The sequence below is a fragment of the Microcoleus sp. S28C3 genome, from assembly GCF_036700785.1.
GTDB classification, from domain to species: Bacteria; Cyanobacteriota; Cyanobacteriia; order Cyanobacteriales; family Microcoleaceae; genus Microcoleus; species Microcoleus asticus.
The window spans coordinates 1-57,671 of sequence record NZ_JAUBPO010000024.1; the positions used below are offsets into that span (position 1 = coordinate 1).

Annotated in this window: 33 protein-coding genes (1 of these 33 running past the window's edge); 17 read left to right on the forward strand and 16 right to left on the reverse strand. The window is 47.3% G+C overall.

The annotated features are described in order from the left end of the window. Window positions 1-146: 146 nt before the first annotated feature. Window positions 147-1,481 carry a tetratricopeptide repeat protein gene (locus QUA13_RS09550; protein ID WP_333198109.1) on the reverse strand — a complete coding sequence of 445 codons (1,335 nt, stop codon included), beginning with the start codon at window positions 1,479-1,481 and terminating at the stop codon, window positions 147-149. A 21-nt stretch (window positions 1,482-1,502) separates the two neighbouring features. On the opposite strand from QUA13_RS09550, the gene QUA13_RS09555 reads away from it, so the two are divergent. From QUA13_RS09555 to hisC, 4 genes are all read left to right on the forward strand, one after another. After that, on the forward strand, window positions 1,503-2,765 hold the full coding sequence (locus QUA13_RS09555; protein ID WP_333198110.1) for an esterase-like activity of phytase family protein: 1,263 nt from the start codon (window positions 1,503-1,505) through the stop codon (window positions 2,763-2,765). 185 nt (window positions 2,766-2,950) lie between these two features. Further along, entirely contained in the window at window positions 2,951-3,805 is an 855-nt protein-coding gene (locus QUA13_RS09560; RefSeq protein ID WP_333198111.1) for an alpha/beta hydrolase, read from the forward strand. Next, on the forward strand, window positions 3,802-4,515 hold the full coding sequence (locus tag QUA13_RS09565) for a glycerophosphodiester phosphodiesterase family protein (RefSeq protein WP_333198112.1): 714 nt from the start codon (window positions 3,802-3,804) through the stop codon (window positions 4,513-4,515). The genes QUA13_RS09560 and QUA13_RS09565 overlap by 4 nt, the downstream gene beginning before the upstream one ends. 41 nt (window positions 4,516-4,556) lie before the next feature. Then, window positions 4,557-5,603 (forward strand): histidinol-phosphate transaminase, encoded by a 1,047-nt coding sequence (hisC, locus tag QUA13_RS09570; protein WP_333198113.1) that lies wholly within the window; start codon window positions 4,557-4,559, stop codon window positions 5,601-5,603. 89 nt (window positions 5,604-5,692) lie between these two features. On the opposite strand, the gene QUA13_RS09575 is transcribed toward hisC, so the two are convergent. From QUA13_RS09575 to QUA13_RS09605, 7 genes are all read right to left on the reverse strand, one after another. Further along, on the reverse strand, window positions 5,693-6,160 hold the full coding sequence (locus QUA13_RS09575) for a type II toxin-antitoxin system VapC family toxin (protein WP_333198114.1): 468 nt from the start codon (window positions 6,158-6,160) through the stop codon (window positions 5,693-5,695). Then, on the reverse strand, window positions 6,154-6,471 hold the full coding sequence (locus QUA13_RS09580; RefSeq protein WP_333198115.1) for an antitoxin family protein: 318 nt from the start codon (window positions 6,469-6,471) through the stop codon (window positions 6,154-6,156). The genes QUA13_RS09575 and QUA13_RS09580 overlap by 7 nt, the downstream gene beginning before the upstream one ends. Before the next feature lie 46 nt (window positions 6,472-6,517). Further along, window positions 6,518-7,318: a class I SAM-dependent methyltransferase gene (locus tag QUA13_RS09585; RefSeq protein ID WP_333198116.1), complete on the reverse strand. Its 801-nt coding sequence runs from the start codon at window positions 7,316-7,318 to the stop codon at window positions 6,518-6,520. Between the two features lie 143 nt (window positions 7,319-7,461). Further along, window positions 7,462-9,102 carry a 2-isopropylmalate synthase gene (locus QUA13_RS09590; protein ID WP_333198117.1) on the reverse strand — a complete coding sequence of 547 codons (1,641 nt, stop codon included), beginning with the start codon at window positions 9,100-9,102 and terminating at the stop codon, window positions 7,462-7,464. A 322-nt stretch (window positions 9,103-9,424) separates the two neighbouring features. After that, on the reverse strand, window positions 9,425-9,946 hold the full coding sequence (locus QUA13_RS09595; protein WP_006633075.1) for a LabA-like NYN domain-containing protein: 522 nt from the start codon (window positions 9,944-9,946) through the stop codon (window positions 9,425-9,427). A 332-nt stretch (window positions 9,947-10,278) separates the two neighbouring features. Beyond that, window positions 10,279-10,929, reverse strand: coding sequence for a response regulator transcription factor (locus QUA13_RS09600; RefSeq protein ID WP_172184679.1), 651 nt, complete (start codon window positions 10,927-10,929; stop codon window positions 10,279-10,281). A gap of 720 nt (window positions 10,930-11,649) precedes the next feature. Then, complete coding sequence (locus QUA13_RS09605) at window positions 11,650-12,075, reverse strand: ferredoxin (protein ID WP_333198142.1); 426 nt, start codon at window positions 12,073-12,075, stop codon at window positions 11,650-11,652. A gap of 263 nt (window positions 12,076-12,338) precedes the next feature. Here QUA13_RS09605 and groES point away from each other — a divergent pair, with 263 nt between their 5' ends. The 6 genes from groES to QUA13_RS09635 all read left to right on the forward strand — a co-directional run bounded on the left by groES (window position 12,339) and on the right by QUA13_RS09635 (window position 19,416). After that, window positions 12,339-12,650, forward strand: a complete 312-nt coding sequence (groES, locus tag QUA13_RS09610; protein WP_006633072.1) for a co-chaperone GroES — start codon at window positions 12,339-12,341, stop codon at window positions 12,648-12,650. Between the two features lie 138 nt (window positions 12,651-12,788). Beyond that, window positions 12,789-14,432, forward strand: coding sequence for a chaperonin GroEL (gene groL / locus QUA13_RS09615; RefSeq protein WP_172184675.1), 1,644 nt, complete (start codon window positions 12,789-12,791; stop codon window positions 14,430-14,432). A 122-nt stretch (window positions 14,433-14,554) separates the two neighbouring features. Beyond that, complete coding sequence (locus QUA13_RS09620) at window positions 14,555-15,556, forward strand: ATP-binding protein (protein ID WP_333198118.1); 1,002 nt, start codon at window positions 14,555-14,557, stop codon at window positions 15,554-15,556. A gap of 28 nt (window positions 15,557-15,584) precedes the next feature. After that, window positions 15,585-18,167, forward strand: coding sequence for a S8 family peptidase (locus QUA13_RS09625; protein WP_333198119.1), 2,583 nt, complete (start codon window positions 15,585-15,587; stop codon window positions 18,165-18,167). Between the two features lie 161 nt (window positions 18,168-18,328). After that, window positions 18,329-18,991: a glutathione S-transferase family protein gene (locus QUA13_RS09630; RefSeq protein WP_333198120.1), complete on the forward strand. Its 663-nt coding sequence runs from the start codon at window positions 18,329-18,331 to the stop codon at window positions 18,989-18,991. Continuing rightward, a complete protein-coding gene (locus QUA13_RS09635) occupies window positions 18,988-19,416 on the forward strand; it encodes a hypothetical protein (RefSeq protein ID WP_333198121.1) in 429 nt (142 codons plus the stop codon). The genes QUA13_RS09630 and QUA13_RS09635 overlap by 4 nt, the downstream gene beginning before the upstream one ends. A 259-nt stretch (window positions 19,417-19,675) precedes the next feature. Here QUA13_RS09635 and QUA13_RS09640 read toward each other — a convergent pair whose 3' ends face one another. After that, complete coding sequence (locus QUA13_RS09640; RefSeq protein WP_333198122.1) at window positions 19,676-20,620, reverse strand: SH3 domain-containing protein; 945 nt, start codon at window positions 20,618-20,620, stop codon at window positions 19,676-19,678. Between the two features lie 337 nt (window positions 20,621-20,957). Then, window positions 20,958-21,149: a hypothetical protein gene (locus QUA13_RS09645; RefSeq protein ID WP_333198123.1), complete on the reverse strand. Its 192-nt coding sequence runs from the start codon at window positions 21,147-21,149 to the stop codon at window positions 20,958-20,960. A gap of 726 nt (window positions 21,150-21,875) precedes the next feature. Here QUA13_RS09645 and QUA13_RS09650 point away from each other — a divergent pair. After that, the gene (locus QUA13_RS09650; RefSeq protein WP_333192401.1) at window positions 21,876-22,757 is read left to right on the forward strand and encodes a lysophospholipid acyltransferase family protein; all 882 of its coding nucleotides are present in this window, start codon (window positions 21,876-21,878) and stop codon (window positions 22,755-22,757) included. 385 nt (window positions 22,758-23,142) lie between these two features. Here QUA13_RS09650 and QUA13_RS09655 read toward each other — a convergent pair whose 3' ends face one another. Continuing rightward, window positions 23,143-24,528, reverse strand: a complete 1,386-nt coding sequence (locus QUA13_RS09655; RefSeq protein WP_333198124.1) for a 2-polyprenyl-6-methoxyphenol hydroxylase-like oxidoreductase — start codon at window positions 24,526-24,528, stop codon at window positions 23,143-23,145. 399 nt (window positions 24,529-24,927) lie between these two features. Here QUA13_RS09655 and QUA13_RS09660 point away from each other — a divergent pair, with 399 nt between their 5' ends. Both QUA13_RS09660 and QUA13_RS09665 read left to right on the forward strand, forming a co-directional pair. Beyond that, complete coding sequence (locus QUA13_RS09660; RefSeq protein WP_333198125.1) at window positions 24,928-28,026, forward strand: MFS transporter; 3,099 nt, start codon at window positions 24,928-24,930, stop codon at window positions 28,024-28,026. Between the two features lie 884 nt (window positions 28,027-28,910). Further along, entirely contained in the window at window positions 28,911-33,452 is a 4,542-nt protein-coding gene (locus tag QUA13_RS09665; RefSeq protein ID WP_333198126.1) for a response regulator, read from the forward strand. Between the two features lie 130 nt (window positions 33,453-33,582). Here the strand turns inward: QUA13_RS09665 and QUA13_RS09670 are convergent, their stop codons facing one another. Then, entirely contained in the window at window positions 33,583-35,244 is a 1,662-nt protein-coding gene (locus tag QUA13_RS09670) for a glycosyltransferase family 39 protein (protein WP_333198127.1), read from the reverse strand. Window positions 35,245-35,318: 74 nt separating this feature from the next. Here QUA13_RS09670 and QUA13_RS09675 point away from each other — a divergent pair, with 74 nt between their 5' ends. The 4 genes from QUA13_RS09675 (at window position 35,319) to QUA13_RS09690 (ending at window position 45,967) form a co-directional block, all read left to right on the forward strand. Then, on the forward strand, window positions 35,319-36,806 hold the full coding sequence (locus QUA13_RS09675) for a hypothetical protein (protein WP_333198128.1): 1,488 nt from the start codon (window positions 35,319-35,321) through the stop codon (window positions 36,804-36,806). Between the two features lie 359 nt (window positions 36,807-37,165). Beyond that, window positions 37,166-37,573 (forward strand): hypothetical protein, encoded by a 408-nt coding sequence (locus QUA13_RS09680; protein WP_333198129.1) that lies wholly within the window; start codon window positions 37,166-37,168, stop codon window positions 37,571-37,573. Between the two features lie 764 nt (window positions 37,574-38,337). Next, window positions 38,338-41,970, forward strand: a complete 3,633-nt coding sequence (locus tag QUA13_RS09685; RefSeq protein WP_333198130.1) for a DUF4347 domain-containing protein — start codon at window positions 38,338-38,340, stop codon at window positions 41,968-41,970. Between the two features lie 706 nt (window positions 41,971-42,676). Further along, on the forward strand, window positions 42,677-45,967 hold the full coding sequence (locus QUA13_RS09690) for a DUF4347 domain-containing protein (RefSeq protein ID WP_333198131.1): 3,291 nt from the start codon (window positions 42,677-42,679) through the stop codon (window positions 45,965-45,967). 236 nt (window positions 45,968-46,203) lie between these two features. On the opposite strand, the gene QUA13_RS09695 is transcribed toward QUA13_RS09690, so the two are convergent. The 4 genes in view from QUA13_RS09695 to QUA13_RS09710 are tightly spaced (at most 27 nt apart) and all read right to left on the reverse strand, a layout consistent with a single transcriptional unit that may run on beyond the window. Beyond that, entirely contained in the window at window positions 46,204-49,725 is a 3,522-nt protein-coding gene (locus QUA13_RS09695; protein ID WP_445242694.1) for an AAA-like domain-containing protein, read from the reverse strand. 27 nt (window positions 49,726-49,752) lie between these two features. Then, complete coding sequence (locus QUA13_RS09700) at window positions 49,753-53,322, reverse strand: AAA-like domain-containing protein (RefSeq protein WP_333198133.1); 3,570 nt, start codon at window positions 53,320-53,322, stop codon at window positions 49,753-49,755. Window positions 53,323-53,346: 24 nt separating this feature from the next. Then, entirely contained in the window at window positions 53,347-56,889 is a 3,543-nt protein-coding gene (locus QUA13_RS09705) for an AAA-like domain-containing protein (RefSeq protein ID WP_445242695.1), read from the reverse strand. A 27-nt stretch (window positions 56,890-56,916) separates the two neighbouring features. Beyond that, a protein-coding gene (locus tag QUA13_RS09710) for a WD40 domain-containing protein (protein ID WP_333198135.1) crosses the window boundary here: on the reverse strand, window positions 56,917-57,671 show its 3' portion. 2,827 nt of this gene lie beyond the right edge of the window; the window shows 755 of its 3,582 coding nt (coding positions 2,828-3,582); its start codon lies off the right edge, out of view; it ends in the stop codon at window positions 56,917-56,919.

The following is a 57,671-nucleotide window of genomic DNA, read 5'->3' on the forward strand; positions in this document are numbered from 1 at the left end:
CAAGCTTGTCGCCAGCGACCGTTGCCGTTCAAGACTCACGAACAATGCCTAAATAAGGAACACCTTGACAGGGCTGGGTGTGCATGGCACACCTTACTGCATTTAAATTACTCACATTGCAATTTGTCATTATTGCCTGCAGACAACTACGAAGTTCTTTGCAATTGCTTGTTCACCTTGAGAATCTTCTTATCAAAATACTCTTGTCTGTGTCCTAACTTTTTAGCCACTTCTAACCCTTTTTGATACGATTCCAAAGCCTTATCGTAAGCCTTCATCTCTTGATAAACTTGACCGATATTGTCGTAAGCATTCATCAATCCGTAGAAATTGTAAGCCCGCTCTTCTAACAGCAACTGCATTTGATAAATCCGCAAAGTCGGCTCCCATTGCTTTTGCGCTCGGTAAAGCAATGCTAATTTATCCAAAGCTTCGCTAGCCTGAGCATATTGTTGAATGGGGACGGCTAAATTGTAGGCTTCCTGATAGTATTGAGCTGCTAAATTGATTTGACCGATGGCTTGGTAATCGCTGGCGATCGCAATTTTGAGCGGTGGTATAGCGCTCGGGTTTTGCAGGTTCAAATACACCGATGCTAGTTTTTCCCGGGCTGCGATCGCCTTTAGGGGTTGTTTCGACTGCTGGTAAACGTAAGCCAACTGTCTCAGAGTATCTACCTCAGTTGGAGGAGTTACAGGCTGCGGCGGCGCGCCGTTTCCCGCAACTACAGCAGCATTTGGCACTGCAGAATTAGCAGCAAATAAAGCGCGGTTTTCCTGAATTAAAGTTGCCAATTCCTCATACACGGGAGCAGCTTTATCGTAACTCAACCAATTGATGTGAATTAGCCCGATCGCCTTCAAAATCTGACCTTGAGCCAATATATCTTCGTTTTGGCGCGCATTTTCGAGAATTTCTTGGTAAACTTCTACAGTCGGGCCTTTAGCGCGCACCTGCTGAAAAGCCGCAACCAAGGTGGGGAGCAACTCAGTATTAAGTGGTACTTGGGATTTGACTTGTTTTTGAATTGCTTGCAACCGTTTGGTAATAAGCTGTAGTTCCAGGTTTTTACCGTTACTCCAAGCAACACTTCCAACCCGACTCAAAGCAGCAATTTCCGCCGCCGGGCCCAGATACCTCCGCAGCCGCAATTCTCGGAACCAAATTTCAAAAGCACCCGCGCCGTCTCCAGCTTGCAGTTTAGCCGCTGCTTCTAAGTTTAACTCTTCCAAAGCCGCTGTCAGTTCCTCCCGCTGAGTGCTGCTCAAAGATTCGTTAGCGGGAGCTAGGGGATCGGGTGTGGTAATTTCTAGAGGATTAGGAGAAAATTGATCGAGGCCTGGTGGATTAGTTTGGGCGCTAGCAATCGAACCAGCACACAGCCACAAGAAAAGCAAGCACCCAATTGGCACAGAACTTCTCATTCTCAAAATTTGGTTGCCGCGATTCGGCATCTTTTCTGGAAACATCAAGTTTTGCATATCTACAAAACGGTATAAATTATGTCACAAAGATGGCACAAAAGCAAACAGTTCAACAAGAGCAACAAAATAAATGTCACCGCACTGAGCAATTCTTGGGATTTAAAGACGCTGGGCGATCGTATTTTACGCTTATTTAGTCTAGCCCTTATTATCTTAACTGTTTGCACAGCTTGCGCCCCCCCTCCCGCAGTTGCAAAGGACCGCTCTTTTCCAGAAATGTCTCTAGAATTTTTGGGCGAGTACCAATTGCCAAAAATCAATTTTGAAGGAGTACCAGTCGGCGGTTTGTCAGGAATTACCTACGATCCCAAAGGTATTAGTGCAGTCACTTCCAAAGCTTATCGCTTTTACGCTCTTTCCGACGACCCCAGCGAAAACGGAGAAGCGAGATTTTACAGTCTCCGACTCGACCTCACATCAAGTGACCCAGGAAATATTGGCCTGAAAAAAGTTACCGTTGAAGGTGTTACCTCCCTCAAAAAAGCAGACGGTGAAACCTTCTCTTGGGGTTCCATCAATCCCGAAGGCATCGCCCTTTCTCCCCGCAACTCAGTATTTGTCGCCAGCGAAGGCGTTACTCATGTTGGCATCCCTCCTTTTGTAGGAGAGTTTGACCTCAAAACAGGGCAAATGCGGGGACAATTGCCGATACCAAAGCGCTATATTCCCGATGCCAGCGATGAAAAACAGCAGCAAGGAGTGGTGGACAATTTAGGTTTTGAATCTTTAACCATCGACCCAGAAACTTTTAGTCCGGGCGGTCTCGATCCCTTTCGTTTGTTTGCAGCTACGGAAGCGCCGTTAATGCAAGATTTAGACCCAGAACAGGCAAGCAAACTCCGTCTTTTACATTATATCATCGTCGATAAAACGCCGCAATTACTCTCAGAAAATCTTTACAATCTCGACCAAGTTCCCATGACTATTTTGAACGGTTTAACAGAATTAGTAACTGTCGGTGGCGGTCAGATTTTGAGTTTAGAACGTTCTTTTGGTCTGTCGGGATACAGTGCTAGGATTTATCAAGTAGCGCTTGGGGCGGCTACAGATACTTCGAGAATCCAGAGTTTTAAAGGGCGAGTGGCAATGGTCGAACCTGTTAAGAAAAAGTTGCTGCTAGACTTAAGCGAACTCGGAATTCCGCTATATAATTTAGAAGGAATGACCCTCGGCCCGCGCTTGCCCGACGGTAGCCAGAGTCTAGTTTTGGTCAGCGATGACAATTTTGATGAAGCGCAAAAAACGCAGTTTATGTTGTTGAGTTTAAAAAGCAAAAATTAGGTCAGAAGGGCGGGCTAGAAACCCACTCCACAAGAAGACTTATTCTTTGTGAAATAAGCCTGAAAGCCTGTTGAGGAAAACAGTCCAATAAACTTCACTCTTTGTGGAACAGGCATCTTGCCTGTTCATAAAAATAGTATAAATGAGGTTAAATCAAATTTTTCCAACTATAAAACACCCTAATCATGCCAACTCGTAAGACTTTGCACTTACCAGAAATCGAACTTTCATACCTCGAATGGCAGCCAGAAACTGGGAAAGAAAAATCTCCCCGTTTGCTGCTGCTGCACGGTTTAGCAGATAGTGCGTGTGTCTGGACTAGCTTGGGCAATTACTTGTCCAACCGCTATCATATTGTAGCGCCAGATATGCGCGGTCACGGAGAAAGTAGCAAACCGAAAACAGGCTATACTTTTGAAAGTGCGATCGCAGATTTAGAAGCTTTGATGGCACATCTCAACTGGCCCGACGCCCATATTTTAGGACATTCTTGGACGGGCAAACTAGCAGCGATTTGGGCGAGGCAAAATCCCGATCGCTTTTGCAGTATGATTTTAGTAGACCCAATCTTCATCACCAAACTGCCCGCCGCGATGAAACTCACCCTGCCAATTGTTTACCGAAAATTAGACTGTCTCAAATGTGTGGGCCCGTTTGCGACTTTATCCCAAGCAGAAACAGCAGCAAAACAATCGGGAGAATACGCAGATTGGAGTGACGTGCAGCAAATGGTATTCCAACACCAAATCGAACAAAAATCCGACGGAACTTGGGGCAGTAAATTTGCGATTGCAGCCAGAAATCAGATATTTGCAGAAGTGATGAAAGTTGCCGGTTTAACTGACAATATTGAGATACCGACTTTGTTTGTACAGCCGGAAAAAGGCGTAAATCGCATGGCTTGGCAAATGCAGCCATACAATAGATACTTGAAAAATCTTACCGTTGCAAAAGTACCGGGGAATCACTGGTCTTTTTTGACTCAACAGGAAACTTTTAATCAAACTGTGGCAGAGTTTTTAGAGGGCACAAGACAGTGAATTTAGAAATTATCGCACATCGGGGATTTTCGGCGATCGCCCCCGAGAATACTTTAGCAGCTTTTGAACTGGCGATCGCCCGTGGAGCTCATTCGATCGAATTTGACATCCAGCTATCCGCCGACAACGTATCAGTGATTTTTCACGACGCCACATTAGATAGAATCACTGGAGTTTCTGGCAAAGTTAGGGAAAAAACTCTGTCTGAATTGCAAACACTTAATGCGGGAAAATGGTTTAGCGATGAATTTTCACAACAAAAAATTCCTACCTTAAAAGAATCATTAGCTATCCTCAAAAATGTTGACAAATTTCTTTACTTTGATGTCAAACCTCACTGCGAGTGGTCTGATGCAGATGTCGCGGATTTTGTCAATACTTTGAAGGGGGAAAAAATCCAACACAAATGCGTTATTACTTCCTTTAACGATGGATTTCTGGAACAAGTGCGGCGGCTATCTGGCGATTTGGCGATCGGACACATTGTTGCTAATCTAGAAGCATACAAAATTCAATTTGCTCAAGCTGTGGCGCATCAGGATAATTTGATTAGCAGTCTGTATCGCGTGTTGCTGGAAAACCCCGCACTAATTCAAGAAAGCCGGAGTCAGGGAGTTGACATTGTGGCCTGGACGGTGGACGATCGAGCGGATATGCAAAAGTTAATTGATTTGGGTATCACGCGGATAGTCACTAATTGTTTGATATAATTTTTTAACCGAAGATGAAGGCAGATAAACGCAGATAATCGATGAATTACTTTCGCAAAAGCATCCACGAAATGTCTGGCTATGTGCCGGGGGAACAGCCACCGCTAGGCACAAAAATTATTAAATTAAATTCTAATGAAAATCCCTATCCGCCTTCTCCCAAAGCTTTAAAAGTGCTTCAGGAAATAGACGGAGAAATTTTGCGGCGCTATCCAGATCCAACTGGCAAAAGTTTCCGCATTGCTGCTAGTCAAGTTTTGGGAGTGGCTGACGATTGGATTGTTGTAGGTAACGGCAGCGACGATTTATTAAACTTGATAGTTCGCGCTGTGGGCGAATCTGGGAAACAGATTGTTTGTCCCGCGCCAACCTATGTATTGTACCGCACTTTGGCAGCAATTCAAGATGCAGAATTTGTTGAAGTTCCTTATCCCGACGACTACAAGTTACCAGTTGATTTGCTAATAGCAGCCCAGGGTGCTGTGACATTTGTAGCTTCGCCAAACAGTCCATCGGGAACAGCCATATCTGTTGCAGATTTGGAGAAACTGGCTAAAGAGTTATCGGGCATTCTTGTGATCGACGAAGCTTATGTAGATTTCGCCGAAGAAAATGCTTTGGAGTTGACAAAAAAGTACAGTAATGTTATTATTTTGAGAACTCTTTCAAAAGGTTATTCGCTCGCCGGATTGAGGTTGGGTTTTGCCATAGCAAATCCGGCGCTGCTGGCTGAATTAAATAAAGTCAAAGACAGCTATAATGTGGATGCTTTAGCTTATGCGGTGGGGGCGGGTGCGATCGCCGATCGAGACCACAAAACAGCCAACGCCGAAAAGATTAAGGCTTCCAGGGCAAAACTAGCTGTTAGCTTCCAGGAATTAGGTTTTGAAGTTTGGCCCTCGCAAGCCAACTTTTTGTTAGTTAGGCCACCAAACGGCGATGCAGAAAGAATTTATCAAACACTGAAAGTACGGGGAATATTGATTCGATACTTCAATCAGCCGCGATTAGAAGACAAATTGCGGATTAGTGTAGGTACGGAGGAACAGAATCAAATTTTAGTTAAAACTTTGAAAGAAATTCTCTAAATAACGATCGCACTAAAAGTAGTTTCTAGTAATGACTTTAGTCCTCTGATTTTTATGAGGACTTGAATTCCTGACTACACACAGCTTGATTACTGATAATTATTAGGATTATCAATCGCCAACCCTGCCAACTGAGCAATATCCAGCAATCTGTTGTCCGCCGAAACAAAAATTAGTTGAGTTTCTGGTATTGACATGAGCAAAGATTTAACGTACAAACCAGACGCCAACTGCACAGCATCATAAGCGCGCAAAGGGTATTGCACAACCAATTGACCTGCACTTTCAATCAACGCTTGGTCAACTTCAATGATTCGATACTTGGTATCGAATTCATTGCGAAACTTTTGCAAAATTATGTCAAGTTCACCAGCAGACATACTCCCCTCCCGCTGACGACGCGACAAGGCGCTGTGTAACTCCACCCATGTAATCTGGCTAATAGTTAAATCGTTATTTGCATCCACATCAGTAATCGATTGAATCCAATTACTCCCTGTTTCAGGCACGTAACGTTTGACCAAAGCGCTGGTATCTAGAAAATAAGTATTTACCACGGGCCGCGATCCTCTATAACTATTTCAGAGACAGGTGTCCCCGGTCTTCCCTTTAGTTCTTCAAATAATTCGCGCCATTTCTCTTCACGTCGTGCTAATTCAACAGGATCGAGCTTACCCTGCTTATTTGGCAAACGCACCAATCCCCGTACATCCATCAACTTAATCGCCTTTTCGCGATCGCCCTTGAGTTCTTCCGGCGAAACTTCCGCTACAATTGTGATTTGCACAGTTTCCCCATCATTCAATAACAAAGGACTCAGGGGACGAAAAACCCCGTTTTCGTAGATAGCAGTAATAGTTTCTGGCATAATTAGCCTCTTAATTAAATGCTTTGACTTATTGTACTTCTTTTAATTACTTCGTTGCCACCACAGCCAAATTCCAAGCCAAGCGCTTCATCAAAGGCAACTTTTTCAAAAATTCATCCAACTCTTCTAACCGAGAGTATTCCGGTTTCAATCTATCTTGTTCAATGATAATCTTTTTCCAATAACGCTCCTCATTTGGATGCACTTTTTCTATCAAATAAAAGCGCAAAAAAACCCAAAGCGATGTCAGCCAAAACGTATCATAAGCCGTCTCCGAAAACAAAGACTTGACAAAAGTTACAATATTAATATCTAAAGGAGTTTCATCCTCCGTCCGCACCTCAGTTGCCATCCTGCGGTAAACATTAATCACAGGATTGTGCTTCATCGGGTCCCAAAAACAAGCTTTTCCCCCAGGCTTTAAGACGCGGTGCATTTCGCGAATTGCCTTTTCTGGTTCCGGTAAATGGTGCAACAAATTAGAAGCATAAACAATATCAAAACTATTGTCCGGGAAATCCATCGCCATTGCATTTACAGTGCAGCCCTCTATTTTGACGCCGTTTTTCTCAGCCAATTTCAGGGCAACTTCTACCATGCCCTGAGAATAGTCAGCCGCTACACAATTCGCACCTTTTTTAGCAAAATAAACGCTATTTTCTCCCGCGCCGCAGCCTAAATCTAACAGGCGTTTGCCTGTAATATCGCCCATTTGCTGGACGATAAATCTATTTTCTGGGGCGGTACAAGCTTCAAAGTAATCATTGACTCGAATGCCGTCTATATCGATTGTGGATGCCCAAGCATCGTGGAATTGCCGCTCTTTTTTTAAAGTTTCGTCTTGCATTTTTCAAGAGTTTGTTATTGGTAAAATAAATTAATTTTAAACCGCAGATGAACGCGGATTAACGCAGATTTATTGAGATCTATCTGCTGTTATGTGCGTTCGTCTGCGGTTTGTTTCAAGAAAAATGGCTGACAAGAAATTTATCAGCGCTGTGCTTTTGCAACAACTTGATTTCCGCTCTGAGTTGGCTGTTCTGAGGATTTTTCAGGATTAGACTGCAATGCCTGATAGAGGCGATTTAAAGCGCTGATGTATGCTTCTGCGGACGCTACGATAATGTCGGTATTTGCTGAGTGACCGGAAAATACTTTGCCTTCGTGGCGCAAGCGAATTGTTACTTCCCCGATCGCATCAATTCCGGCTGTTACCGATTGTACAGAAAACTCGATCAACTCGTTGGGTACGTTTACCACCCGGTTAATTGCCCTGTAAATCGCATCCACAGGCCCGGTGCCGATCGCAGCATCGGTCAATTCTTCGCCCGCCGGAGTCCGCACGGTTACGGTTGCTGTCGGGCGAGATTTGTCGCCGCAGGAAACCTGCACCAATTCTAACCGGAACAGTTCCGGTGCTTGGTGCACTTCGTTATTGGCGATCGCCTCTAAATCCCAATCAGTAATCTCTTTTTTCTTGTCTGCCAAATCTTTAAACTTGACAAAAGCCTTATTTAGCTCATCGTCTGCCATTTCAAAACCCAACTCTTTCAAGCGAGTATGAAAAGCGTGGCGGCCGGATAATTTGCCCAAGACGATTTGATTTTCCGTCAAGCCGATCGACTCAGCATCCATAATCTCGTATGTCAGCTTATTTTTCAGCACCCCGTCTTGGTGAATTCCCGACTCGTGAGCGAAAGCATTTGCCCCGACAATCGCCTTATTTGGCTGCACCAACATCCCCGTCAAATTGGAAACCAAGCGGGAAGTTTTGTAAATTTGGCGCGAGTCAATATTTGTCAGCGGTTCCTCAGAATCCGCAGCCCGGCCCAAGAACGGATTATAATATTGGCGCCGCACGTAAAGGGCCATTACCAACTCTTCCAGAGCTGCATTTCCCGCCCGTTCGCCAATTCCGTTAATCGTGCATTCTAACTGTCTGGCACCATTTTTTACGGCTTCCAAAAAGTTAGCAACAGCCAATCCTAAGTCATTGTGACCGTGAACCGAAATAATTGCGCGATCGATATTCGGCACATTTTCCTTAATTCCCCGAATCAATGCCCCAAACTCGCTCGGAGTCGTGTAGCCGACTGTATCGGGAATATTAACAGTAGTCGCACCCGCTGCGATCGCCCGTTCCAGAACCTGATACAAAAACTCCGGTTCCGATCGGCAAGCATCTTCCGGAGAAAACTCCACATCATCCACAAAAGACTTAGCGTAAGCCACCATTTCCGGCACAATTTCCAGAATCTCAGCCCGCGTCTTTTTCAACTTATGCTCCAAGTGAATATCAGACGTAGCCAGAAACGTATGAATTCGCGCATTGGCCGCTGGTTTCAGAGCCTCTGCTGCTCTTTTAATATCCGGCTTTCTCGCCCGTGCTAAACCGCAAATTGTCGGCCCATGTTCCGTGCCAACCGATCGGGCTATTTTTTGGACTGCCTCAAAATCTCCCGTGCTGGTGAAAGGGAAACCCGCTTCAATCACATCCACGCCCAATCTTGCTAACTGGCGAGCGATCGTCAGCTTTTCATCCACATTCAGAGATGCACCCGGAGATTGTTCTCCGTCCCGCAAAGTCGTATCGAAAATAATAATCCGGTCTTGACTTGGTTGAGTTTTCATAGCTCTAAAAAAGTGTTTTCCTGATTTTTACTTGTCCGTTTTTCTGGGTTTTTAGCCCCCAGTCAGTCGATTTTAGATTTTAGATTTTAGATTTTAGATTTACTCCACAGATGAATCTGGGAACTTGAACCTTAGTCTAAAATTTTGGGCTACTGGCGGCTCCTATCGGAAAGCAAGTATGCGTTTTTGGGCGGGGGCAGCAGTCCCGTGTTTCGCGCCAATAACGAATAATTAATAACCCATAACCCATAACTACTGACTAATGACTAATAACTACTAACTACTGACTAATGACTAATGACTAATAACTACTAACTACTGACTAATAATCCATTTTCTCGATATGTTCCCTAATTTCATTTAGGTCTATATACCTATCTGTAGCATTTCGTAACTCTCTAGCAATCATTCCTTCGGTTGATACCACAGTAATATGAGTATTTTTAGATCGCAACAGCTCGATCGCCCGCTCAAAATCCCCATCCCCGCTAAACAGCACAACTTGGTCGTACTGATCCACCGTATTAAACATATCAACAACAATCTCAATGTCTAAATTAGCCTTTTGAGAATATCTGCCCGAAGCATCATCGTAATATTCCTTAAGAATCTTAGTGCGAACCGTGTAACCCAGACTGATCAAGGCATCTCGAAATCCCCTTTGATCTTGCGGGTCTTTCAGACCCGTATACCAGAAAGCATTGATCAAGATGACATTCGGCTGCGAAGTTTTGAAATATTCGAGCACCCTGCGAGGATCAAAAAACCAACCGTTCTTTTGTTGAGCGTAGAACATATTGTTCCCGTCCACAAAAATAGAAAGGCGGTTCATTAAGTTTGTCATAGAAACTTAGACCTAATAATTGTAGAAAGAAGTTAATCTAAATATCACATTTTAGCAACATGGAGCTAACTGAGGCAATAGATTAGACTTCAGAAAACTCCATCCCCCCAGTATTTCATATTTTAGGCTCTACCGCCAGAGGGCTCTTTTAACCCTGCTTGGATTCGATCGAGCGGCCCTCACAAACCAGACGCCCAGTAACTCAATACCGGCTGCCCTGTCCAGGTTAATAGGGCTTCAAACTACCGCCCTACCGCCCTACCGCCCAGCAGGCATACCGAAGCGCAGAGCACTCGCTTTTGCTCCCTGATTTGATAGCAGAGTACCTCAGCTCAAGCCTTTTTGCTTTCAAGGGCCCAGCGAGCTAACTCTGTCCGGTTGTGCAGACCTGTTTTGCCCAGCATATTGCTGACGTGGCTCTCTATAGTCCGCTGGCTGACATTCATCACGTCTGCGATTTGTCGGTTTGCCATACCCTGCGCTAGCAACTGTACCACCTTTAACTCAGTGGGAGTCAATTCGACATTGCGGCGCGCCTTAATTTTTGGGCCGCTCTCAATACCTGGATTTGAGTGACGAATCAAGCGGGAGGCTGCTTTCAGAGAAGATTCTACTTGGGCTACCAGTTCTTCTGGTTCAAAAGGCTTGACTATATAAACGTCAGCCCCAGTGCTCAAGCCTTTTACTCGGTCTGAACTTTGACCTTTGGCGGACAAGAAAAGAACCGGAATCCAGCTCGTGCGCGGGTCTTCTCTGATGTATTTGACTAAAGTGTACCCGTCCATTTCCGGCATCATCACATCGCATATGATCAAATCGGGGACTTCTTGTTCGAGCTTTTCTAGAGCGTCTCTGCCGTTTTCTGCTGTAATGACGTTGTAACCCCGAAACTCCAAGTAATCCTTGACTAGCAAGATTAAGTTCGGGTCGTCGTCAACCAGCATCAGCCGTTTTTGATCTCCTGAATTATTGTCTTTTGTCATGTTTATTCCCGCTAAAGTATCCCGCTCGCTTCCTTTTTTTCACTCGTGTTTTTTCCGTCACTCCGCCAACACCCCGGCTGGGGGTGGAGGACTGCCGTCGGGTGAAACGATCGCCCTCAGGGGAAAGCGGGGCAGGTGTTACCGCTTCCCAACCAGCGATTGACGCCCGTTTGTGAATGTCTTGCGACTAGGAACGGAGCCAAAACCTATAAGGTACATCTTCACAAAAGCCTGTCAATGGCAGGCATCCTGCCTGCCCCACCAGAGTTATTGGAGATGTGTAATGGACGAATATCGCCCGTTGTCACTATCGGTCTTGATTGATTGGAGACTCTCTGGGAGAGCCCAAGTTAAATATTTAATCTCGATCGGTTTAATTGGTTGATGCCCCAGTTTTAAATGATACTTCTGATATAGAGAAATTTAAGCAGACTCCCTACTTACGTATTTAACTGTTTCTAGTGTAGTTTGGCAAACTGCTTAGTGTCGGCCACTGAGAAACTTTTGCACAAAATTTCACACTTTCTCCGATCGATTTATTCGGGCGTACCTTTTGAGCAACACCAGCGACAAGCCAAGCCCGACTACCAAGACAACCTAACTACAGTTTTTTTGCTCTGTAGCAGGTGCGATCGCCTGGGAGCCTAACGGTCTAAAATTCTCACTTTTAACCTTAAACTTAACATCTAAGTATAACTTTGTACTTTAACAGCGCTATACTTAAATGTTTGGCTCTGCCTCAGGAGGCACAGGCAAAGGATGAGTCAAGAAAGCGTATTCTTGAACGACCTTTGAGTTTAGAAGATGTTCCTGAATAATTCTCTCAATGACGGGGGGAGTAACGTCGCGATACCACACTCCGTCTGGATAGACTACCACGATCGGGCCAGACGCGCACACTCGCAGGCAATTGGCTTTGGTGCGAAAGACGCAGGTTGGTCGATCGGCACTTGGCTTGTCCAACCCCAATTCTTGCAAGCGTTTTTTTAAGTAATTCCACGCCTCCAGACTGGTTTGCCGAGCGCAGCACTTGGGCACGGTTTGGTCGGCACAGATAAAAATATGCCGCTCGATTTTAGCGAGACCCAGGCTTTGGACGCAAGCGCTCAAGCCTTGGCTGCAATATTCCTCGTTAGGTTCAAGCATTTTATTCATTCGTCAACAGTAATTGGTTAGCGAGCAAAAGTCATCACCGCAGCCCCCACTCCCCCCTACCCCTCTCCTTGGCCCCCACTCATTCTCGGTTCGGGAACCCGTACTGACAACTAAGTTGCGATCGCCCCTTTCTAGAGCTAAATTAGCACTCAGGAGTCGAGAGTGCTAATATGTCAGTTGTAAGCAGTCGGCTGTTGCTTTTATAGCGACCCTGACGGCTGACTGACTAGGATCTGTAATCTGGAGATTTATTTATGGCAGCAGTATCACTGAGTGTTTCTACCGTTAAACCGTTAGGCGAGCGCGTGTTCGTGAAAGTAAGCGCTAGCGAAGAAAAAACCGCCGGCGGCATCCTTCTGCCCGACACAGCGAAAGAAAAGCCCCAAGTAGGCGAAGTCGCGGCAGTGGGCCCCGGCAAGCGCAATGACGACGGCAGCCGCACTGAAATGGAAGTCAAAGTCGGCGACAAAGTTCTCTACTCGAAGTACGCCGGCACCGACATCAAACTCGGCACAGACGAATACGTCTTGCTTGCAGAAAAAGACATTCTGGCGATCGTTAACTAATTAATCATTAGTCATCAGTCCTTAGTCATCAGTCATTAGTTTAAAGCGAACGCCGCCAAACAACTAATGACACGGGACAAATGACTAAAATCCATCATCCCCAATCCAAAATCTCAAACCTTCTCATCCCCAAAAACTATGGCTAAGCGTATCATCTACAACGAAAATGCACGTCGCGCCCTCGAACGCGGTATGGACATTTTGGCCGAAGCAGTGGCCGTAACCCTCGGCCCCAAAGGCCGTAACGTGGTTCTCGAAAAGAAATTCGGAGCTCCTCAGATCGTCAATGACGGCGTTACCATCGCCAAAGAAATCGAACTAGAAGACCACGTAGAAAATACAGGCGTTGCTCTAATTCGTCAAGCTGCTTCCAAAACCAACGACGCAGCAGGCGACGGTACCACCACTGCTACCGTTTTGGCTCACGCAATGGTCAAAGAAGGCCTGCGGAACGTAGCAGCCGGTGCAAATGCGATCGCCCTCAAGCGCGGTGTTGACAAAGCAACCACCTTTTTGGTAGAAAAAATTGCCGAACACGCCAAACAAGTAGAAGATTCCAAAGCCATCGCTCAAGTCGGCTCCATCTCTGCTGGTAACGACGATGAAGTCGGTCAAATGATTGCCAACGCAATGGACAAGGTGGGCAAAGAAGGCGTGATTTCCCTGGAAGAAGGGAAGTCTATGACCACCGAATTGGAAATCACCGAAGGGATGCGCTTCGACAAAGGCTACATTTCTCCCTACTTCGTCACCGACACCGAACGGATGGAAGCGATTCTCGAAGAACCGTTCATCTTGCTGACAGACAAGAAAATCGCTTTGGTACAAGATTTAGTACCTGTGCTCGAACAAGTAGCTCGTTCCGGCCGCCCGCTGTTGATCATTGCAGAAGACATTGAGAAAGAAGCTTTAGCTACCCTCGTTGTCAACAAACTGCGCGGTGTGTTGAACGTGACTGCTGTGAAAGCACCCGGTTTTGGCGATCGACGCAAAGCCATGTTAGAAGATATCGCCGTATTGACCGGCGGTCAACTAATCACCGAAGACGCCGGTTTGAAACTGGAAAATACCAAGCTCGACATGATCGGCAAAGCCCGCCGCATCACCATCACTAAAGACAGCACCACAATTGTTGCTGAAGGTAACGAAGTCGCCGTCAAGTCCCGCTGCGAACAAATTCGCCGTCAAATGGACGAAACCGAGTCTTCCTACGACAAAGAAAAGCTGCAAGAACGTTTGGCCAAATTGGCTGGTGGCGTCGCAGTGATCAAAGTCGGCGCGGCTACCGAAACAGAAATGAAGGATCGCAAACTGCGTCTTGAAGATGCGATCAACGCTACCAAAGCTGCTGTAGAAGAAGGAATTGTTCCTGGCGGCGGTACAACTTTGGCTCACCTGACTCCTCAATTGGAAGAGTGGGCTAACAGCAGCCTGAAGGGCGAAGAATTGACCGGTGCTTTGATTGTGGCACGGGCTCTGGCTGCTCCTCTGAAGCGGATTGCTGAAAATGCAGGTTTGAACGGCGCTGTGATTGCTGAGCGCGTCAAAGAAAAGCCGTTTAACGTCGGTTTCAACGCAGCGACAAATGAGTTTGTCGATATGTTTGAAGCTGGTATCGTTGACCCCGCGAAGGTGACTCGTTCTGCTCTGCAAAATGCCGCATCTATTGCTGGTATGGTGCTGACAACCGAGTGCATCGTCGTTGACAAGCCCGAACCGAAGGACGGCGCTGCTGCTGCTGGCGCTGGCGGCGGCATGGGCGGCGGCGACTTCGATTACTAATTAATCGTCGTCTTTAAAGTAGGTGGGGGCGCAAGGGCCCTCACCTACTTTATTTTAATTAAGTAGTTGATTAATAAATCAAGTATCATAGTGGTGTACTCTCTACTATAGTGAGAGGCGCTATGAAAGCAGAAGTTCTTAAAAGATTATTTAGGGCGATCGCCAGTGCCGACACAGAGGCGATCGACAAACTCACACACCTAGTCATTGAGGAAGAGCGCCAGAAGGGACACACGCTACTAGCCGACCAATTAGAGAATATTACCAAAAAGAGCCAGAAAGAGAAATCGACCTCTAACACCAAAGCAGCTTCGCCAGTACCAAATAGCCTACAAGCTTTAAGCGAACTGCCTACAAGTAAGCGATTAAACCTTCCTTTAGTGACTGTCATCGGAAGGGAAAAACTGCGGCATCACATGGTGCTTCCTGAAGTTATTGAAAAACGTTTCCAGCGAATTGAGCGCGAGTATGCAGCAAGAGATAGGCTTGCTCTTCACGGACTCCGCTACAGACAAAAAATTCTTCTGTACGGTTTCCCCGGCTGTGGTAAGACACTCGGAGCAGAGCGTTTAGCTTGGAATACAGGTTTACCACTTCTCAAAGTTCGATTTGATGCAATGGTATCATCTTTTTTAGGCGAAACGGCGAGTAATTTGAGGCTGGTTTTTGAAGAAGCATCAAAAAATCCCTGTTTGTTGTTTCTTGATGAATGCGACTCAATTGCTAAATCAAGAGAAGACCATCAGGAAGTAGGAGAAATTAAGCGAGTTGTAAATACATTTCTTCAAATTTTGGATGAATATGAACCCACCTCAGGTCTGATTGTAGCAGCTACAAACCTCACTAAATCTCTTGATACTGCACTGTGGAGACGATTTGACGATTTGATTGAAGTACCAAAGCCCGGAGAAAAAGAGTTAGAATTTATCCTAAAAGAAACACTATCTGCTATGGAAGTAGGCTCTATTAACTGGCCTGTGCTCATAGCTCAGATGAGAGATTTTTCTGCCGCTCAAGCTGTGAGGGTTGCACAAGATGCTGCTAAACGGGCAATTCTTGAGCGAGAGGAGCTGGTGATTCACGAACACTTGGAAGAAGCGATTAAAGAAATCAAGGTTGCATAAATTTATTTTTTTGTGTCAGGAGAAGTAAATGGTTGAACGTTCTGATAGATTTCCGCATATTCAGCTCAGCCTTGCAAAAAAAGGAATTGCTGCACCACAAGGAGGAGGTAGCAAGAAAGCTCCTCAAACACTCGCAAATTCTGGTGACAGATGGGGACATGGTAGTAGGCTAAATAGTTCAGTATCATCCATAACTGCTAATTGGAAAGATACTGAAGAAAAACGAGAAGAAGAAGAGCAACCCGAACTTCCTAAATCTCGACGCATTATCTTAAAAATAGATCCAAATTCTTTCGATCCAGAGAGTCTTAAATCCTATGGGATTGAGCTAATTGCCGAGATTGAAGATGGATACATTATTGGTGCATCAGCAGATTTAGAACTTAGTGAACTGCGAAATAAAATAGGAAAATTTATTAGAGAAGAATATGGTGGTGCAAAAGTTGCAGAAATCTGGGAGCTGATTGACGGAATTAAAAAGCCAGAATACATTCTTTCGCCAGAATTAATGGCTCATTGGGATCTAGTTAAAGATGACCAGATATACACAGTTGATGTAGGTATTGCTTGTTTAGGGATTACAGCTAAGTTGCCTAATTCTCCAAAGAGAGAAACTAATGAAAGTGATGAGCATTTTGAAAAAAGAGTTAATCTTTGGATTGACAAACGTGACTTTACCTATGAAAAGTGGGATGATATAAAGTCCGAAAGAGAAAATGAGTTCACAGAATTTATTCAAAATTATAAAGGAGAAATATTAAATATAGTTGATGGAAGTATTCCTCAATCAGCTAAATTACCAGATAGTTTTTCCTGTAGAATTCAAATTTCAGGTAAAGGATTAAAAGATTTAGTTTTCAACTTTCCTTATATTTTTGATGTCAGTGAGCCTGATGAGTTTGCTGAATTTGTTGAGCGAGAAGCTTTATCTGATGTTGATACTCCTACTTTCAAACTACAAGCACCGAAATTAAATGCTCCCAAGGTATGTGTTATAGATAGTGGGATTCAAGAAAGGCATCCTCTCTTAAAAGCAGCAATTGATTGCGATAATTCAACATCTTGGGTGCCGGGAGAAACCGACCAAATTGCTGACCGTGTTAGGAATGGCGGCCACGGAACCAGGGTAGCTGGTGCAGTCATTTACCCCATAACCGTACCTCGTACTGGAAAGGAAAAAGCTATTTGCTGGATTCAAAATGCTAGAGTCCTTGATGTTAATTGTCAACTACCTAAACAGCTATTTCCACCGAAATTGCTAGGTGATATTGTGGACTTTTATCACGGTCAAACAAAAACTAGAATTTTTAATCATTCTATTACTGGGTCTGTTCCGTGCCACACCCAATATATGAGTCCTTGGGCAGCGGCGATTGATAATTTGACCTGGAAAAATGATATATTGTTTATTGTGGCAGCAGGTAATTTACCTTTCAGTGGAAAAATAGGATATACAAGATTATCTGTCAAAGATCATCTGGCAGCAAATCGGCTATGTCCAGATTATCTTTTAGAAAATTCTTGTAGAATTGCTAACCCTGCACAAAGTTTTCAAGCCTTAACCGTTGGCTCAATTTCTCCCGATTCTTATCATGCACTACCCTATTATTCAATATCACAAAAGGATAAACCCTCAGCTTTTTCATGCTCTGGGTTAGGAATTTGGGATACAATTAAACCGGAAGTAGTTGAATATGGTGGGGACTTAATAAAAGATGAATCAATACCACCTAACATTATTTCACGTAAAGAAGTTTGTCCTGAATTAGTACGATCGACTTTGAATGGTGGGCCAGCAGTTGCTGCTGACACGGTGGGAACGTCATTTGCTACGCCAAAAGTCAGCCATATAGCAGCGTGTCTTGCTGCTGAGTTGCCGGATGAGAGTTGCCTTTTACATCGTGCGCTGATAGTACAATCAGCCAGATGGCCAGAGTGGGCAGAAGAAAAACTTGATACTGTTCGTCAAATTGGTTATGGTATTCCCAATATCGATCGCGCTTTAGGTAATTCTCCCAATCGCATCACTTTGATTACCAGAGGAAATAATCGTATCAAAGCCAGACAGGCTCATGTTTACCAAGTTAAAATGCCAGAAGGATTGCGTAGTCAGGGAAAAGAACATGAGATTTTGGTAGAAGTTACTCTATCTTACAAAGCACAACCACGTCGAACTCGTAGAAATCGCAGAAAATATCTTTCAACTTGGCTGGATTGGGATTGTAGCAAAAAGGAAGAAGATCCAGAAAAATTTCTGGCGAGAATTTTAAAAGAGTATGATACTCCAGAGAATGCAGATAAGGGACAGGAAGTTTTTCAGTGGACTATTGGCAAAAAAGCGAAAAACTATGGAAAAATTCATGGTGTTTCTAGAAGCGCGGGAACTGTTCAAAAGGATTGGACGGTTGTCAAATCATTTCAACTCAGAGAAGCATTCTGCATTGCAGTAGTTGGACATGAAGGCTGGAATAACGATCCAGATGCTGAAGCACCATATTCTCTCGTTATTAGCTTTGAAGCAATAGCATCGGAGCTTCCCATTTACGGTCCATTTGTTGAGGCTCAAGTCGAAATAGAATTAGAGCAACAGGTGGAAATTAACTCAATATGATGTAGCTAAAGTAGCTAAATGCGAGCGCACATATTTTTGTTGCATTTAACCAGTATTTGCCCTGACAATTCCGGATAGGGTAAAATTGACTACAGTCTAAATATTTTCAGCAGCGCGAGACAACCCTCAACACCTCACTCTCAACAACCACAGCAGCAGCCATGAAACTTTACCACACTCCCATTTCCCCCAACTCCCGCCGCGTGTGGATCGCCCTCTTAGAAAAAAACCTCGACTTTGAATTCGTAGAAATCCACTTGGACGGCGATCACTTGCAGCCAGACTTTATCGCAATGAATCCTTTTCACCGCATCCCTGTTTTGGTCGATGATGACTTCACTGTCGTCGAGTCTCTGGCAATTCTTGACTATTTAGAAACGAAGTATCCCGAATCGGCAATGCTGCCAAAAGAACCGAAAGATTTGGCAGTTGTGAGGATGGTAGAATTGGTCACAGTAAACGAACTTATACCAGGAGTTAACCCGCTAAGCAGTGAAAAAATGGGATGGGGAACTGCCCAAGCGCAGGAAATCGCAAAGGCTAAGGAAAAAGTCGATACTGTGTTGAAATTTTTTGAAGGTTTGTTGGACGATCGCCCTTTTTTCGGTAGCAACAATGTCACCTTGGCCGAGTGCGTTGCCGGCACCATCGTGCCCTTGCTACCTTGGGTTGGTGTGTCCCTAGAGGGCTATCCTAAAATTCAAGCTTGGTGCGATCGACTAATGTCGCGTCCCTCATGGCAGCAAACTCAATTCACCGAGGCAGATTTGGCGGCTTTCGCATCTCGAAGACAAAAATTTTTGGCACAAGCTGAAGCCTCATGAACAAATCAATTGTCAAGCGATCGCTCTTTTTGCTAGCTATTTTCGCCTGCATCCAACTTCCCATCGCAGTAATGGGGCAGCCCGCCGCCCGATCGAACTACGAAGCAATTAACGCTAGACAGTTCCTTGCCGATCGCAAAATTACCGTCTCCAACCCCAAAGATATCGCAGCAAAACTCTTTAGCAGCGACAGAGAATCTGAAGGCCGAAAAAGCGACCAAATTTCGGTTGAATATCCCACGCGAGAAACAGCCGTAATTGTCCAAACCGTCGTCGGTTTAGCTGACGATTCTGTTGCTGCAATGCGGCACCGCATCGAACTCAGACTCAAGCAAAATAAGTGGGAAATTGTCTGGATTTGCCGACAATCCAAGTGTCAACCAAATCGCGGACACCAAGATTGGGCAAGCGGCCTCTGTAGGTAGAAAGGTCGATCGGCCTTTTCCTTAAATTCATTCATCCCGCGTGCGTTGCGAGGAACCAAGCTAGGACTTGATGCAACCGACGAAAAACATAGGCCTAGAAAGATTCGCTACCGCTGCTTCCCGACAGAAATAAGTTATTCATGCGTAAGTCCAGGAAGCAGTCTGGGCTGGGCTTGGTACGCTTGCAGCGCAACAATCTTAAAACTATATTCGGTGTCGATCGCTCTTTTAGTTAAAAAGAGCGATCGAACTCAGAAGTTTACTTGCACATGATCAAATTTCCCGCCGAGATGAATCCGGCCACAGGGGCTGAAATCTCAACCCAATTGCGGTCTTCTCCATTCTTATCTCTCACTAACTGGAAATTCGGCACAAGCGTTACTTGACCGTTAGCCGGTACGCCACCTTTAACCGCAGCAGTCTTGGAAGGCTCCGTGCGGATAGCTAGACCCCTTGGCGCTACGCGAGGTTCTACTTGGCGGCACAGACTTACGGGACCCGGTGCCGGTGCCGGTGCTGGTGCTGGTGCCGGTGCTGGTGCCGGTGCTGGTGCCGGTGCTGGTGCTGGACTTGGACGCGGTGTCGGCGCTGGTGCTGGTGCTGGTGCTGGTGCTGGTGCTGGTGCTGGCGCCGGTGCTGGTGCTGGTGTCGCTGCTGGTGCCGGTGTCGGCGCTGGTGCAGGACTTGGACTTGGACTTGGACGCGGGGTCGGCGCTGGTGCTGGTGCTGGTGTCGCTGCTGGTGCCGGTGCCGGACTTGGGGAAGGAGTTTGACTAATTGTGGTGCTGGCTGTCGTGCACGAACCTAAATTAGCCTCATTGTTGGGGTATCCGGTAGCTACATACCCTTTTACAGGAGCGGTAATTTGAATCCAGAGGCGGCCGTCGGAGGCTTTAACAGAACTAGCGCTTTGGGGTACCGTTACCTGAGTGTTAATTGCTACACCGCCAACTCTAGGGGATTTGGGGTCTGGGTTCTGGCGAACGGTCAAACCTTCTTTGGGAGTGACTTTGCGGCAAATGTTGCCAGCTTGGGCTATTTGAAAGGTGGCGCTATCTTCAAATGAACTATTTTCAGCATCCTGACTGGCAGTGGATGTTGATGGGGCGGCAACACCGATCGCATTCGCTTGCAAACTTCCGGCTGCGATCGCGATCGCGCCCAGCAATGCAGCGGGTTTGTTCCAGTAACTCAAGTTTTTCATTCCGTTCAACTCCTCATCTCATCAAAACTATTATCTTTATTGCAGGTCAATATAGCAAAAAAATCGATTTGTCTTCCAGGAAAAAGCTCTACGTAACATTTTTTATGGGTATAAGTCAAGTTTTTTCTATATAATTTAATTTTTGCTGAGAGTTAAGCCAAGACAAATTAAGCTGCTACACCTATAAATTGCTCTTATGGCAGAGCGGGGGAGGGGGAGAAGACGAGAGGGGAGAGCGGGGAGAGTGGGGGAGCGGGAGAGTGGAGGAGTCAACAGTTAACAGTTAACTGTTTAAATCCGCTGCCGTTTACTAGGAATGCAAGTCATTTGTTGTCCGTCAATATCTTGTCAGGTGTTCGTTTAACCATTTAGCTGCCAGTTGTTGCAGTTGAGTAATATTTTGCTGCATTTCAGGTAAATTCTTGGCAGCTTCGAGAGCGAGATGGTGCTTGAGATGCTCCAATATTCTGAGTGGGAGACGATTGGTGCGATCGACCCCATCGTCCCAGTCGGGTGTCGCAAGCCGCATACAGTTCTTCGATCTCGCTCGCCTAACTCAACTGTCGATCGCACCTTACTTAATATTGCGGCAAACAGCGCAAATCGCTAGCATTAACCCGATAGCTGGCGTCAATTTGATAAAATCTTCCAAAACAGAAACCCATCGGCTTTAGACCTGGTTGTGTTTTTGTGGCCGGGGCCGCCGCGCGATCGGCCAATGACAGTTGCTGTAGCTGTTTCCAAACAGTTTTGTTCCTGTGGAGACATTTCCATTAAGGATTCTAGTCGTCGCAACGCCGGCTTGTAGTTCCTCTACTTCAGGTGTCCTTGGTTCTGGCTCTTAAGTAAGGAACTTGGATGGTTTCTTTGTATTTACTCGCTGACGCTTTACTGTGCCTGCTGCGGTTCGAGCGCCTGTCTGTTTAATAAAGATACAAGAGGCCAGTTTAGCCAACAAAATAGACAACCAGCACAAAACCTCCGAACAAAATCAGCCGGCTCAAATCAGAAACCAAATATTTGCACAGATTATGATTTAATGATATTGATATAGCAACCGCGAGCGAAGGTTAGGATGTTTTAAATTTCTGAAACTAATGCAGTACATTCCTTCTGAATGGGAGCAGTTAATCCTAGTATTTTTTGTGATTGTGCTCGCGGCGATGCTCTCACACAAAGAGAGTCAAAGTGAAACTGAGATGCTCCTTCTTCCTTCTCTCATCGATAGCTAAAGCTTTCTTCCTTCTGCTATATAATGACCAAAGCGTTAAATATTTTTGCAGTGACAAAAACTACTAACAAAAAAGACGGAAAATCCTCTAACTATCCCTTTGACGGTCTATCTTTAGACGATCGCAATCCCGACTTCATTCAGCTTTTGTTGCCAATCTGGGAATGGCTGTACCGCTACTATTTTCGCGTACAAAGCGACGGCTGGCACCACGTACCCGCGAGCGGAAAAATGCTCGTTGTCGGTTCTCACAACGGGGGAATCGCCGCTCCAGATATGTTTATGTTCCTCTACGAATGGTTCCGCAGGTACGGCACCGAACGCTTGGCCTACGGATTGATGCACCCGACGGTTTGGCAAGTTTCTCCTGATGTTGCTAGCATGGCGGTTCAGTGTGGTGCCCTCAAGGCGCATCCGAAAATGGCGATCGCAGCTTTGCGGAAAAATGCCCCAGTTCTCGTCTATCCGGGCGGCGCCCAAGATGTTTTTCGCCCCCACCACTTGCGCGATCGAATCTACTTTGCGGGACGCAAGGGATTTATCAAATTAGCATTGCGAGAAGAAGTGCCAATTGTACCAATTATCTCCCACGGTGCCCACGATACTTTGATAGTTTTGGCCGATTTGTACGAACAAGCAAAGCAATTGCATGAATTGGGGATGCCGTGGCTATTTGGCATCGATCCGGTAGTATTGCCGGTGTATTTGGGATTGCCTTGGGGATTGAGTATTGGGCCTTTGCCAAACCTACCTTTACCCGTGCAAATTCGGACTCGCGTGTGCGAACCGATTGTATTTGAGAGGTACGGTTCGGAGGCGGCGCGCGATCGCGATTATGTTGATGCTTGTTTCGAGCGAGTTACTGCCCAAATGCAAGAACAATTAGATTGTTTGGCTGGTAAGTGAGAATTGCACAAGTCTATATTAGTCTAGGATGCAGAAACCGATTTTTTTTCCGACAAGATAGCATGAAGCGCGATGGATATGGGTAAAAAACCCGGTTTTTTGAGTCCTGTGAATAAGTCCTGACTACAAACAATTTTTGCAATAAATCTAATAATTTATTTCACAAACCGACAATTGGGTATAAAATCGGCTTTTACCCATCTTATGACGTGAAATACCCGAAAACCGCAGTCGCAAAAGTCACGTTTTTTATCATTCAGGTTTGAGAGGACATAATATCAGGTTAAATAAACGCAGATGAATAGAACTTCATCTGCGTTTATCTTCCTTCATCGGCGGTGATAAAATAGAATTGGCAAAAATAACCTGATTCTGTATAAACTCTTTATTTTAATTCTGCCTTCTGACTTCCGGTGACTAATTGCCCGATCGCCTTAACCGCAATACTGGGAGAAAAAAGTACCGCCGGCGACTCAATCATGTGCAGAACTTCCAAAAATGATTGACAAACTTTAGCATCTCCGACCACCACTTTTAACACCAGATCTATGTAATCAATTGTCAGCCGCGTAGCAAGGTTTAGTTTTGCACCCGTACTTCCGCGATAGCGGGAATCCTGACTGATGGCAAACGTCCAAGGAATAGTGTGTAATTTTGCTAGTTTTTGTTGAAATTGTCGCGCAAAGCCTGTTAAATCGCCTTCTGGATACCGCTCTCTTTGCTTTTGCAGGCATCCATCTAGCATCTGAGCATCCAGTGCAGCAACGGTCATTCCCTGGCCGTAAACCGGGTTGAAAGCGCAAACTGCATGACCGATAATTATTAAGTTTTCAGGGTAACGAGGGAGGAGATCGTAGTGGCGCAAACGGTTTTCTGTACCTCGATAGCTATAAATAGGTGTTATTGCTTCTGCGTCTTTAATCGCATCATAAATTGTCGGGGTTGGTAGAGTGCGGGCAAATTCTAGAAAACCTGATTCGTCGGCGGGAGGATAATCGCGATCGCCCCCGCCGAGAGTCACCAGCCAGCGATTGCCTTCGATCGGAAAAATTCCACCGCCACGGGTGCGAAATGGCGGTGCTGTTGACACAAATACTGGCGCTGTGTCTGACAATTTACCGCTGCATTTATAGATGCGGGTTGCATAGCCGACAAAAGCATTGATAACCGTTTCTTGCGGAGGTTCATAGCCCAAACTTTTCAACCATTGAGGTGTTTTGGAAACTTTGCCGCCTGCATCGACTACTAAATCTGCATACAAATTTTCTGCATGGATGCTAACCGGGTTGTGGCGATCGCGAAAACGCACCGACACCCCAGTAACCTCCGCGCGCGAGGCATTCGTCAGGAGTCCCGTTACTGTGCGTCCTTGGAGGAAATGCACGTTCGTATTTTCAGCCAAGCGGCGGCGAATTTGCCAATCAACTAAATCCCGACTGAACATAATTAAATCATTTAGATCCGGGCTAAATTGTGGGGCCCAACCCGCCGGACTAAACCACCCGATCGACCTCGGATCTAAACTAGGAGCACCAGCAGCTACCAGTTCTTTTTCCAAGCCGGGAAAAAACTCTTCTAGGATGATTTTCCCCCGATTTAAAAGGATGTGAAGGTGGCAGGATTGAGGAATCCCGGGGCGAGGTGCGGGTTTTTCTGGGAAAAAATCTCGTTCAACAATACTTACTCGGTCAAAGTGTTTTGCTAATACTCTAGAAGCCAACAGTCCTGCTAAACTGCCGCCAATAATAATTGCATGACTTTCTCGCTGCACTATCGAATTCCTTGAAAGCTAATTTTCTATGGCCTTGGTAGATGAATTGTGAACAATTTGTCTGGGCTTCTGTGGCGACTCTTAATATCGCTCTACCAAAGATTTTCCTCTGCAATTATTTTAATCCGACTTACCATTACTACCATCTATCTCGGATGCGCAGCAGCGCGCTTTACTGATAACTTAGAACTAACAATTTAACAACTGCCAACTTACATAGCACAAATATCCCTAAATAGACAGCCGGCCGCAGACATATTTCTACACTTCCAACTGTAGGGGGATGCTTTAGCTCGTCAATAAGGCGATGCTTGCCATTGGGGGCATGAGTCTAAAACTATACATTAGTTAACTCGCGCCAACGATCGCGCGCACCCACCCCTTAACGAGGAATATACTATGTATCAAAATTTGCCAATAAATCCACAACTGTATAACATCGGATTCTGGCTGGCCCAAGTGCCAGTAGAGCAGACTACTACAAACACAGCAGAAGACGCAGCACTCCTCTATTCTGGGCCGCAATTTTTTATCGCCTTGATAGCTGGAGTCGTGCTCGCCTGCGCTTTCCAACTCTTGCTAACAAATTTATCAGTAGCTGCAGGCCTTTCCTACATGGGACAATCCCATGACGACGGCAACCGCTCGGATAGCGGCAGCTCCCCAGTCCGCCACATCGGCAGAAAAGTAGGCACTTGGACGCTAATCACCGTCACCGTCGCTTTATTTTTCGCTTGCTTGCTGGCAGTTAAGCTGAGCTTGATTAGCAGTCCCGGTTTAGGTGCGATCGTCGGTTTAGTCGTCTGGGCCGCCTATTTCTCAATGCTCGTTTGGGTGAGCTCCACTACCGTCGGTTCCCTGATCGGTTCCGTCGTCAACACCGCGACATCAGGCTTTCAAGCCATTGTCGGCACCGCAGCCTCAGCCATCGGCGCAAAAGCAGCTAGCAACCAAGTCGTCGCCACAGCCAAAGCAGCAGCAGCAGCAGTGGGCCACGAACTGGGTAGCGCGATCGACCCCACAAGCTTGCGCGAAAACGTCGAAGACTACATCCAAAGCCTCAAACCGCCGGAATTAGACATCAAAGGGATGCGCAGCGAATTTGAAAAATTGCTCAACGATCCCCAACTCAAAGCAATCGCTGGCGAAAATTTGCCTAATCTCGATCGGCAAACTCTCGTAGATTTAGTAAGTTCGCGATCGGACTTATCAAAACGCGACGTAAACCGCATTGTAGACCAACTCCAAGATGCTTGGAAACAAGTAGGAAAACAAGGGCAGCCATCAGACGGTATCGCCCAATTAGTAGACTATCTCAAATCGGCAAAATCGGGAGATTTGGTCTCAGATACATTGGCAAGTAGGGTAGAAAAAGTCCTCGGCAATCTGGGCGGTCAAAATTCCGGACAAAGCCCGACCATGATGTCCCAAGCAACGACAATGGCAGTCAATGCTTTAATGGGAATAGTATTGGGTCGCACGGATATTTCCGACTTAGATGTTGAAAAAGTAGTCGGTCAGCTCAAAGCAGCTAAAGACAAAGTTACTCAGCAAACTGATAAAATTACCGCTCAAGTCAAAGGCGAACCCGAAACTTACAGCCCAATTCGCGCCGACGTAGAAAACTACTTGCTCAATACTTATTCGTGGCAGATGAACCCCCAAGCGATCGAGCGCGAATTTCGTGACGTGCTCTACGATCCTACGGCCGATCCAGGAACAGTGCGCCGCGAATTAGAAAAACTAAAACAGGCGAATTTTGCGGAAATTCTGGCGAGCCGAGGGGTTTTTACCCAAGACAAAATAAAAGAAATTTCCCAAGAATTAGAAGCAATTAGACAGCGAGTTTTACAAACCGCGATCTTTGCCGAGGAGCAAGAAAAAGCTCGCGATTTGCAGTGGCGGGTGGAAACTTATTTGAAGCTGACGCCGAAAGAGGAACTCACAGCATCAGGTATCGGCAGCGCTTTTAAAAAAATCTTAGAGGATTCCGACGCTAGTTACGAACAGTTGCGCGATCGGCTTTCTCCTTACACCCGTGACAGTTTCGTGCAAATTCTCAGAGGTCGCGAAAACTTCGGATTTCAGGAAGTAGAACAGATTGTTCAAGAGTTGGAAAGGACGCGAGATGTAGTTTTAGCAGATGCTAAAGGTGTACAAGAAGCAGCGCAAGTTCGACTAGACAACCAGTGGCAAAGAGTGCAAGAATACTTGAAGTCTACGGGCAAAGAAGAACTCAATCCCGAAGGCATCAAGCGCGATTTCAAAACGCTGCTGGACAACCCGGAAGCGGGAATGTGGGCGCTGAGAGCTAGAGCTTCTAGGTTCGATCGCGAAACTTTGGTAAAATTGCTATCTCAGCGGAAAGACCTCAGCGAAGACCAAGTAAATCAGCTTCTCGACAGCGCCGAAGAAACTTGGCACAGCGCGCTGCACGCGCCGCAAAAGTTAGCCGAAAAAGCTAAGGATCAGTACGACAATACCACCACCGCACTTGCAGATTACCTGCGCAATACTGGCAAATCAGAACTCAATCCTGAAGGGATTAAGCGGGATTTGACAAAACTGCTGGAAAATCCCAAAGAAGGAGCTTTAGCTCTGCGCGGCCGCCTGTCTCAAGTCGATCGCGATACTTTGGTAAAACTGCTTTCTCAGAGACAAGATTTGAGCGAGGAACAAGTCAATCAAGTTATCGACCAAGTGCAGGAAACTCTCGGCTCGATTGTGAAAGCGCCGCGCCGTTTGGCAAAGCGGATGCAAAGCCAAGTGCAGGATTTTCAGAGTGTTTTAGAAGATTATTTGCGCAATACGGGCAAGGATGAATTAAATCCCGAAGCCATCAAGCGCGACTTGCAACTGCTGCTGCACGACCCGAAAGTCGGCGCTTACAGTTTGGGCGAGCGCTTGTCACACCTCGATCGAGCTACAGTTGTTTCTCTCCTGTCTCAGCGGCCGGATATTTCGGAAGCAGAAGCCACTCGCATTGTCGATGGAATTTTGTCGGTGCGGGATGAGTTTGCACTGCAAATTCAGAAAATACAGGAGGGTATTCAGTCGGTAATTGACGGGATTCTCGGAAAAGTTCGGGATTACCTCAATTCGCTCGATCGCCCTGAACTCAACTACGAAGGCATTACGCGGGACGTGCGGAAGTTATTTGACGACCCGCAAGCCGGATTTGACGCTTTGCGCGATCGGCTGGGTCACTTCAACCGCGATACTTTAGTAGCACTAATTAGTTCTCGGGAGGACATTTCCGAAGCAGATGCCAACCGCTTGATCGATCAAATTGAAAGAAGCCGCAACAGCGTCTTGCAAAGAGCAGAACGCTTGCAGCAAGAAACCCAGCTTCGCCTCGAAAGCATCAAATTACAAGCCGAAAAACAAGCCGAAGAAACCCGGAAAGCAGCAGAAGTTGCCTCTTGGTGGCTGTTTTTCACCGCTCTTACCTCCGCAGCCGCCTCCGCAGGCGCCGGTGCTTTAGCCGTCATCCGATAAAAAAGACTCAAGTTGCGATCGGATTGCAGATAGTGCCTGATATGAGTTTTTACTGATATCAGGCACTAATGTTAGTAAAGGATTTTATCGGGGAGTGGGAACGGGCTTATTTAAGTTCTTGGTAGTGTATAATGTTATCGGTAAATCCGCTTCTACCTGTTTTTTGAGGATGGTGCAAACTGTGAATTGATATCTTAATTAGCAGTTTTGATTTATTTAAAATTGAAAAATGAAAAGCATAATTTTGGGATTTTCGGATTTTTTATTTTTTTCGGATGTAAACGGAAAGTCTGCGGATATTAATTACCTCTGCTAGAGCAATTTTTGGGTCAGTTATGAACTTGGTTTAGGCTTCGACGCTAAATTGGCTTTTCGACCCATTCCACAACTCCTGCAAGGATTGCTAGAGAACGACAAAAATCAAAAAATCTCCTGGAATCAGAACCTTTTTGCGGGCCAAACTAGACGCGTCAGTCCGCTCTCTCCTCAATATTTTTTAGGTATAGTAATAGTTAGGCTTCTCAACCCAGCACGCCTGTTCTCCCAACCGCCCGCCGCCCTCGCTGCGTCAGTATCAAACGCGAACTTTTTTGAGTTCGATCGCTCGTTTCTTTTGAAAATGCCGATCGTCAGGTCACAACTTGTAGGTCATCAGATCATAACTGGTAGCTCATAGGTTGTGCATAATAGGGAACTAAAGCTGTGAAAATACTACACTGACTGTGGGGGGCAACATACCGGATACCTTGGAAATACCAAGGGCTTTGCCAAGTCAGCCCACAACAGTCAAAACACGCAGGCCCTGCGATCGCCAATGCCAAACAACCTAAGTCTCAAACCTCTCCTGGCTAGTTGCCTAGTAGCACCGTGAGGAGGGCGACGCCATGCAACTCCGAAAAAAGACACTATTAATCATCGGTGCAGCGCTGATCAGCCTGATTCTGGTTCTCTATGCCACTGCATCAAGTATTTTGCTGCACGATTTTCACAACCTGGAGGCACAGTACGTCCGCCAGGATGTCGCACGGGCTTTGGACGCATTAGATGACGACTTGTCGAATTTAAACACCAGCGCCCAAGATTACGCCGATTGGGACGATACTTACTCTTTCGTCGACACACGTAACGAGGATTTTGTCAAGTCAAATTTCGTCGATTCGACATTTGTTTACTTGAGACTAAACTTGTTGGTGTTGCTGGACTCCAACGGTCAGACTATCTTCAGCAAAGGTTTCGACCTGAAATCCAAAACCCAAATCCCGATTCCCGAAAGCTTAAAACAGCACTTGACGGACGCGGTGCTAGACTACTCGACAGGTTCTGGCGATCGCCCCGCCGCCAAAACAGGCGTCCTCACCCTCCCAGAAGCCACGCTGCTGATTTCTTCAAAGCCGATCTTCAACAGCAACGCCCAAGGGCCACCGCGCGGGACGCTGATCCTGGGACGCTACCTCGACAGCAGCGAAATCGGTTTACTTTCAGAACTGACTCACTTGTCAGTGGATTTTAGATTGCCGAGTTTAGATTTTAAAGTGGGAGCCACGAACTACTCGGGACACGGCGCCAAGGCGATGGCTCGATCTAGGCAAGAGTTGGAAAATCTCAAACTAAAAATTTCCCACCTCAAATCGGTAGAAATTTTAGTCGAGCCGCTCAGCGACAGCTTAGTCGCAGGATACGCCCTGATTCGCGACATCCACGGCAACCTAGCGCTGCTGCTGCGAGTAGAGGCAGAGCGCATCATCTACCGCCAAGGTCAGGCTACCTTGGAGCTGTTTACCTTATCAATACTGGCAGTAGGTTTAATATTTAGCGCGATCGCTCTGCTGTTGCTAGAAAAATTAGTGTTGGCGAGATTGGCTTCCTTGAGTACCAGCGTCAGCAACATCGCAGCCAACGGCGACCCAGACTTGCGCGTTGAAATGGGCGGAGGAGATGAACTCGCAAGCTTAGCCGACACCATCAACCGAATGCTAGAAGCATTAACCAATTCTCAAGTCGAACGCTTAGAAATCGAAGGCCGCTATCGGTTGATGGCAGAGAACTCAACCGATATGATCACCAGACACGACCCCAAAGGCGTGTTTGTTTACGTCTCGCCCGCCAGCCGCGCTTTGCTGGGATACGAGCCTTCCGAACTCATCGGCCGTGTCCCCAACGATTATTTCCACCCCGACGATTTAGAAATCATCGCCAAAGCTCACTGGAAAGTGCTGGCGCTCCCTGTTACTTACACCGTCAGCTACCGCATCCGCCGCCAAGACGGCAAATACATTTGGTTTGAAACCACCGGCCGCACGATCAGCGATCCCCAAACCGGCGAAGTGCAAGAAATTATCGGCATTTCCCGCGACATCACCGTGCGCAAGCAAACAGAACAAGAACTGCGAGAAAGCGAAGCTGCAATTAAAGCTTTGTACCAAGTGACTTCGGCTCCCCGTACAGACCCCCTCAACCACCTCTCTACCTTTGATTTGCGCCTCCAAGAACTGCTGGCAATGGGATGCCGGCAGTTAGGTCTGTCCGTGGGAATTTTGTCCTCCATTCAAGGCGACAACTATCAAATAATGGCTGTTGAGTGTCCGGACGGGTCGATAGTCAAAGAACAAATCTATGATTTGGAAAAAACTTTCTGCGTGGCTACGGCAATGGCAAAAGAACCGATTTACTTTGAGTCGGTGAGATTTTCGGGTTTGTCCTTCAACACGGAGGCTCCAGCCTTCAACATCGAAGCTTACATGGGCATTCCCGTCACGGTGGCAGGTGAAGTTTACGGCACTCTGTGCTTCTTTTCTCCAACTCCTGTGACAGAACCGTTCCGAGTTGTAGACAGAGAGTTGATGAAACTGATGGCTCAGTGGGTGGGAAGCGAACTCGAACGCCAGCAAACAGACGTAGATTTGGCAAAAGCTCGCGATCAAGCACTGGCGGCTACTAGAGCCAAAAGCGAATTTTTAGCCACCATGAGCCACGAAATTCGCACTCCGATGAATGGAGTCATCGGCATGACCGGTTTGCTGTTGGATACCCGCTTAACTCGCGAACAGCGCGATTTTGTAGAAACTATCCGCAGCAGCGGCGATGCCTTGCTGACGCTAATCAACGATATTCTAGATTTCTCAAAAATTGAGTCGGGCAAATTGGACTTGGAGGAACATCCATTTGACATCCGCACTTGCATTGAGGAATCTCTAGACTTGGTAGCTGCCAAGGCGGCACAAAAAAAACTGGAAGTGGGTTACTTGATCGATCGTGCAGTACCAGCAACGGCGATCGGCGACAGCACCCGCTTGAGGCAAATTTTAATCAACTTGCTCAGCAATGCTGTTAAATTTACCCAAGCTGGAGAAGTGGTGGTTTCGGTGACTGCAAAAAAGATTTCAGTGCCGGCAGCCAACGTTAAAGAACCGCCAGCAATTAATGGCGAACCGCTAACAATTAACCAAGCATACGAAATACAATTTGCGGTCAAAGATACAGGTATCGGCATTCCGATCGATCGCATGGATCGGCTATTTAAATCTTTCAGCCAGGTTGATTCTTCAACGAGCCGCCAGTACGGCGGTACTGGATTGGGTTTGGCAATTAGCAAGCGTTTGGCCGAAATGATGGGCGGCAGGATGTGGGTGGAAAGTATGGGTAGTCTGGCGGGCAATCCTCCCGCAGATTTTAGATCGGCAGTTTTTGATTTGGGATGGGGAGAATCTTGCGAAATTGCCGAAAAATATTGCTATAGCAAATCGGTACTCAGCAATAAGCCGATCGGCCAAAATACCACATCCGTTGGCTCTACTTTTTATTTCAGCACGATCGTTTCTGGCTGCAACAGTTCCTTGCCAGTTAACTTGAGCAATTCTCAACCTGAATTAGCTGGCAAGCGAGTGTTAATTGTCGATGACAATGCTACCAACCGCAGAATTTTGACTCTCCAAGCTCAGTCTTGGGGAATGGTGGCTAGGGCTTCATCTTCTGCTCGTTTGGCTTTAGATTGGCTGGCTGCTAAAGAGGAGTTTGACTTGGCAGTTTTGGATATGCAATTGCCGGAAATGGACGGGTTGACTTTAGCAGCGCAAATTCGCCGGTATCCTGATTGCGAAAAGTTGCCGTTAGTCATGCTAACTTCGATCGGCAGGCAAGAAATTAACACCCCTGCTATTGAGGTAGATTTTGCTGCTTTTTTGAATAAACCAATCAAACAATCTCAGCTTTACAATGTTTTAATCAATATTTTTGGAGAACAGACACCTGAATTTAGAGGGCAGCGCGCCAGCGGGCCTTTCTTGCAAAGCATACCCGTGCTGGCAGAGAACTTACCCCTGCGGATTCTGTTGGCTGACGATCATTTGGTGAATCAGAAGGTGGCTTTGCAAATTTTGCAGCGGATGGGGTATCGCGCGGATGTGGCGGGAAACGGTATCGAAGTGCTCGAAGCTTTGTGCCGCCAGCCTTACGATGTGGTGTTGATGGACGTGCAAATGCCGGAAATGGACGGACTGGAAACTACCCGCCGCATCCGCGAGCAATTTTCAGCAGATTTAACTTTAGAAAATGACACGGGAGAATCAGAAGTTTCCGCAACTGATGAGCAATCTAATAATCGAAAATCCAGAATCCAAAATCCCAAATTGACTGACGAGGAATCTAACAATCGAAAATCGAAAATCGAAAATCGAAAATCGACTGACGAGGAATCTAACAATCGAAAATCGAAAATCGAAAATCGAAAATCGACGAGGCCTTGGATTGTGGCGATGACGGCAAATGCGATGCAGGGCGATCGCGAAGAGTGTATGGCTGCGGGGATGGACGACTATTTGAGCAAGCCGATCGCAATCGATCAGTTGGTGCGAGCTTTGATTGCGTGTAAATCTCAATCAAACTCCGCATTCGATCGCCCGCAGCCGATCGTTTGTTTGGATGCTCCGGCGGAACAGATCGAAGGAACGAGTGAATTACAAGTGCGATCGAATGTGGCTTTTGCGGGAAATCCACAACTGACAATTCCCAATTCGCCGGCAGTCGTCAATGGTGGTGCATCAAATCTCGATCGGGGTTTGTCAGAAAGCCAGAATTCCCTGAGTCCCAAAATTATAGAGGGACTGCGAGAAGTCGAAGCTTTGGACGAGGCGATCGAGATTTACCTCGAAACAGCTCCCGAACTGCTGCGAGGCATCTCTATGGCCCTGGGCAACGCCGATCCGCTGGCTTTGCGGCGATCGGCTCACTCTTTAAAGTCGATCAGCGGTACTCTCGGTGCTTTTCGCTTGTTTGAACTGTGCGAGGAACTCGAAATCATGGGCCGCATCGGGACAAACGTGAACCAGCCTTTACCCGATCCGGCCTGCGCGCTTTTAGAACAGGTTGAGGCCGAGTATCAAAGAGTCGAAACGGCGTTGAAAATAGAAAGGCAGTCTGTTGATTGTTAGCGGTTATATTGTGTCCAATTGAGCGATCGTAAATTCGATGCCGCTCCGGGTAAGGCTGGCAATCTGAACCAACAGCAGACAATCGAAAGTGATCTCACCCGTCCCAAGGAGGTGACTGTTAACTATTAACTTATTTTCTAGTGACCAAAACCCAATCGTCCGCTGTTTTGACAATCTCAGCATTCTGCAAACCTAAATGTTTTAAAACTGGTTTTTCTAACAGCAAATAAGGTTGAGGATGAGATTGCCATTTCTGTTTGAGCGTCGGCGCGTCGGCGACAATAACTTGGCGTTGACTGTAAAAATTCAGCGATGGACGGCCCAAGCGGTGAGAAGTAAACACCTGTTGACCGGCCGGAGTTCCTGTGCGGACAATTTCGGCGATCGGCTTAACCGGATAATCCTCCGCCAGTTCCCAAACCCAGTTATCTGAAGCGACCAATACCAACAGCGTCAGGTAAGTTCCCCAAATTAAAACTAATATAAACTGCCGATCTTTGCGGTGCAGCAACACTGCCGCCATTGTCATTGTCAAAGCTACAAATATCAGCATTAACTGCAAATCTCGCTCGCTCGGCACAATGTATTTCCCTATTTGCACTAAGCCACTGAAGTAAATGCAGCCGACAAAACCAACTATAGCCAGCACTGCGAAAATCGCGGGATGAGGCAACAAAGAAATAGCATCAAAATGTTCTTCTGCTTCCTCTTTGACTGGCTCTGGCGGCAGCCACAGTTGCTCCCAAACTTCAGCGAGATAACTGCCAACGGCAAGAGCAAAAGCTGGATAAACTGGCAAAACATACCAAGGCAATTTAGTATTCATCACAGAAATAGCCAGCAGATATACTCCAGTCCACACCAATACTAATTTTGGCCCGGGAAAACTGCGATTTTCCCAACTCAAACGCAGCCCTTGCAGCCAAAATAACTGCCAGGGCCAAGCTAATTTTAAAATTTCTAAAAGATAATACCAGGGCGGGCCTTTGTGACTGCTTACAGGTTCCGAAATGCGCCGGAAAGATTCGTTAACTAAATTAGTGTTGATGAAATATTGGCCGTAGTGCAGCCATTGGGCAAAATACCAAGCAGCTACTGGGAAAGTTCCGATCGCCAATCCGCCCCAAAGATACCCAGAAGTGAGGAGTCGCGGGGTATCCCAAACCAAAAAAATACAGCCAACAGCAGCCAACAGCAGCCCCAACATGACGCCCTTAGTCAGGCAAATGAGTCCCAACCCAATCCCCGCCCCCAAAGCGTAGCGCAAGTCGCGGCGCGATCGTAGCAAACACCACAAAGCAGCGAGCAAAAAACACAAAACTGCCCCATCCAACATCGCCAAACGTCCGTGCCGCACCACCGGTAACAGCGTCAGATAAACGAGGGCAGAAAAAATGGCGATCGACCGTCTGGGAAACAACTCCCTGCCAATGGCGTAAAGCAGGGGCACTGAAGCGGCCGTCAGCATCGCCGGTACTAACCTCGCCGTGAATTCGCTGACACCGCCTGCTGCAAAACACAGCCCGATCAGCCAGTGTACCAGCGGCGGTTTGTTGAAATAAGGCATAGAGTCGATCGTCGGATACAGCCAATTTAAGTTGCCCCGCCAAATTTCGCGGCTTACCTGCGCTGCAATGCCTTCATCCCAATCCCGCAACGCCACTCCGCCCAGATTCACCCCGAAAATCAGCACCGCAGCCAACAGAAAAGCCAGCATCCACACTTTGTCTGTAAAGCTGTCATTCCAGCGATTTTTCGGTTTGCGGCCTAGGAATGGAAAGATTTCTGACATAAGTTAAGAGAGTTTTGAGCGTCCCAAACTGAAGGTAAACTTAGACAGCAGCTATTTGCGACTAGGAAAATACCATGAATTTGCCTGTAATTATAGATATTATCATTGGCTTAGTCTTTATCTACCTGACTTTAAGCTTGCTAGCTTCGGAAATTCAGGAACTGATTGCTACTGTTTTGCAGTGGCGGGCGGAACATTTAAAGAAATCGATCGAAGTGCTGATTTCTGGCGGCAACGAAGGTGCGAAAGATCCCCTGCAATTTAAGCGAGTCGGACAGTTGGCACATTCGATTTACGCCAATCCGATTATCAAAGATTTGAATCAGGGAGCCAAGGGGCTTTTGTCAGAGGGATTCCGCTCAGTTACGCACCGCATGGGGGATTTGTACCACGCAGTTACGGGTACTAAAAATGTTTTCGGCAATAAATCCAGTGGGCCTTCTTATATTCCAGCAGAGTGTTTTTCTGCTAGCCTTTTGGATACTTTAAAGGTTTCTAGTTTGATCGGCTCTATCTCTAAAACCCGATTGGAAAGATTTAAAAATTTACAGTTGGCACAAATTAAACTGATTGGAGCAAATTTGAACTTGCCGGATTCTACTAAACCGATTATCGATCAAGAATTTGGGTGGCTGACGGCGGAGTTTAATCGAGTTGTTGAAGATTATCACAATAATTTAGGAAGTTTGAACAACAGCTTAGATCGGATGTCGGAAAAGCTAGGATTTTATATTAAGGATTCTCAGGTTTATCTACCAGAAACCGAGCTGGGAGGGAGAGAATTTCAGAGGCAGATGGCAATTGTGAAGGCTCGTTTTGACAGCCCAATTGAGCGGGTGGCACTGCTAGGGCAACTGCAACCGAGTTTCAGCAATCTGTTAAATACTGTTAAAAAAAGTCAAGATACGGTAGCAGAAATTATGGAGATAAAAGAGGAGAGTCCGATTTATCAACAAATTCAAGAAACCTTGGACAGTATGCCAGAATCTTTGAAACGCAGCCTTTATATTTTAGCGCAGCGGGCTGAAAAAGGCGGCGGAGATACTCAAGAGCAGTTGCAGCGGTTTCAGAAAGAAATTGAAATTTGGTTTGACCAATCGATGGAGCGCGCTTCTGGCGTTTACAAGCGGAATGCCAGAGGGGTGGCGATTTTGCTCGGAACTGCGATCGCTGTCGCTGCTAATGCTGATAGCATTCATATTATTAATCGGTTGTCGAAGGATTCGATGTTGCGATCGACTGTTAATTTGTACGCTCAGCAGTTGGTGACAAACAATGCTAAGACTAAATCAAATAATTTAACCAGTCTGACAAAAGTTCAACAGGATGTCGATCGAGCTTTGGATCAGGTAGCTCTGCCTTTTGGATGGAGCGAACAGAACAGCTTAGAACGAGATAAGCAAGGGAATTTATTGTGGCTGGCTTTGATTGCAAAATTGTTTGGTTGGATATTGAGCGGTGTAGCTATTTCTATGGGGGCTGCCTTTTGGTTTGAGGCGCTCAACAAGATTATTAATATTCGCAATGCAGGGAAAAAACCGCCATCTTCCACAGAATCTTGAGCGGTGCAGTTGCGAGGTCGATCGACTAACTGCCATACCCTTTTAGATTTTAGATGAAAGAATGGAAATGACTGAAGACTATTGAGGTTTGAAGCACGGGCTTACAGTTGGATGCTTTTTTGAAAGTGGTATCACCGATAGGATATAGGATCGATATGTAATTGCTGGCTTGCCGGAAGTAAGGGAAAACACGCAGAATATAAATTCCGTGCGATCGCGGATGGCAGTGCCGCAGAAATAGGGCAAACTGATAGATAGGTAAAATAAGAATGGGCGAAATAAACAAGGTCGCTGGCAGTTTCAGAAGCTCTGACTCCAAGGCTGTATCTACCGCTAAACACACTTTTGGAGGACGGAATATGTTGACTTCTTTAACGGAAACGACTCGCGCCTCGGAATACGCAAATCCCCCATCCAAAAGCTTTGTAGTCAAGGACTCCAGCATCAATGAAGGTGGATATTTTGTTTCCAGAATTTGGGCTGGGGAATCGGACTGCATCGAGAAAACTACCTCGGCACTTCAAAAATATGCCTCTATCCCTAGAGAGATTGACAAAGTTCGCACAACTTCTGACGGCAGCTCGAACCAACTGCAATTAGGCTTTGTTATCCTCAGTTCAGATTACCTCGAACGATACAAAAGTCAATTGCCAAAATCGCATAGTTCTCTGAGTAAAAACAGGGGACTTGGTTCGTGTTATGCCGATCGAGATCGCGACACACTCGGCAACGGTATCAGGCGCGATCGACTATTTGGTAATAAGTAAAGTGATGCAATTGAGGGGAACTGGTCTGAATGCAATTGTAATTAGGGGACACAGGCGCGATCGAAATCAACGATTTGATCTGACTCAACCTGCAATCAATCATATGAACTCCCAATGAATAATTCTAATCACATTTGTAGTGAGGATGGCAGTCATCAAACTGTCCGCGCCAGCGCACAAACAACTTGATTGCCAGCGATTAATTGCCACTTAATATCAGACAGTTTAGACTGTTAGTAAAAAATGCGACCAAACCCACTTCTAATCAGTATTTTGGTGTATCAAAAATCTAGCAGCTTCCAAGCATATATAGTTCTTCAAAATGTACATAATTAAGTTTTCATTCGCAGGAAATACAGGTATGAGTACCTTACTACCGTGTGCCTATACCTAAAATTTCACACTCAAATGAAAACTACTAAATATAATTTAAAGGGATTATTGAAGGAGAAATTACCTACACAATTTCGTAATGCCTGAAAGAATGGCTACCGTTAGCCAAATCAGGCTGAAAAGCTCGGAATGGTAGAAAGTGGATTTATTTAAATTTTCCCGATAAGTTTGAGTATCTATTCTCCAGCGTTAGCGACCAAAAATCCCAGTCAGTACCAGCGCCAAGAGGTAAATTAGGATAAAAAATATTTAATAAATTAAATTTAAATATTGCACTTTATCCAAATTTGGTGTTAAGATATAATCAAATAAGCCTGATGAGATTTCTCCGGGGTGTATCTACTAATAATGCCCTTAATGGAGTCTCCAATATGAGTTCTACATTCGCTCAAGTTAACTCACAATCTTCTTTTGAAAAACTGCCACCGCGCTCCTTAGTCTTCATTGACTCCGGCGTGGAAGATTACGAGTCAATTGCAGCGGGAGTGCTGCCTGGACAACAGGTAGTAATACTCGATAGCACCAAAAACGGCATCGAACAAATCAGCTCTGAAATTGAAAAATACGCCTCTACTAACGGGGCTATTGACTCGGTTCACATTATTTCTCACGGCAATTCTGGCAGCCTACAACTTGGCAATACTGCTCTGGGTTCAGATAACATAGAGCAATACAAAAGCCAGTTGGACTCGTGGCAAACTGCACTAGCCCCAGAAGCAGACATCATGCTGTACGGGTGCGATGTAGCCGCCGGTGAGGGTGCTAATTTCGTCGATCGCTTCAGTCAATTAACCGGGGCTGACGTTGCCGCTTCCACCAACATAACCGGCAGCGACGGCGACTGGAATTTAGAATTTGCTTCTGGCAAAATTGAATCTCCCTTAGCCTTGCAAGCCGAGGCTATGGCAAGTTACCAAGGTGATTTAGCTACGATCGTGGTAGCCAACAATAGTGATAGCGGACCGGGTTCATTAAGGGCTGCGATCGCCACCGCTGTTGCAGGGGATACAATTACCTTCGCTCCAGGTTTAGCCAGCCAAACTATTACCCTCACCAGCGGTCAACTCGATATTCCCGTTGGCAAAAACATCACCATTGACGGCGCCGCGGCAGCGGGTTTAACTATCAGCGGCAACAACGCATCCCGCGCCTTTTTTGTCAATGCCAACGTTGCGACTGCTACCAATTTTGCAGTCAAAAACCTCATTATTACTAACGGCAAAACGGCTGATAACGGAGGTGCGATCGGTACAACTGACGAAGTAACGATGACCGTAGAAAACGTTCAGTTTACCAACAACGTTGCTGATAAAGGTGGCGGTGCAATCTTCAGCGGCTGGAACAACACCCTGACCGTTACCAACAGTAAATTCACCGGAAATAAAGCCACAGCAACCAACGATGAACGTGGCGCTGGCGGTATTGCTTTTGCAAGTAATAAAAACCTCACCGTTGTTAACAGCGACTTCACCAACAACTTAGGAATTAACGGCGGCGCAATTAATAGCCTCAACGGCAAGTTAACAGTTGAAAACTCGCGATTCATCGGCAACGACACCACCGCAGGCCAGTTCGCCCCAAACGATCCCAACGGCAATTCTTTTTTAAGGGGTTTCGGCGGCGCAATTTACACAGACAGAGCCAGTTCTACTGACGAGCCTTCCGGCACAATTAAAATTACCAAAAGCCTATTTCAAGACAACAAAGGGCGAGGCGAAGGCGGAGCAGCTTATCTGTTCACCGGTAGCCAGGACAATGTAATTTTGGAAAACAGCACCTTCCAAAATAACGAAGTTATGGCGCTCACAGGCAGCCCCAATGGTGGAAATCCTGGAAATGGTGGTGCGGTAACGATTTTGAGCGACAGCACCAACCAGGGATTGACCATTGCCAACACCACCTTTGCTGGCAACAAAGCCAATAATCAAGGTGGCGGCCTGTGGATGCGAAATGCCCCTACTACGATTACTAACAGTACGTTTTCTGGCAACTCAGTTCCTACTACTGTGGCTGATGGCTACGACAAACTCGGCGGTGCAATGACTCTTGGTGCACCCACAACTATTGTTAACACGACAATCGCCGATAATTACGCCGGCTGGGTTGGTGGAGGTATCTTCGCCGATGCCAATAATGTCACCCTCAAAAACACGATTTTTTCCAACAATACAGCGGGCAACGGAGGAAACCCTTGGGGCATTCAGCAACACACCACGGCCCAATATAGCGATCAAGGAGGGAATTTTCAGTGGCCGGTGATTAACACCGATACCAAGGTAACGACAAGTGTGACGATCGCAGACCCCTTACTCGGCCCTTTGCAAAACATCAACGGCGCTTTAGTCAGGCCGCTGCTGACAGGAAGTCCGGCAATTGATAAAGGGATTGCCACCGGCGCACCGGCTACGGATCAGCGCGGCGTGACTCGCCCTCAAGATGGCGACACCATTCCAGGTGCGATCGTCGACAGCGGATCTTTTGAATTGGGAGGTAGTGTCGTCCCGGTGCCAACTCCGACGCCTGCGCCGACACCAACTCCGACACCGACTCCGGCGCCAACTCCGACGCCCGCGCCCACTCCTACTCCGACACCGACTCCGGCGCCGACTCCGACGCCTGCGCCCACTCCTACTCCGACACCGACTCCGGCGCCGACTCCGACGCCTGCGCCGACACCAACTCCGACACCACCGACGCCGACTCCGACGCCTGCGCCGACACCAACTCCGACACCACCGACGCCGACTCCGACGCCTGCGCCAACTCCTACTCCGACACCACCGACGCCAACTCCGACGCCGGCCCCAACTCCTATTCCGACTGAGACTCCGACACCGACGCCCGCGCCGACACCGACTCCGGCGCCCACTCCTACTCCGACACCGACTCCGGCGCCAACTCCGACGCCCGCGCCCACTCCTACTCCGACACCGACTCCGGCGCCAACTCCGACGCCCGCGCCCACTCCTACTCCGACACCACCGGCGCCAACTCCGACGCCCGCGCCCACTCCTACTCCGGCCTCGGATGCTGGTCTGCTGGATGACCTCAACGCCCCGCAACTCGACGTTGCTGCCATCACCGCGAACCCCGTCCAACAAACTCTCAACGGCGGTGAAGGTTCCGATTTCATCATGGGCGGCGGCATCAACGAGTCAATTAACGGGCTTGCTGGTAACGACACTCTTTACGGCATGGGCGGCAATGACAACATTGACGGCGGTGCAGATAACGACTCGCTTTTCGGCAATGAAGGCAGCGATTTCATCTCTGGTGGCGCTGGCAACGATACCATCTACGGCGGCAAAGATAATGACACTGTTGTTGGCGGTGATGGCAGCGATTTTTTAAGGGGAGATCTCGGCAAAGATACTGTTGCCGGCGGCCTTGGCAGCGACACCATCTTTGGTGGCAAAGATGACGATATCTTGCTGGGCGAAGATGGCGACGACTACATTTTAGGCAACTTAGGAAATGACACCATTAATTCTGGAAACGGCAACGATATTGCGTTTGGCAATGAAGGTGCAGACCTAATTTTCGGTCAACTGGGAAATGACACGCTTTACGGCGGCAAAGAAAACGACAGTCTCGATGGCGGTGAGGGCAACGACTTGCTGTTAGGCGGCAATGAAAACGATGTGCTCTGCGGCGACATTGGTAACGATACTATGTACGGTGGCAAAGGCAATGATATTTTCAGCGGCGGTGCTGGTAGCGATTTCCTTTCCGGCGATGTTGGGGATGATACTTTGACTGGCGGTTCAGGAAATGATGTATTTTTCCTAAATCAAAGTTTGGGTAGCGACATCATTACCGATTTCCACAAGGGTGAGGATTTAATTGGGTTGAATCCTGGTTTGAGTTTCAATCAACTCACCATCACTTCTAGCAACAATCAGACTTTGATTAGCGTGACGGACACCAATCAATTGTTAGCGAAGCTTAACGGTGTTACGCCCGGTATTCTCACGGCTAGCGATTTCACTCAGGTAACAATCTAACTGCCTGTGGTAGGGTGCGCCATAAGCACCTTACTACCAGCGCAACTTCGGGTAGGTGCGCTATAAGCACCACCCGAATAAAGCAAGCTTTCTCAATAACTAAATTTCGGATTGTTTTGATTTTTTTGCGATGAGCAAACAAGCTAAATAGACCAAGCTTTGATGCGGCTTTCCTGGTTTTCAGTAAGCCGAATGTATGAGGTACTAGCTAGAGCAATTCTCAGGAATTCGGAACCGCAGATATGTTTTCTGAATTTACCAGGACTAAGGCTCCAAAATGGTATGATGCGCTACTTATATCGGTAAGGTGCGCATTCCAAACCTGCGATATAGAGGTTCTACGTCCAGGGATATTTACTTTACATCCTCTGCAGTTAATGGCTAGAAAACTCGCAATCCTTACACAGCAAAACCTACAGCAGATTGCAGCTTTATGAAGTACACCCGCCTATCGATCGATTCCCCTAGGGACACGGCACTGCCGTGTCCCTAGTGCTTCATCAACCTGGGATACGCTGTAATTATGGATACAAGTCTCGGATTTAAGGCAGGGAGAAAAAGAAAATTTTTCCTTATAATTTCATCTCCCAGATTTATAATTGAGGTTTTAATTCGGCTTTCAGCCTTCAGCCTTCTGTATCTCTAGCCTTCTGCTTTCAAGGTGAATCTACCAGCAAATAGCAAACATTCTCATAGGGTATGCGAAATGAACTCAACTTTTGCCAGTATTGATTCACAATCTGCGATCCGCAATTCTAGTTCTAAATCTATTGTCTTCATTGATTCCGACTTAGATGACTATCAAACTCTTGCGGGTAGCGTGCTTCCAGGCGCAGAGATCATCATTTTAGATAAAAATGGCAACGGAGTCGAGCAAATTACTGCGAAACTGCAAACAATTTCTGCTGCGGGAGGAACTGTAGACCAAGTTCACATTTTTTCTCACGGCAATTCTGGCAGCTTGCAGCTAGGTTCTACAACGTTGAATTCGGATAATTTACCGCAATATGAAAGCCAGTTGCAAGAGTGGCGAAATGCCCTGAGCGACCAAGCAGATATTGTACTTTACGGTTGCGATGTTGCTGCGGGATCGGGAAGCGATTTTGTCGATCGCCTGGGCGAGTTAACCGGGGCTGATATTGCAGCATCTAGCGATCGCACTGGCCGCGGCGGTAACTGGAATTTGGAGTTTGCCAAGGGTGATATTGAAGCACCGCTAGCCTTGACTCCAGAGGCAATGGCTGATTACCGAGGAACTTTAAAGACTATTACCGTTACTAACACTAACGATAGCGGGCCGGGTTCATTGAGAGATGCGATCGCCTCTGCAGCGGCCGGCGATACCATTCAATTTGCCTCCACTCTTGCCAGCCAAACAATTACTCTCACTTCCGGTCAACTTGTCATCAACAAAAACTTGACAATTGATGCAGTTGGTGCAGCAAATTTAACCATCAGCGGCAACAATGCTTCGCGGGTGATCCTTACCGAAGGTTCAACCAATGTTACTCTAAAAAACCTGATTGTTGCCAACGGCAAAGTTTCTGGTACTGACCCCAACAATCAGACAACTAGCGCCGGTGGTGGCATTCAAACAGGAGGTAGCAGCACTTTAACTTTAGAAAATTGCCAAGTCAATAATAATGTTGCCGGTTTTGGTGGCGGCATTTACACGGGTTTCCGCAGCACGACGACTGTAATTAACAGCAAGTTTAGCGGCAATGACGGTTCGCTAGCAGATAATACCGAACGCGGTGGCGGTGCGATCGCCACTAAAAGTGGCGGTGTTCTGACTATCAGAGATAGCGAATTTACCAACAACAAAGGCAGCTACGGCGGAGCTGTTAATAACCTGTTGGGCAGCATGACGATCGAAAACTCTAAATTCACTGGCAACAGCACAGATAAAGGCGTTGGCGGGGCAGTTTACGTCGATGGCGCTAATGCTTCGGGTCCCAATGCAACCCCTGGCCCTGTTGCCGGAACTATTGCTATCCGCAACAGCGTTTTTGATGGCAATATCGGAGCGAGAGAAGGAGGAGCGGGGTTTTTATTTGGCTATCTTCAAGATAAGATAGTTTTGGAAAATAGCACTTTTGTTAACAATAAAGCTGTTAAGGATCTAGCAGGAGTTGGAGGTTCGGGAGGCGCCATCCGTCACGGAAATGTGGATCTAACGGTAACAAACTCCACTTTTGCTAATAACCAAGCTGAAGATAATGGGGGCGGTTTGTGGTCAGGAGGAGATGGAAATATCAGCATTGTCAACAGTACATTTTCCGGCAACAGCGCTGCTAAGCAGGGCGGAGCAATGCTTGTCGCTAACAGAGATTCCTTTTCTACTAACATCGTCAATTCGACTTTTGCTAAGAATACCGCTGAATTTTCCGGAGGTATTGCTACTTTTAACGATCCTGTGAAATCGCCAATTACTGTCAAGAATTCGATTTTTGATAGGAATACGGCAAGTAACTCTTTTAAAACTAGGCAGCACACTGGACGGGAGCTAATCGATGGGGGAAACAATCTTCAATTTCCCGCTAAACTGACGGTGGGAGATCCTAATGATAGTAATGTTACGGCAAATGTGAGGATCGCAGACCCTTTACTCGGCCCTTTGGAAAATATTAACGGCGTTTTTGTGCTGCCGCTGCTAGTAGGAAGTCCGGCAATTGATACGGGTACTGGTGCGGGCGCGCCGGCGGCAGATCAGCGCGGTGTGAGCCGCCCTCAAGATGGCGATAATAACGGAAGTGCGATCGTTGATATCGGCGCTTTTGAATTCACCACTACAGTCACGCCGACTCCGACTCCGACGCCCACACCCGCGCCGACTCCCACTCCGACTGAGACTCCAACTCCAACGCCCACACCTGCACCGACTCCAACGCCCACACCCGCACCGACTCCAACGCCCACACCCGCACCGACTCCAACGCCCACACCCGCACCGACTCCGACGCCCACACCCGCACCGACTCCGACGCCCACCCCCGCGCCGACTCCAACTCCGACACCGGAAACAGATGATTGCCTGCTGGATGACCTCAACGCCCCGCAACTCGACTCTGCCACCATTACTCCCAACCCCGTCCAACAAACTCTCAACGGGGGTAACGATGCCGATTTCATCATGAGCAGCGGCGTCAACGAGTCGATTAACGGACTTGCCGGCAACGATACTCTCTACGGTATGGGTGGCAATGACAACATCCAAGGCGGTGCAGATAACGACTCGCTCTTCGGCAATGAAGGCAGCGATTTCATCCAAGGCGACGCTGGTAACGATACCATCTACGCGGGCAAAGATAATGACACTGTTGTTGGCGGAGATGGCGAGGACTTTTTGAGGGGAGATATCGCCAATGATACTGTTGCCGGCGGCGGTGGGAACGACACCATTTTTGGCGGTAAAGATGACGATATCTTGCTCGGTGAAGATGGCGACGACTACATTTTAGGCAACTTAGGAAATGACACAATTAATGCTGGAGACGGCAACGATATTGCGTTTGGCAATGAAGGTGCAGACCTGATTTTTGGCTTATTGGGACATGACACGCTTTACGGTGGCAAAGAAAACGACAGTCTCGATGGCGGTGAGGGCAACGACTTACTCTTCGGCGGCAATGAAAACGATGTGCTCTGTGGCGACATCGGTAACGATACCCTGTATGGAGGCAAAGGTAATGATATTCTCAGTGGCGGTGCTGGTAGCGATTTCCTTTCCGGGGATGTTGGGGACGATACATTGACGGGAGGTTCGGGAAATGATGTGTTTTTCCTCAGTCAAAGTTTGGGTAGTGACACCATTAATGATTTCCGCAAGGGAGAGGATTTAATTGGGTTAAATTCTGGTTTTAGTTTCAATCAACTCAGCATTACTTCGAGCAACAATCAGACTTTGATTACTGTGACGGACACCAATCAATTGTTGGCGAAGCTTAACGGTATTACGCCCGGTATTCTCACCGCTAGCGATTTCATTAGTCTGTAGTTATTATACCAAATCCAGGTTGGCTACTCCCTTTATCCGTCGCCGATTGAAACCTCTACTACAGACACTCACGTCCGAGCAGAAGGGGACTAAGAGATAAAGGGAGTATTTAAGCCTGATTTAGTATTATAGCCGAACCCAATACAAAGTATTGAATTTAGAAAAATATTCTCTAATATTCTGACAATCTCGACCACACATATTAATCAATTTTTACTAATAAAGCGGACTAGAGATTATTCCGTGTCAATGCGCGAACACAACAAGCGATCGCCCTTTTCCACTATTGCATTCGTCCGCAAATAATCGCGCACGCGATCGCAACCATAACCCAACAAATTCAGATTCAACACTCGCTCCACATTCCACAGAATCAGCGTGTTATCCTCACTGACCGAAGCCACAAACTTTCCGTCAGAACTGTAGGCCAATCCCCTAATCGCCGCCGTGTGACCTCTAAGCGTTGTTAGTTGCGTACCGTCCAGTTTCCACAACTTCACCGTGTTGTCTACACTGCCAGAAGCAATAATTTGACCGTCAGGACTAAACGCCACTCCCCACACCGCTGCTGCGTGACCTACAAGCGTTCTCAATAACTTACCGTCCACAGTCCAAAGCTTAACGGTATTGTCTCCACTGCCAGAAGCGATGATATTACCTTGACGGTTAAAACAAACTCTCCAAACTGCCGCACCGTGACCTCGAAAGGTTCTCACTAACGTACCGTCAAGCTGCCACAACTTCACAGTCCCGTCTCCTCCTGCGGAGGCAACTAACTGCCCGTCTGGGCTAAATGCTACGTGCCAAACAGGAGTATTATGTCCTGTCAGGGTATGCAGTAACGTTCCATTGCGCCGCCAAAGCTTGACCGTGTTATCTTGACTTGAAGAAGCGAGGATTTGACCGTCAGGACTAAACGCTACTCCAAAAAGCGCAGCTTTATGACCTGTTAAAGTTGCACTCGAATTGCCGTTTCGCTGCCACACATTCACCTTATGGTCGTCTCTGCCAGCAGCAATTAACTGGCGATCGCCGCCAGTTATAGCAACCCCATAAATTGCTGCATTCTCTCCGGTGAAAGTCGCCAGCAATTTGCCTTGGCGACTCCAAAGTTTAGTAGTGCCGTCCTCGCTGCCCGTAGCAATTGTAGAGCTATCAGCACTCAGAGCGATCGCCCAAATTCCTGCTTTATGTGCAGTAATAGTTGTCTGCAATGGATTTTGACTTTCCCACAGTCTGACGGTGTTTTCTGCGCCTGCCGACGCAATAAAGCTGCCGTCGGGACTCCAATCAACCCCCCAAATTGCAGCGCTGTGACCTCTGAAGGTTGTCAATTCTGTTCCGTCAACGTTCCAAAGTTTTACAGTTTTATCCCGACTGGCAGAGGCGATGGTTTGACCGTTTGGACTAAACACAAGGGCAGATACCACAGCCGTATGACCTTCGAGCGTTCTCAGCAAAGTGCCGTCACGCTTCCAAAGTTTTACCGTTTTATCTCCACTTGCCGACGCAATTGTTTCACCGTCGGGACTAAACGCCACTGAACACAAGACAGAAATATGACCTTCGAGAGTTCTCAGAAAAGTGCCGTCACGCTTCCAGAGTTTTACCGTTTTGTCTCCACTTGCCGACGCAATTGTTTCACCGTCGGGACTAAAAACTACTGAGCCTACCCCAGCAGTATGACCCTGAAGCGTTTTCAACAAAGTGCCGTCTTGGTTCCAGAGTTTTACGGTGTTGTCAGCGCTGGCAGAGGCTATTGTTTTACCGTCGGGACTAAAGGCTACTCCCCACACGCTAGCACTGTGACCCTGAAAAGTTTTCAACAAAGTGCCGTCCAACCTCCAAACTTTCACCGCGTCATCGTCACTTCCAGAAGCAATGAGTTGACCGTTCGGGCTAAATTTGACTGTTTTGACGCTCGCTTGATGACCTGCGAGCGTGGCAACTTCTGTCCCGTCGCGCCGCCAAAGTTTAACAGTTTTATCTACACTTGCGGAGGCAATCAGCTTACTGTCAGGACTGATATCGACTGCCATAACAGCCGCTTTATGCCCAGAAAAACGGTTGTATTCATCTGCTTGATAAACGGCTTGTCGCAGTACATTTTCAACTTCGCGATCGATACTGGCATCTGCCGATTTTAATCTTTGTAATTTTCGTTTAGCTTCGATCGCTTCTATCAGCGCGTCTAATCTCCGGTTTGAGGCAAACAATCCATCAGAAGAAGATGTCAGTGCTTTAATTTCGCTGATTCTTGCTTCGCGTTCGCTTGCTACTGCTCGGCGATACTGAAAATAAGTTGTCACCCCTAAGCCGCCGGCAAATAGCAATGCTCCACTGACTGCAAACAGCAAAAATCTTTGTCGTTTGGCAGCTTTTTTCTCTTGAATTAATCGTATTTGTTCCTCTCTCAGTCGCGCTTCTACTTCTTTTGTCCGTTCTGCTTCTAAAGCGAGTTGAACTTCTTGGCGATCGAGGTTTTGACTGGCAGCAATAAATTGATAATCTAAGTCGCTCAAACTTTTTCCTTGCGCCCAAAATAGAGCTTCTTCCAGAGCTTGACCGCGCAAAAGCCGCGATTCGTCCTGTTGTCTAGAAGCAATCCAAGCATCGAAGGCTTGGGAGTAAGGGCGCAGTTTTCCTAATTGTTGCTCTACCCATTCGAGGTTAAATACTTCTCGATAAATTCGGTTTTTTACCTGCAAATAACCCGGCTGTTTGACGACTAATCCCGATAGCAATAGTTCGATTTGCTCTCGGCTGTCATCGGTTGCCACTTTTACGCCTTGTAAGATTTGCTGATAAATGCCTAGCAATCTAGCTGCGCGTTGTTCGTTGCGAAGAAGGCGATCGCGTATCGTTTTCAAATGCTCTGGTTCGTCTTGGGATTCCCAGTTTTCGATAAGTTGCGCTCTGACCACAAATTCGACAAAAAATCCTTCAGTTATCGGTGGTATTGTTAAATCACCGCCGCGGGATTCTTTAGCAGTTCTTACCACCAACTCACATATTTTTTGGGCCATAAATGGCTGTCCTCCAGTCCAAGCTAATATTTCTTTTATGACTGCTGGTGGATGGGGGATTATATTTTCTAATCCTAAAGCTAATGGTTGTGCTTCCTCAAAAGAAAAACCCTGCAAATCGAGCGCTCGTCCGATATTAAAAGGAGTCCGATTTTTATCTACTATTAAATCGCTGGGCGTCGCTACTCCGAAAATGGCGAAGGTAATTCGATTGTATTCTGGATTGATGGCTCTTTGGTTGTAACAGTACCGAATCAAGGCAAAAAAATCATCGACTGGAAAATCTAAACTTAAAATGCTATCAATTTCATCAACAAATATAATAATTCTGTCTTCTGGAAATTTGGCTAACAAGATGTCTTCGATGAAATGGCTCAATCTTTGGAGGAGAGAAACTTCTTCTTCTTTCCACCAGTTTTTAAAATTAACCTGCCCTAATAATTTGAAGCCGCGCCACAAATCGCCAACGATTCCTTTATACCACTGTAGGGGAGTGATATTTTCGCTGCCGATGCGGGTCATGTCGATGGTGCTGCATTGAAATCCTTCAGCTTGCAATCGATATTGAGTGCGGACTAAGAGGGAAGATTTGCCCATTTGCCGCGAGTTGAGGACGTAACAAAATTCGCCAGCTTTTAATGCTTCGTAGAGTTCGGAATCGGCCGTTCTTACTACATAGGTAGGCGCATTGTTGGCGAGACTGCCACCAATTTGGTATTGATAATTGTTCATCATTTTGAGCTAAGAGTTTCTGATTATTTAACGATCGCCCGCTCGATCGCACAGATGTCTGTCCTCCTCCTTCACATCGGCATTTGTTCGCAGGTAATCCCGCACGCGATCGCACGCATAAGCGAGTTCATCGAGTTTGAGAATGCGCTCCACATCCCACAAAATCACCCTGCGATCGTCCCCGGCGGAGGCAATGAGTTTGCCATCGGGGCTAAACGCAACTCCCCAAACGTTCCCTTCATGTCCGGTTAGCGTCGTTATTTCTGTCCCGTCGGTTTTCCAAAGTTTGAGTGCGCCAGTTGAGCCTCCGCCCACCAGCATTTGACCGTCAGGACTGAAATCAACCGCCATCATGCCTCTAGTATTTCCCTTGAGGGTTTTGAGCAACCTGCCATCGCTCGTCCAGAGTTTAATCGTGTCATCCCTGCTGGCCGTTGCCAAAGTGCGATCGTCTGGACTGATGGCAACTTCCCAAACAGGGCTGCGATGACCCTCTAGAGTCTTGGAAAACCTACCGTCAAGACTCCACAAGCGAGCAGTGCTGTCGCTACTGGCTGAAACCAGCCTCTGTCCGTCAGGGGTAAAGTCCACATCGTAAACCCTAGCCCGATGCCCTGTGAAAGTTTTCAGCAAAGTGCCGTCCTTGTTCCACAGTTTCACAGTTTTATCGTTGCTAGCAGAAGCCAGTAGCCGACCATCTGGACTGACGGAGGCATCCCACACTCCCGCCCCATGTCCTGTAATGGTTTTCAGCAGCGTCCCGTCGAACTGCCAGAACTTAATTGTTTTATCTTCACTAGCGGTAGCAAAAATAGGCGGGTTTGCAGGATTGGCGAAGTTAGTACCAGAGAGGAAAGCAACCGAGTGAACGGCAGTCTCGTTTCCGGCAAAAGACTTCAGCAACGTCCCGTCTCGCGCCCACAGTTTGAAACTGCCATCGGAACAGGCGGAAGCTAGCATCTGACCTTCGGGGGAGAAATCCACATCCCAAATCGTGCCGCCATGTCCGTAAAGGACTTTCGAGAAGGGGTTTGTCGGATTCCAGAGTCGAGCGGTATTGTCGTCGCTAGCAGAGACAACCATTTGACTGTTGGGAATAAAGGTCACGCCTCGAATTCCCGATTGATGCCCTTTAAGGACTTTCAACAGCGTCCCGTCCGGCTTCCAGAGATTGATGGTTCCGTCGGCGCTGGTGGAAGCAATCACATCGCCTGCTGTACTGACAGCGACTTCAAACACTTCGGCACTATGACCGCTAAGAGTTCGTAGCAGGGTTCCGTCTGGTTGCCAGAGTTTGACAGTGTTGTCAGCGCTGGCAGAGATAATGGCGGGACGTTTGGCACCGCTATTGTCTGCAAGTAAAGCGAACTCAACGTCCCAAACAATGCCGCTGTGACCTTCCAGAGTGCTCACCAGTTCGCCATCTAGAGTCCAGACCTTGACCGTATTATCTGTGCTGCTAGAGGCGAGGAGGTTTCCATCCGGGCTAAAGGCAACACCCCAAACTGCACCTTGATGTCCGCTCAGGGTTTTGAGCGGTTTGCCATCAACGCTCCACAGGCGAATGGTGCTGTCTTCACTGGCGGAGGCGATGCGCTCACCGTCTGGACTCACGGCAATGTCCCATATCGCAGCGCTGTGTCCCTGAAAGGTTTTGAGCAGTTTGCCTTCCCGACTCCACAGATAAATGTTGCCGTCCACGCTGGATGTTACCAGGCGCTGGCTGTCGGGAGTAAAACGGAGGGCGTAGACGCTGCTGATCGTATGCTGGAGAGTGTGCAGCAAGGTGCCATCCCGTTGCCACACCTTGGCTGTTTGGTCGCCGCCTCCGGTGGCGATGAGTTGACCGTCTGGACTGACATCAACTGCCAGAACCGGGCTGGAATGCCCCAACAGGCGATTGAATTCTGCCGTTCCGTAGATGGCTTGTTGCAGTATTTGTTGAACTTGAGATTGCGAATGGGGGCTGGAATTCGCGAGACTGTCGAGCCTGTGTCTGGCTTTGATGGCACTCACGAGGGCGTCCAATCGCTGTTGGGAGGCGAATTGTCCTGCGGAGGAGGAGGTGAGGGCTTGAATTTCGCTGATGCGGGCTTGCTGCTCGCTGGTCATCGCGTAATGATATTGCCAGAGGGCAAGAATGCCAAAGGCGATCGCAACGATTAATGCCGCACTCAAGGCTGCGATCGACCTTCGCTGTCGCTTCGCTATCTCTCGCTCTAAAACTAACCGCTTGCGTTCTTCTGCGAGTCTCGCTTCAACTTCTCTGAGCCTCGCTGCTTCCAGCGCTTGCTGCACTTCCAGCCTGTCTAATTCTTGAGAAGTCGCTAAAAATTGATAATCCAAATCGCTCAAACTTTTTCCCTGGGCCCAGTAGGAAGCGTCTTTTAGCGATTGTCCCCGCAACAGTCGCGATTCATCGGTTTGTTTTGAAGCGATCCAAGCGTTGAAAGCTTGGGAGTAAGGACGCAGTTGCTCTAACTGTTTTTCTACCCATTGTAGGTTAAACACTGCTTGATAAATCGGGTTTTTGACCTTCAACAAACCTTGTTGTTTAACTACCAAACCTGATAGCAACAGTTCGATCTGCTCTCGACTATCATCGGCTTCAATTTCACCCCCCTGTAAGAGCTGCTGATAGATGCCTAAGCTACGTGCAGTGTATTGTTCGTTGCTAAGGAGGCGATCGCGTATCGTTTTTAAATGCTCCGGTTCGTCTAGGGATTCCCATTTATCGATGATTTGCGATCGCACCAAACTATCCACCCAAAATGCCTCTGCTCCCGGGGGAATATTTACTACTCCGCCCGCCGTTTCAAGGCTAGCTCTGTAAGCCAAATAGCAAATTTTCTGGGTGAGGAATGGCTGTCCTGAAGTCCAAGCTAATATTTGTTTGATTACGGCATCAGGATTACTTACGGCACTCTCTAATCCTTTAACTAATAGTTGCGATTCGTGCCGTTCAAAACCCCGCAAATCTATAGCACGACCGATATTAAAAGGAGTTCGCTTTTTGTCAGCTATTAAATCGCTCGGCGCGGCTACTCCAAAAATTGCAAAACTAATGCGATTGTATGAAGGATTAATCGCTCGCTGATTGTAGCAAAACCGAATCAGGGCGAAAAAATCATCGACCGCGAAATCCAAACTGAGAATGCTATCGATTTCATCGATGAATATAAATATCTGCTGTTGAGGAAATTTGACCAGTAGGATATCTTCTATAAAATGGCTCAATTTTTGCAGAAACGAGACATCTTCTTCATCGCACCACCAGGTTTTAAAATTAACTTGTCCTAATAATTTGAAGCCGCGCCACAGTTCCCCAATCATGCCTTTATACCACTGTAGGGGAGTGATATTTTCGCTGCCGATGCGGGTCATGTCGATGGTGCTGCATTGAAATCCTTCAGCTTGCAATCGGTGCAAGGTGCGGACTAAGAGAGAAGATTTGCCCATTTGCCGCGAGTTGAGGACGTAACAAAATTCGCCAGCTTTTAATGCTTCGTAGAGTTCGGAATCGGCAGCTCTTACTACATAGGTAGGCGCATTATTGGCGAGACTGCCACCAATTTGGTATGGATAATTGTTCATCATTTTGAGCTAAGAGTTTCTGATTATTTAGCGATCGCCCACTCGATCGCACAAATGTCTGTCCTCCTCCTTCACATCGGCATTCGTTCGCAAATAATCCCGCACCCAGTCGCAACCATAAGCCAGGGGGTCTGTATTGAGAATTCGCTTCACATTCCACAAAATGACAGTGCGATCGTCCCCAACAGAAGCAATTTGTTTGCCATCGGGACTAAACGCCACCGCCCAAACATTCCCCTCATGTCGGGTTAGCGTCGTTATTTCCGTGCCGTCAATTTTCCAGAGTTTGACTGCGCCAGATGCGCCTCCGGCCACCAGCATTTGACCGTCAGGACTGAAATCAACCGCCATCATGCCTCTAGTATTTCCCTTGATGGTTTTGAGCAACGTGCCATCGATCGTCCAAAGTTTAATCGTGTCATCCATGCTCGCACTTGCCAAAGTCCGACCGTCTGGACTGACAGCGACTTCCCAAATTCCACTGCGATGACCTTTCAAAGTCTTGTTCAAGCGACCGTCCAAACTCCACAACCGAACTGTGCCATCTGCACTGACAGAAACCAGCCTGTTTCCGTCGGGGGTAAAGTCCACATCGTAAATCCTAGCCTCATGTCCTGCGAACGTTTTCAGCAAAGTGCCGTCTCGCTTCCACAGTTTCACGGTTTTGTCGTCGCTGGCAGAAGCGAAGAACTGACCGTCTGGACTGACGGAGACATCCCAAACGCTAGCCCCATGTCCTGTTATGGTTTTCAGCAGCGTCCCGTCGAACTGCCAGAGTTTAATCGTTTTATCTGTACCAGCAAAAGCGAGTACAGGCAAGATATCTTCTTTGGCAAAGCTAGCAGGAGAGACGAAAGCAACCGAATAAACGGGAGACTTGTCTCCCGCCAAAGACTTCAGCAACGTACCGTCTTTTGCCCACACTTTGAAGCTGCCATCCGAACCGGCTGAAGCTAACATCTGACCGTCCTGGCTGAAGTCCACATCCCAAATGATGCCGCTATGTCCGTACAGGACTTTCGAGAAAGGGTTTGTCAGGTTCCATAGCCGGACGGTATTGTCGTCGCTGGCGGAGACAGCGATTTGAGTGTTGGGAATAAAGGTAACGCCGCGAATTGCAGATTGATGCCCTTTGAGGACTTTCAAAAGCGTCCCGTCCGGCTTCCAGAGATTGATGGTTCCGTCTGCGCTGGCGGAAGCAATGACATCGCCTGAATCGCTGACGGCAATTTCCAACACTTCCGAACTGTGACCCCCGAGAGTTCGTAGCAGCGTTCCGTCGAGTTGCCAGATTTTAACCGTGTTGTCAGCGCTGGCAGAGAGAATAGCGAAACGTTTTGTGCCGTCACTGTCTGCGAGGAAGGCGAACTTAACGTCCCAAACGGCAGCCGCGTGCCCTTCCAGAGTTCTCACTCCTTTGCCATCCTTGGTCCAGACCTTGACCGTACCGTCGGTGCTGCTAGAGGCGAGCAGGTTTCCATCCGAACTGAAGGCAATACCCCAAACCCCACCTTGATGTCCGCTTAGTGTCTCCAGCAGTTTGCCATTAAAGTCCCACAGGCGAATCGTGCTGTCTTCGCTGCCAGTGGCAAAGCGATCGCCGCCCGGACTGACGGCAATGTCCCATATCGCAGCGCTGTGTCCCTGAAAGGTTTTGAGGAGCTTGCCGTCTCGATCCCACAGATAAATGCTGCCGTTGAGACTGGATGTGACCAGGCGCTGGCTGTCGGGACTGAATTTGAGCCCGAAGACAGCAGCCGGGTGTTGCAGGTTGTGGAGCAGCGCACCGTCCCGCTGCCACAGCTTGACTGTTCGGTCGCCGCCGCCGGTGGCGATGAGTTGGGCGTCTGGGCTGACATCAAGGCCCAGAACCACGCTGGAATGCGCCGTCAGGCGATTGAATTCTGCCGTTCCGTAGATGGCCTGTTGCAGCACTTGTCGAACTTGCGATCGCAACTGGGGGTTGGAATTAGGGAGGTCATCGAGCCTGCGTCTGGCTTTGATGGCAGTGACGAGGGCGTCTAATCGCTGTTGAGAGGCGAATTGCCCTGTGGAGGAGATGCTGAGGGCTTGTATTTCGCTTTTGGCGGCGCGGTAATATTGCCAGAGGGCGAAAATGGCGGATGCGATCGCAGCTATCAGCAACCCACTCAACGCTGCAATAAACTTGCGCTGTCGCTGTGCTGTCTTTCTTTCATAAGCTACGCGCTTGCGTTCTTCTACCAGTCGTGCTTCGACTTCTTTTACTCGTTCTGCTTCCAGTGCTTGCTGCATTTCCAACTTGTCTAATTCACCAGAAGCGGCTAAAAACTGATAGTCCAAATCGCTCAAACTTTTACCTTGCGCCCAGGATTTAGCGTCTTTCAGCGCTTGTCCGCGCAACAGTCGCGATTCGTCTTGTTGTTTGGAAGCGATCCAAGCATCAAATAGTTGAGAGTAAGGGCGCAGTTGCCCTAAGTGTTTTTCTACCCATTCGAGATTAAATACTTCTTGATAAATTATGTTTTTTACCTGCAAATACCCATATTTTTTTACCACTAAACCCGATAGCAAGAGTTCGATTTGTTCTCGGCTGTCATCGGTTGGTACTTCCACACTTTGCAAGATTTGCTGGTAAATGCTGAGCAATCTTCCGGCGCGTTGTTCGTTTCTCAGGAGGCGATCGCGTATCGTTTTCAGATGCTCTGGCTCGTCTAGGGATTCCCAGTTATTGACGATGCGCGATCGCACCAAACTATCCACCCAAAATGCCTCTGTTCCCGGGAGAATATTTACTAATCCGCCTGCCGTTTCTCGGCTAGCTCTGTACGCCAAATAGCAAATTTTCTGGGTGAGGAATGGCTGTCCTGAAGTCCAAGCTAATATTTGTTTGATAACGGCATCTGGATTACTTACGGCACTCTCTAATCCTTTAACTAATAGTTGCGATTCGTGCCGTTCAAAACCACGCAAATCTATAGCACGACCGATATTAAAAGGAGTTCGCTTTTTGTCAGCTATTAAATCGCTCGGCGCGGCTACTCCAAAAATTGCAAAACTAATGCGATTGTATGAAGGATTAATCGCTCGCTGATTGTAGCAAAACCGAATCAGGGCGAAAAAATCATCGACCGCGAAATCCAAACTGAGAATGCTATCGATTTCATCGATGAATATAAATATCTGCTGTTGAGGAAATTTGACCAGTAGGATATCTTCTATAAAATGGCTTAATCTTTGCAGAAACGAGACATCTTCTTCATCGCACCACCAGGTTTTTAAGTTAACTTGCCCTAATAATTTGAAGCCGCGCCACAGTTCCCCAATCATGCCTTTATACCACTGTAAAGGAGTGATATTTTCGCTGCCGATGCGGGTCATGTCGATGGTGCTGCATTGAAATCCTTCAGCTTGCAATCGGTGCAAGGTGCGGACTAAGAGAGAAGATTTTCCCATTTGCCGCGAGTTGAGGACGTAACAAAATTCGCCGGCTTTTAATGCTTCGTAGAGTTCGGAATCGGCCGCTCTTACTACATAGGTAGGCGCATTATTGGCGAGACTGCCACCAATTTGGTATTGATAATTGTTCATCATTTTGAGCTAAGAGTTTCTGATTATTTAGCGATCGCCCGCTCGATCGCACAAATGTCTGTCCTCCTCCTTCACATCAGGATTCGTCTGCAAATAATCCCGCACCCAGTCGCAACCATACTGGAGAAAATCGAGCTGGAAAATTCGCTCTAAATTCCATAAAATTGCTGTAGTATCCTGACTCGCTGAGGCGATGAACTTCCCATCAGGGCTAAAGGTAACTCCGAACACTCCATCGCTATGTCTTTTTAAGGTTTCAAGTTCTTGACCACCGTACCTCCAAAGTTTAACAGTGCCGTCAAAACTTGCTGACGCGAGAGTCTTGCCATCGGGGCTAAATGCCACTGAGAATACCCCATTTTTGTGTCCCTTTAAGGCTCTAATTTCTGTACCATCCAACCGCCAAAGTCTCACCGTGCTATCCATACCTGCTGAAGCGAGAGTCTTGCCGTCAGGGCTAAACGCCACTCCCGCCACCTGACGGCGATGGCTTGTTAAAGTGTGTAGAAGCTTGTAGCTGGACTTTCCAGAGGCGATCGCATTATCCCACTGCCAAAGTTTGACTGTGCCGTCCACACTACCAGAGGCAATGAGCTTTCCATCGGGACTAAATGCCACTCCGTTAATGTAATCGGTATGTCCTTTGAGAGTTGCCAATTGGGTGCCGTCAATCCTCCAGACTTTGACCGTTTTATCCTCACCCACCGAGGCGAGTGACTGCCCATCTGGATGGAAATCAACCGCGAAGACTCTACCTTGATGTCCAGTAAAAGTCTGGAGTA

What these genes read in the sequence shown, in the direction of transcription:
- QUA13_RS09550 (WP_333198109.1), bottom strand. Translation starts at nt 1,481, where the DNA reads ATGCAAAACTTGATGTTTCCAGAAAAGATGCCGAATCGCGGCAACCAA.
- QUA13_RS09555 (WP_333198110.1), top strand. Translation starts at nt 1,503, where the DNA reads ATGTCACAAAGATGGCACAAAAGCAAACAGTTCAACAAGAGCAACAAA.
- QUA13_RS09560 (WP_333198111.1), top strand. Translation starts at nt 2,951, where the DNA reads ATGCCAACTCGTAAGACTTTGCACTTACCAGAAATCGAACTTTCATAC.
- hisC (WP_333198113.1), top strand. Translation starts at nt 4,557, where the DNA reads ATGAATTACTTTCGCAAAAGCATCCACGAAATGTCTGGCTATGTGCCG.
- QUA13_RS09580 (WP_333198115.1), bottom strand. Translation starts at nt 6,471, where the DNA reads ATGCCAGAAACTATTACTGCTATCTACGAAAACGGGGTTTTTCGTCCC.
- QUA13_RS09585 (WP_333198116.1), bottom strand. Translation starts at nt 7,318, where the DNA reads ATGCAAGACGAAACTTTAAAAAAAGAGCGGCAATTCCACGATGCTTGG.
- QUA13_RS09590 (WP_333198117.1), bottom strand. Translation starts at nt 9,102, where the DNA reads ATGAAAACTCAACCAAGTCAAGACCGGATTATTATTTTCGATACGACT.
- QUA13_RS09595 (WP_006633075.1), bottom strand. Translation starts at nt 9,946, where the DNA reads ATGACAAACTTAATGAACCGCCTTTCTATTTTTGTGGACGGGAACAAT.
- QUA13_RS09600 (WP_172184679.1), bottom strand. Translation starts at nt 10,929, where the DNA reads ATGACAAAAGACAATAATTCAGGAGATCAAAAACGGCTGATGCTGGTT.
- QUA13_RS09605 (WP_333198142.1), bottom strand. Translation starts at nt 12,075, where the DNA reads ATGCTTGAACCTAACGAGGAATATTGCAGCCAAGGCTTGAGCGCTTGC.
- groES (WP_006633072.1), top strand. Translation starts at nt 12,339, where the DNA reads ATGGCAGCAGTATCACTGAGTGTTTCTACCGTTAAACCGTTAGGCGAG.
- groL (WP_172184675.1), top strand. Translation starts at nt 12,789, where the DNA reads ATGGCTAAGCGTATCATCTACAACGAAAATGCACGTCGCGCCCTCGAA.
- QUA13_RS09620 (WP_333198118.1), top strand. Translation starts at nt 14,555, where the DNA reads ATGAAAGCAGAAGTTCTTAAAAGATTATTTAGGGCGATCGCCAGTGCC.
- QUA13_RS09625 (WP_333198119.1), top strand. Translation starts at nt 15,585, where the DNA reads ATGGTTGAACGTTCTGATAGATTTCCGCATATTCAGCTCAGCCTTGCA.
- QUA13_RS09630 (WP_333198120.1), top strand. Translation starts at nt 18,329, where the DNA reads ATGAAACTTTACCACACTCCCATTTCCCCCAACTCCCGCCGCGTGTGG.
- QUA13_RS09635 (WP_333198121.1), top strand. Translation starts at nt 18,988, where the DNA reads ATGAACAAATCAATTGTCAAGCGATCGCTCTTTTTGCTAGCTATTTTC.
- QUA13_RS09640 (WP_333198122.1), bottom strand. Translation starts at nt 20,620, where the DNA reads ATGAAAAACTTGAGTTACTGGAACAAACCCGCTGCATTGCTGGGCGCG.
- QUA13_RS09645 (WP_333198123.1), bottom strand. Translation starts at nt 21,149, where the DNA reads ATGCGGCTTGCGACACCCGACTGGGACGATGGGGTCGATCGCACCAAT.
- QUA13_RS09650 (WP_333192401.1), top strand. Translation starts at nt 21,876, where the DNA reads ATGACCAAAGCGTTAAATATTTTTGCAGTGACAAAAACTACTAACAAA.
- QUA13_RS09660 (WP_333198125.1), top strand. Translation starts at nt 24,928, where the DNA reads ATGTATCAAAATTTGCCAATAAATCCACAACTGTATAACATCGGATTC.
- QUA13_RS09665 (WP_333198126.1), top strand. Translation starts at nt 28,911, where the DNA reads ATGCAACTCCGAAAAAAGACACTATTAATCATCGGTGCAGCGCTGATC.
- QUA13_RS09670 (WP_333198127.1), bottom strand. Translation starts at nt 35,244, where the DNA reads ATGTCAGAAATCTTTCCATTCCTAGGCCGCAAACCGAAAAATCGCTGG.
- QUA13_RS09675 (WP_333198128.1), top strand. Translation starts at nt 35,319, where the DNA reads ATGAATTTGCCTGTAATTATAGATATTATCATTGGCTTAGTCTTTATC.
- QUA13_RS09680 (WP_333198129.1), top strand. Translation starts at nt 37,166, where the DNA reads ATGTTGACTTCTTTAACGGAAACGACTCGCGCCTCGGAATACGCAAAT.
- QUA13_RS09685 (WP_333198130.1), top strand. Translation starts at nt 38,338, where the DNA reads ATGAGTTCTACATTCGCTCAAGTTAACTCACAATCTTCTTTTGAAAAA.
- QUA13_RS09690 (WP_333198131.1), top strand. Translation starts at nt 42,677, where the DNA reads ATGAACTCAACTTTTGCCAGTATTGATTCACAATCTGCGATCCGCAAT.
- QUA13_RS09695 (WP_445242694.1), bottom strand. Translation starts at nt 49,725, where the DNA reads ATGAACAATTATCAATACCAAATTGGTGGCAGTCTCGCCAACAATGCG.
- QUA13_RS09700 (WP_333198133.1), bottom strand. Translation starts at nt 53,322, where the DNA reads ATGATGAACAATTATCCATACCAAATTGGTGGCAGTCTCGCCAATAAT.
- QUA13_RS09705 (WP_445242695.1), bottom strand. Translation starts at nt 56,889, where the DNA reads ATGAACAATTATCAATACCAAATTGGTGGCAGTCTCGCCAATAATGCG.